The 57,671-nt window shown below is 44.2% G+C and carries 47 protein-coding genes and 1 other RNA gene (2 of these 48 cut by a window edge); 19 read left to right on the forward strand and 29 right to left on the reverse strand.

Features of this window, described 5'->3' with window-relative positions:
* On the forward strand, positions 1-551 hold the 3' portion of the coding sequence (gene xthA / locus R7P69_RS09845) for an exodeoxyribonuclease III (RefSeq protein ID WP_005378433.1). It extends 256 nt beyond the left edge of the window; the window shows 551 of its 807 coding nt (coding positions 257-807); the start codon falls outside the window, past its left edge; it ends in the stop codon at positions 549-551.
* A gap of 93 nt (positions 552-644) precedes the next feature.
* Here the strand turns inward: xthA and R7P69_RS09850 are convergent, their stop codons facing one another.
* From R7P69_RS09850 to R7P69_RS09875, 6 genes are all read right to left on the reverse strand, one after another.
* Positions 645-3,368: an ImpA family metalloprotease gene (locus R7P69_RS09850; protein ID WP_172563330.1), complete on the reverse strand. Its 2,724-nt coding sequence runs from the start codon at positions 3,366-3,368 to the stop codon at positions 645-647.
* Positions 3,369-3,522: 154 nt separating this feature from the next.
* Positions 3,523-4,200 (reverse strand): ABC transporter permease, encoded by a 678-nt coding sequence (locus R7P69_RS09855; protein ID WP_053303243.1) that lies wholly within the window; start codon positions 4,198-4,200, stop codon positions 3,523-3,525.
* Positions 4,201-4,203: 3 nt separating this feature from the next.
* Positions 4,204-4,944 carry an ABC transporter permease gene (locus R7P69_RS09860; protein WP_005378436.1) on the reverse strand — a complete coding sequence of 247 codons (741 nt, stop codon included), beginning with the start codon at positions 4,942-4,944 and terminating at the stop codon, positions 4,204-4,206.
* A gap of 81 nt (positions 4,945-5,025) precedes the next feature.
* The gene (locus R7P69_RS09865; protein WP_005378437.1) at positions 5,026-5,796 is read right to left on the reverse strand and encodes an ABC transporter substrate-binding protein; all 771 of its coding nucleotides are present in this window, start codon (positions 5,794-5,796) and stop codon (positions 5,026-5,028) included.
* Positions 5,797-5,879: 83 nt separating this feature from the next.
* Complete coding sequence (locus R7P69_RS09870) at positions 5,880-6,650, reverse strand: ABC transporter ATP-binding protein (protein WP_238952258.1); 771 nt, start codon at positions 6,648-6,650, stop codon at positions 5,880-5,882.
* A gap of 264 nt (positions 6,651-6,914) precedes the next feature.
* Positions 6,915-8,390, reverse strand: a complete 1,476-nt coding sequence (locus tag R7P69_RS09875) for a 54K polar flagellar sheath protein A (RefSeq protein ID WP_238952257.1) — start codon at positions 8,388-8,390, stop codon at positions 6,915-6,917.
* 453 nt (positions 8,391-8,843) lie between these two features.
* Between R7P69_RS09875 and R7P69_RS09880 the strand changes: the two genes are divergently transcribed.
* The 9 genes from R7P69_RS09880 (at position 8,844) to R7P69_RS09920 (ending at position 21,828) form a co-directional block, all read left to right on the forward strand.
* Positions 8,844-10,391, forward strand: coding sequence for a DUF3360 family protein (locus R7P69_RS09880; RefSeq protein WP_005378441.1), 1,548 nt, complete (start codon positions 8,844-8,846; stop codon positions 10,389-10,391).
* A gap of 303 nt (positions 10,392-10,694) precedes the next feature.
* Positions 10,695-12,971 (forward strand): formate C-acetyltransferase, encoded by a 2,277-nt coding sequence (gene pflB / locus R7P69_RS09885; protein WP_005378442.1) that lies wholly within the window; start codon positions 10,695-10,697, stop codon positions 12,969-12,971.
* A gap of 153 nt (positions 12,972-13,124) precedes the next feature.
* Positions 13,125-14,102, forward strand: coding sequence for a lipid A deacylase LpxR family protein (locus R7P69_RS09890; RefSeq protein ID WP_005378443.1), 978 nt, complete (start codon positions 13,125-13,127; stop codon positions 14,100-14,102).
* Positions 14,103-14,313: 211 nt separating this feature from the next.
* Positions 14,314-15,054 carry a pyruvate formate lyase 1-activating protein gene (pflA, locus tag R7P69_RS09895; RefSeq protein ID WP_005378444.1) on the forward strand — a complete coding sequence of 247 codons (741 nt, stop codon included), beginning with the start codon at positions 14,314-14,316 and terminating at the stop codon, positions 15,052-15,054.
* A 154-nt stretch (positions 15,055-15,208) separates the two neighbouring features.
* Complete coding sequence (locus tag R7P69_RS09900) at positions 15,209-15,874, forward strand: energy-coupling factor ABC transporter permease (protein ID WP_213962629.1); 666 nt, start codon at positions 15,209-15,211, stop codon at positions 15,872-15,874.
* Positions 15,875-16,010: 136 nt separating this feature from the next.
* On the forward strand, positions 16,011-16,511 hold the full coding sequence (locus R7P69_RS09905; protein ID WP_005378446.1) for a YfbU family protein: 501 nt from the start codon (positions 16,011-16,013) through the stop codon (positions 16,509-16,511).
* 492 nt (positions 16,512-17,003) lie between these two features.
* Positions 17,004-18,938: a PrkA family serine protein kinase gene (locus R7P69_RS09910; RefSeq protein ID WP_005378447.1), complete on the forward strand. Its 1,935-nt coding sequence runs from the start codon at positions 17,004-17,006 to the stop codon at positions 18,936-18,938.
* A 47-nt stretch (positions 18,939-18,985) separates the two neighbouring features.
* Positions 18,986-20,257, forward strand: coding sequence for a YeaH/YhbH family protein (locus R7P69_RS09915; protein WP_005378448.1), 1,272 nt, complete (start codon positions 18,986-18,988; stop codon positions 20,255-20,257).
* Between the two features lie 11 nt (positions 20,258-20,268).
* Entirely contained in the window at positions 20,269-21,828 is a 1,560-nt protein-coding gene (locus R7P69_RS09920) for a SpoVR family protein (protein WP_005378449.1), read from the forward strand.
* Positions 21,829-21,907: 79 nt separating this feature from the next.
* Here the strand turns inward: R7P69_RS09920 and kdsB are convergent, their stop codons facing one another.
* The 5 genes from kdsB to R7P69_RS09945 are packed head-to-tail and all read right to left on the reverse strand — an operon-like array spanning position 21,908 to position 27,871.
* Positions 21,908-22,663, reverse strand: a complete 756-nt coding sequence (gene kdsB / locus R7P69_RS09925) for a 3-deoxy-manno-octulosonate cytidylyltransferase (protein ID WP_017820020.1) — start codon at positions 22,661-22,663, stop codon at positions 21,908-21,910.
* The gene (locus tag R7P69_RS09930; RefSeq protein WP_005378451.1) at positions 22,663-22,842 is read right to left on the reverse strand and encodes a Trm112 family protein; all 180 of its coding nucleotides are present in this window, start codon (positions 22,840-22,842) and stop codon (positions 22,663-22,665) included. Before R7P69_RS09930 ends, kdsB begins: the two co-directional genes overlap by 1 nt.
* Positions 22,823-23,830, reverse strand: a complete 1,008-nt coding sequence (gene lpxK / locus R7P69_RS09935) for a tetraacyldisaccharide 4'-kinase (protein WP_213898066.1) — start codon at positions 23,828-23,830, stop codon at positions 22,823-22,825. The genes R7P69_RS09930 and lpxK overlap by 20 nt, the downstream gene beginning before the upstream one ends.
* Positions 23,831-23,835: 5 nt before the next feature.
* Positions 23,836-25,584, reverse strand: a complete 1,749-nt coding sequence (gene msbA / locus R7P69_RS09940) for a lipid A ABC transporter ATP-binding protein/permease MsbA (RefSeq protein WP_042522131.1) — start codon at positions 25,582-25,584, stop codon at positions 23,836-23,838.
* 31 nt (positions 25,585-25,615) lie between these two features.
* The gene (locus tag R7P69_RS09945) at positions 25,616-27,871 is read right to left on the reverse strand and encodes a DNA internalization-related competence protein ComEC/Rec2 (RefSeq protein WP_238952256.1); all 2,256 of its coding nucleotides are present in this window, start codon (positions 27,869-27,871) and stop codon (positions 25,616-25,618) included.
* 8 nt (positions 27,872-27,879) lie between these two features.
* Between R7P69_RS09945 and R7P69_RS09950 the strand changes: the two genes are divergently transcribed.
* On the forward strand, positions 27,880-28,389 hold the full coding sequence (locus tag R7P69_RS09950; RefSeq protein ID WP_005387834.1) for a DUF2062 domain-containing protein: 510 nt from the start codon (positions 27,880-27,882) through the stop codon (positions 28,387-28,389).
* Between the two features lie 148 nt (positions 28,390-28,537).
* On the opposite strand, the gene lolE is transcribed toward R7P69_RS09950, so the two are convergent.
* The 3 genes from lolE to lolC are packed head-to-tail and all read right to left on the reverse strand — an operon-like array spanning position 28,538 to position 31,693.
* Positions 28,538-29,782, reverse strand: coding sequence for a lipoprotein-releasing ABC transporter permease subunit LolE (lolE, locus tag R7P69_RS09955; RefSeq protein ID WP_086046604.1), 1,245 nt, complete (start codon positions 29,780-29,782; stop codon positions 28,538-28,540).
* A gap of 2 nt (positions 29,783-29,784) precedes the next feature.
* Positions 29,785-30,492, reverse strand: coding sequence for a lipoprotein-releasing ABC transporter ATP-binding protein LolD (gene lolD / locus R7P69_RS09960; protein ID WP_005378457.1), 708 nt, complete (start codon positions 30,490-30,492; stop codon positions 29,785-29,787).
* Positions 30,485-31,693, reverse strand: a complete 1,209-nt coding sequence (gene lolC, locus R7P69_RS09965) for a lipoprotein-releasing ABC transporter permease subunit LolC (protein WP_238952254.1) — start codon at positions 31,691-31,693, stop codon at positions 30,485-30,487. The genes lolD and lolC overlap by 8 nt, the downstream gene beginning before the upstream one ends.
* 249 nt (positions 31,694-31,942) lie before the next feature.
* Between lolC and R7P69_RS09970 the strand changes: the two genes are divergently transcribed.
* The 4 genes from R7P69_RS09970 to R7P69_RS09985 all read left to right on the forward strand — a co-directional run bounded on the left by R7P69_RS09970 (position 31,943) and on the right by R7P69_RS09985 (position 37,469).
* Positions 31,943-32,512, forward strand: a complete 570-nt coding sequence (locus tag R7P69_RS09970) for a PilZ domain-containing protein (RefSeq protein WP_203345768.1) — start codon at positions 31,943-31,945, stop codon at positions 32,510-32,512.
* A gap of 5 nt (positions 32,513-32,517) precedes the next feature.
* Complete coding sequence (gene mfd, locus R7P69_RS09975) at positions 32,518-35,979, forward strand: transcription-repair coupling factor (protein ID WP_238952253.1); 3,462 nt, start codon at positions 32,518-32,520, stop codon at positions 35,977-35,979.
* Positions 35,980-35,986: 7 nt separating this feature from the next.
* Positions 35,987-36,760 (forward strand): peptidoglycan binding protein CsiV, encoded by a 774-nt coding sequence (locus R7P69_RS09980; protein ID WP_005387825.1) that lies wholly within the window; start codon positions 35,987-35,989, stop codon positions 36,758-36,760.
* 160 nt (positions 36,761-36,920) lie between these two features.
* Positions 36,921-37,469, forward strand: a complete 549-nt coding sequence (locus R7P69_RS09985; RefSeq protein WP_238952252.1) for a GNAT family N-acetyltransferase — start codon at positions 36,921-36,923, stop codon at positions 37,467-37,469.
* Between the two features lie 76 nt (positions 37,470-37,545).
* On the opposite strand, the gene R7P69_RS09990 is transcribed toward R7P69_RS09985, so the two are convergent.
* The 7 genes from R7P69_RS09990 to hinT all read right to left on the reverse strand — a co-directional run bounded on the left by R7P69_RS09990 (position 37,546) and on the right by hinT (position 43,758).
* Complete coding sequence (locus R7P69_RS09990; protein WP_005378463.1) at positions 37,546-38,835, reverse strand: NAD(P)/FAD-dependent oxidoreductase; 1,290 nt, start codon at positions 38,833-38,835, stop codon at positions 37,546-37,548.
* A 532-nt stretch (positions 38,836-39,367) separates the two neighbouring features.
* Positions 39,368-39,910, reverse strand: a complete 543-nt coding sequence (ycfP, locus tag R7P69_RS09995; protein ID WP_005378464.1) for an alpha/beta hydrolase YcfP — start codon at positions 39,908-39,910, stop codon at positions 39,368-39,370.
* Positions 39,911-39,985: 75 nt separating this feature from the next.
* Positions 39,986-40,867: a thiamine kinase gene (thiK, locus tag R7P69_RS10000; protein ID WP_238952251.1), complete on the reverse strand. Its 882-nt coding sequence runs from the start codon at positions 40,865-40,867 to the stop codon at positions 39,986-39,988.
* A 24-nt stretch (positions 40,868-40,891) separates the two neighbouring features.
* On the reverse strand, positions 40,892-41,482 hold the full coding sequence (gene lpoB / locus R7P69_RS10005) for a penicillin-binding protein activator LpoB (RefSeq protein WP_005378467.1): 591 nt from the start codon (positions 41,480-41,482) through the stop codon (positions 40,892-40,894).
* 66 nt (positions 41,483-41,548) lie between these two features.
* Entirely contained in the window at positions 41,549-41,941 is a 393-nt protein-coding gene (locus R7P69_RS10010; RefSeq protein WP_005378469.1) for a YcfL family protein, read from the reverse strand.
* Positions 41,941-43,338 carry a COG3014 family protein gene (locus R7P69_RS10015; protein WP_025766940.1) on the reverse strand — a complete coding sequence of 466 codons (1,398 nt, stop codon included), beginning with the start codon at positions 43,336-43,338 and terminating at the stop codon, positions 41,941-41,943. The genes R7P69_RS10010 and R7P69_RS10015 overlap by 1 nt, the downstream gene beginning before the upstream one ends.
* 69 nt (positions 43,339-43,407) lie before the next feature.
* Complete coding sequence (gene hinT, locus R7P69_RS10020; protein WP_005378473.1) at positions 43,408-43,758, reverse strand: purine nucleoside phosphoramidase; 351 nt, start codon at positions 43,756-43,758, stop codon at positions 43,408-43,410.
* A gap of 269 nt (positions 43,759-44,027) precedes the next feature.
* Between hinT and R7P69_RS10025 the strand changes: the two genes are divergently transcribed.
* Positions 44,028-46,019 carry a methyl-accepting chemotaxis protein gene (locus R7P69_RS10025; protein WP_206955010.1) on the forward strand — a complete coding sequence of 664 codons (1,992 nt, stop codon included), beginning with the start codon at positions 44,028-44,030 and terminating at the stop codon, positions 46,017-46,019.
* A 163-nt stretch (positions 46,020-46,182) separates the two neighbouring features.
* Positions 46,183-47,343 (forward strand): DUF1887 family protein, encoded by a 1,161-nt coding sequence (locus tag R7P69_RS10030; RefSeq protein ID WP_005378476.1) that lies wholly within the window; start codon positions 46,183-46,185, stop codon positions 47,341-47,343.
* 157 nt (positions 47,344-47,500) lie between these two features.
* On the opposite strand, the gene udp is transcribed toward R7P69_RS10030, so the two are convergent.
* From udp to R7P69_RS10065, 7 genes are all read right to left on the reverse strand, one after another.
* A complete protein-coding gene (gene udp / locus R7P69_RS10035; protein WP_005378479.1) occupies positions 47,501-48,259 on the reverse strand; it encodes a uridine phosphorylase in 759 nt (252 codons plus the stop codon).
* Positions 48,260-48,573: 314 nt separating this feature from the next.
* Positions 48,574-50,880 (reverse strand): zinc/cadmium/mercury/lead-transporting ATPase, encoded by a 2,307-nt coding sequence (locus tag R7P69_RS10040; RefSeq protein ID WP_017820006.1) that lies wholly within the window; start codon positions 50,878-50,880, stop codon positions 48,574-48,576.
* 172 nt (positions 50,881-51,052) lie between these two features.
* On the reverse strand, positions 51,053-51,472 hold the full coding sequence (locus tag R7P69_RS10045) for a CBS domain-containing protein (RefSeq protein ID WP_005378483.1): 420 nt from the start codon (positions 51,470-51,472) through the stop codon (positions 51,053-51,055).
* Positions 51,473-51,717: 245 nt separating this feature from the next.
* The gene (locus tag R7P69_RS10050; RefSeq protein ID WP_005378485.1) at positions 51,718-52,452 is read right to left on the reverse strand and encodes an RNA methyltransferase; all 735 of its coding nucleotides are present in this window, start codon (positions 52,450-52,452) and stop codon (positions 51,718-51,720) included.
* Positions 52,453-52,664: 212 nt separating this feature from the next.
* Positions 52,665-52,761, reverse strand: an RNA gene (ffs, locus tag R7P69_RS10055) — signal recognition particle sRNA small type.
* A gap of 137 nt (positions 52,762-52,898) precedes the next feature.
* Positions 52,899-54,902: a GGDEF domain-containing protein gene (locus tag R7P69_RS10060; protein WP_238952250.1), complete on the reverse strand. Its 2,004-nt coding sequence runs from the start codon at positions 54,900-54,902 to the stop codon at positions 52,899-52,901.
* 152 nt (positions 54,903-55,054) lie between these two features.
* On the reverse strand, positions 55,055-55,798 hold the full coding sequence (locus R7P69_RS10065) for a hypothetical protein (RefSeq protein ID WP_005389942.1): 744 nt from the start codon (positions 55,796-55,798) through the stop codon (positions 55,055-55,057).
* 257 nt (positions 55,799-56,055) lie between these two features.
* Between R7P69_RS10065 and R7P69_RS10070 the strand changes: the two genes are divergently transcribed.
* The gene (locus tag R7P69_RS10070) at positions 56,056-56,358 is read left to right on the forward strand and encodes a DNA base-flipping protein (protein ID WP_005378570.1); all 303 of its coding nucleotides are present in this window, start codon (positions 56,056-56,058) and stop codon (positions 56,356-56,358) included.
* Between the two features lie 30 nt (positions 56,359-56,388).
* Here R7P69_RS10070 and R7P69_RS10075 read toward each other — a convergent pair whose 3' ends face one another.
* Positions 56,389-56,823, reverse strand: coding sequence for a YbaY family lipoprotein (locus tag R7P69_RS10075; protein ID WP_005378572.1), 435 nt, complete (start codon positions 56,821-56,823; stop codon positions 56,389-56,391).
* A gap of 240 nt (positions 56,824-57,063) precedes the next feature.
* Between R7P69_RS10075 and tesB the strand changes: the two genes are divergently transcribed.
* Positions 57,064-57,671: the 5' portion of an acyl-CoA thioesterase II gene (gene tesB, locus R7P69_RS10080; RefSeq protein WP_005378575.1), read on the forward strand. 253 nt of this gene lie beyond the right edge of the window; only the first 608 of its 861 coding nucleotides appear in the window; it begins with the start codon at positions 57,064-57,066; its stop codon lies off the right edge, out of view.

Genomic DNA, 57,671 nt, shown 5'->3' on the forward strand with positions numbered 1-57,671 from the left:
AACATCAAAAGCGCATGATCATGGCAACGTTTTTAAATGAAAACGGCGAAAAGGTCACTGTGCTAAACGGCTATTTCCCTCAAGGGGATAACATCAGCCACGAAACCAAATTCCCATACAAGCGCCAATTCTATAAAGATCTGATGACCTACCTAAACGATCATCACAATAACGACGAGCAATTGATTGTTATGGGTGACATCAACATCAGCCCTATTGATGCAGATATCGGTATCGGCGAGCCAAACCGTAAACGTTGGCTAAAAACAGGTAAATGTTCATTCCAACCTGAAGAGCGCGAATGGTTGAAAACCTTACTAGACTGGGGCTTTGTGGACACCTTCCGTAAGCTATACCCAGAGGTGAACGATCAATTTTCGTGGTTTGACTACCGTTCTCGCGGTTTTGATGATAACCGTGGCCTACGAATTGATGTCATTTTGGCAACCCCTTCTCTAGCGGAAAAGTGTATTGAATCTGGTATCGACTATGAGCTTCGTGGTATCGAGAAGCCTTCAGATCACGCACCAATCTGGTCAACATTTAAGTAATATATTGCAAAGCTATAAGCGAGACTCAACGCTAAGCTTAATCCAATAAAAAGGGAGACTCAGTCTCCCTTTTTCATACAAATTACCATTTAATCACTGATTCAGCGGCCAAACCGTTTGACCATCAACAGTTATCGGTGTTTGTGCAAATTCGTTCAGACAGTAGCCTGTATTACTACTTGCAAAGTAAGTGAGCGGCATCGGCGGTAGATTCAGCGCCACAACCTGCTGTTTCGCTTTTTCTGTGAACGAGAACCCCCACATATCGAGATAGTTAGTCATATCTCGCTGAGAAATGTAGCTCAGAGCAATAAGCAACCAGTCGTTGTTCGAGATGCTATTTGCTTCTTCCCGAGAGTAGTTGGCAAAACCAATGCTCAATCGTCTCTCATCCCAAAGCGCGTCGTCCGATTTTAAGCGGTTAAACTCACGTTCAATCAGGTGCAAGCGCGCCAATAAATGCCAACCATTTTTAAGCACACCTACATGCTGCGCCGCCATCATCATTTGAATGTAAACACGAGCGCCCCAACTCCAACTGGTGTGATTTTGCGCAGCCATGTATGCGTTTGGATCCGCTTGAGTTAGGCTAGCTTGCAATAATTCAAACTGGCCTTTGAAATCCAAGCTTTGGCAAGTTGAAACTTTTCCCGCACTCTGGAAGAAACGAGACTTACTGTAATACGAGTAGTAATTGGTCGTTGAATGCCCTTCCCAGCCTGAAAATCGGAATCGACCTTTTTCTAAACCATGACCAAGCTCATGTAAATCACCGTGACCGAGTGGGCTGAATGACCAGTAAGCATCGTAAGGGTTACCCGAACAACCATAACCACACGTCGCTTGGTCAGCGTTCATGTGCTTCACTATATCAATATTGGCGATTTCCCAACCTTGGTTTTGGGCGTATTGAATAATTTCAGGCACTTCATCTATGCCCGGCCCTTGGAAACCTGCCAGCACATGCGGGTAGTTGTGAACATATTCTTCTGTTGCAAGCGCCATTTCCGAAGGGGTAGACCACATTTCATCGTTGACCGACTCCAACATTTTGTCGCGCTTTGAGTGTACTTCAAACCCAGGAGTGATCAGCTCAGCCCAATCGAATAAATTGGCTTCTAACTGTTGAATAAAAGCGTCGTTGTCCTTCTCACTTCTCCAAACTGGATGCTGTGCCACATGATTAAATTTCAGTTCAACCGGAACATCATTTTTGTCAAAGTGAACCTGTACTGGACCACCATAAGGAGAAGTCAGCGTGATGGTTTCACCCGGCTTCACTTCATAGCCGAATGAAGTCAGCAGTTTTGGTCGCGTGTATCCATCTTTGCTGAACTCATGAGTTGCACCACTTCTTAAAGTGTTGATGACAATCTTAGTCGCCACATCATTGCTGTCATTACGTTTAACCGTAAAGGTTTCCCCAGGAAGCGCATACACACCAGCCGAACGGAAGTTACGCTTTGATTCCATATTAATCGTTGCACTGATTCTCTTTATGTCAGGGCTAAACTCACTACGGCTGAAGTTCCCCATATTTGGTTGTTTTGGGTTTACGCTTCGGCTGTTGTATTGCACGTAATCGGCAAAGTACGACTTTAGGAATTCGGTCGTTTGGGTTGATTGTTTGTCCATCGGGAAGACAACCGTTTGACGATAATGATCAGCCAGCAATACCATGAGTTTTTCGTATTGGTAGCCGTTTTGATTAAACAAATCTACTTTTTGTTCATCAAGCTTTTGCAACCAATGGCGAATGCTGTTTGCCCCTGCATAAAATTGACTGTCCATATTCGCAGTGTCAGGGCAGGATTTGTCATCACACTTTGACAAGTCAACGTTGAAATTTTGAGATTCAAAACGAGACAACAGCGCTTGTTGTGTGATGACAGAGTCCGGCACAACGTTCATCAACGATGAAGGTTCCCAGTCGACCAAGCCTAACTTACGCCAATAGTTATCTCCCACATAATCAACATGGAATTTTTCCAAAATGTCTTGGCCAAGATCAGTTAGTCCTCCATCCCAATGCAGGTATAGAACAGGAATTTGGGCTTGCTCAGCGTATTCCAAAGCTTCGAGTACTGGTTTGTTGGTATCTCCAGATTGCAGATGCTGTGACAAGATCAATAAGTTTGGAGTATTGGTTTGCAAGCAGCTAAGTAGCTTCGAACCATCGCATAGGTTGGCCTCGTTAAACGCCAACTCTTGTGAAACATTGTCTTTCAGCCAATTCCGAGTCGCTTGCTCATCCGGAAAGTAATAAGACTGATCCATTTGCGCGATGACGACGTTTGAAGTAACTCTGCCCGACAACCAAGTGACCAGGTTACTTAACCATTTCGTCATCGCTGCGTTGGAAGAGTCGGGAAAACGTTGTGCCGTTCTAAATGGGTTACTACCTAATAGTGCGTAACGTTGACCATTAGACTTTTCCCCGGCAACGCCAATTGACAGAGCTTGATCTTTGTAACCGCTTGCCATGGCCTTATTGGTCATCAAGATGGTGTCGTTGAAGCCATACTGAGGTGCCAAGATCGCGGCATCATGGGTTGGATCCCAATAAAGACCTGAAAGGCTTTTCGCAATTGCAGATTTGATCGTATTCGACTGCATCTTGTGAGCTTCCACAACCTGATGACTTTTACGAATGAAATCGCTCGGGTCAGAAACGAGCAGTGCATTACCAGTTTCCAGAGCTTGTTGAACTGGAGCTGGCGTTGGTTTTACTTGAGCATTAGGTTGTGATTCTCCCTCTCCCCCACCACATCCTGTGGCTAAGGCGGCAATGCCCAACGATAGAATTGTTTTTTTCATTTTTACTTACTAAACAATGAGTTTACCGAATGTTAATGTAAGTCAATGAATAATAAGAAAGAGTCTTTTATATCGGCTGGAAAAATAGGAATGAAGATAACAAAATTATCAAAAGCAATAGCACCCATTCCGGTGCTATTGCCTCTATTGATAATTAGCTTAAAGGACGTAGATAAGCTAAGAAACGCCTCTCTGCCACTTTGAAACACCACAAAATCATAAACGTCAGTGCCATGTAGAACAGCCCCGCCGTCAGGAAAGACTCAAATGGTGCATAGTAGCGCGAGTTAACTAGACGCGCAGCACCAGTTAAATCCATGATGGTAACGATGCCCGCGACTGCACTTCCGTGCAGCATAAATATGACCTCGTTGGAATAAGCTGGTAATGCTCGACGCAATGCACTCGGCAAGATAATGCGTCTGTATGTCATAAACTTACTCATGCCATAGGCTTTCGCAGCTTCCACCTCACCTTTCGGCAAACCATTAATCGCACCACGAATAATTTCTGCGGTGTAAGCCGATGTATTCAGAATAAAAGCGACCAAAGCACAAAACCAAGCGTTCTCCCACAAGGTATCTTTCACAGGGAAAAACTGATCCATGCCGTAGTAAATCAAATACAGCTGAACCAATAGCGGCGTTCCACGGAAAAAGTAAATGAATCCCCAAGAAGGTAAGCTTAGAGCGTAATTGGTACTATTGCGTGCTACGGCTAATGGGATAGAGACACACAAGCCAATAACCAACGCTAATCCAACTAACCAAACTGTTGTCCAAAGTCCCTGAAGATAAGTTGGAAAGCTTTCAATAATCAAAGAAAAGTCCATAACTTACCTCGCATGAATACTGAACTTACGCTCAACAAGCTTGAGTAGCCCGGTCGAAACGCTGGTAAAAAATAGAAAGATGAGCGCGACAGCCATGTAAAAGGTGAACGGCATTTTCGTTGTACCTGCTGCCAATGAGCTCATTCTCACCATGTCATCCAGACCAATAATGGAAACTAACGCTGTGGTCTTAAGTAACACTAACCAGTTATTACCAAATCCAGGTAATGCATGACGAATCATCTGAGGAAGTAAGATTCTTCTAAACGATAAAGCAGAACTCATCCCATAAGCTTTCGCCGCTTCTAATTCACCCTTGTCCACCGCCATGATCGCTCCACGAAAAGTCTCCGCCATGTAGGCGCCAAAGATAAAACCAATCGTGAGTACACCAGCTATAAATGGGCTGACATCAATATAATCAGGTAAGTAAGACGTCCATTCATGGTTTGGATCACTCGAGGCAAACCACTCGTTGAGCGTTTCGTTGATGGAGTAAAGGCTGTTATTTAAAAGTATTTGTCCACCAAAGAAAATTAGCATCATCAGAACCAAATCTGGAATGCCGCGAATGACGGTGGTGTAAAGAGTGGCAATCGCCCTTGCCCATTTGTAAGGTGCTAACTTAGCTAATGCGCCAAGCATGCCTAAGACCATGGCGAGAATGAGTGAAAGCACTGCAACTTCTATTGTTACTAAAGCTCCCTTCAAAATCGAAGCTTCGTATCCTTGTAAATCTAGCATAGGTGAGTTCCTAATCCCTAAACTCAAAAAATCGACCGTTGACTACTTCTAGGAACAAGCCAACGGTCGCTTAATTACGGTTTATTCACCGTACACATCGTAGTTAAAGTATTTACCAGCAATTTCTTGGTAAACACCTTTCTCACGTAGTGAAATAATTGCTGCGTCGAGTTTCTTCGTCAGATCTTTGTCTTGTTTACGAACAGCGATACCCATACCTTCGCCAAACCATTTTGGATCGGTTAACGATGGTCCAACAAACTCATAAGCTTCGCCACCTGCTTTGTTGATCACACCCTCTTCTAGAGCAGACGCATCACCTAAAACGGCAGCAATTCGACCATTTTCTAGATCAAGATACGCTTCATCAAAAGAGCCATAACGCACAATTTCAACATCATCGCCGTAGTTGTCAGTTAAGTACTTGTCATGTGTCGTCGCACGTTGCACGCCAATTTTGACATCTTTAAGATTATCAAAATCTAGACCCGCACCTTTCTTAGCGATAAATTTATTTGGAATTTGTGCGTACTTGCCAGTGAAATCGACTTTTTTCTTGCGCTCTTCAGTGATAGACATTGCTGCGATGATGGCATCGTACTTACGTGCAAGCAGAGAAGGAATAATACCATCCCAATCTTGAGCGACGATTTTGCACTTCACTTGCATCTCTTCACAGAGTGCATTTGCCATGTCTACGTCAAAGCCTTTTATTGAGCCATCAGTTTCTGTCCAGCTAAACGGAGGGTAAGCGCCTTCGATACCAAAGCGAACTGTTTTCCATTCTTTCGCTTGGGCAACACCTGATACTGCCGTTGCAGCAATCGTTGCTGCTAATAACCACTTTTTCATTTCCATACTCCTGTGATTGCTATTTTATTTCGTTTTGTTTGTTGTGTTGGCTTAGGAGGCAATAGTCTGCCGCCTAACAAATATTAGTAAATGGATGAGATAAACTGCTGTAATCGTTCTGAATCCGGGTTTGTAAATAGCTTAGCTGGATTTCCCTGTTCTTCCACTAAGCCTTGATGTAAAAACATCACATGGTTTGATACGTCACGCGCAAACGCCATTTCGTGCGTGACCACCAGCATAGTTCGCCCTTCATCTGCCAAATCTCTCATTACCCCCAGAACTTCTCCTACAAGTTCTGGGTCAAGCGCAGAAGTTGGCTCGTCAAACAACATCACCTCTGGGTCAACTGCTAGCGCACGGGCAATAGCTGCACGTTGCTGCTGGCCGCCAGATAAGTGCCCAGGGTAATAATCTTTACGCTCATACAAGCCTACTTTCTTAAGCAAGACTTCTGCATTTTCAATCGCTTGAGCTTTTGGCACGCCTAAGACATGAACAGGCGCCTCAATCACGTTTTCTAGTACGGTTAGGTGAGACCAGAGGTTGAAACCTTGGAAAACCATTGCCAGGCGTGAACGAATACGTTGGACTTGCTTTTCATTAGCAGGAACAGATTCACCTGCTATGTTGTTCTTCATTTGGATTAATTCACCATTTACCCAAATTTCGCCCGCGGTAGGCGTTTCTAGCAAGTTGATACATCTGAGAAAGGTACTCTTACCTGAGCCGGAAGAGCCAATGATGGAGATAACATCTCCTTTGTGCGCGGCAAGTGAAATGCCTTTTAAAACTTCATTTTGTCCAAATGTTTTGTGCAGGTCTTTTATATCTAGCGCTGGTACATCATTCATGCGCCCTACTCCCTGTGTTTTTGTCACTGCAATTAAGGGACTCCGCCCTCTCTAATTCGGAACAAATTAGCATCGCCCTCTGAAACTTGCAACAAATTATTAACCTAAATAATTCGAATAGAAAGATACGATAGACAAATTAATATGCAATATATAGCAACATATTCTTCAAAAGTTGAATATTAAATATAAAAAAGCCCCTTTCAAAGGGGCTTAATAAATTTACAAAAGTGTTAATTGAAACCTATTCGAGGTCGCAATGAATTAATTAAAACGACTGACTACCAACGAGTTTGAAGTACGTAATGTCACCTCATTTTCTAAGCCTTCTTTTTCAGAAGTAATGATGCCATCTAGGTCTTCATCTAGTTCAGGCTCTGACGCTTCACCATTGGAGAAGAAGCTCATGAAAACTTTAGAATCAATATTACTATCTTCATTCACTACCAAAGCAGTGCGATTAAAATCGTCCGAAGCTGAAACTTTCAAACCGTTAACGGCCGATGTTGGGAAGTTGTAGTAATTCAATTCTGGAACAACAACAGAATCACTATCACTTGTTGTGAAAATGCGATGTGTGACCCTGTAGTCGCCTGAAGTTGCAAAGTAAGCGACACGAGTAAAGCCTTCAGTAGACGATGTTAAGCCCATGTCCAGATCAATCACGGACTCTGCACTTCCTTGCGTTGATACACTTGGTTTTGTGTTCGGCAGGTTATCAATATTTAAGTAAGCACTCGGATCAACGTCAATATCCCATCCGTCAGAGATCGTTTCGTTAAGTAGAGACTCCCAACCATTAACTTGATTCTCTGAGAACGCCATGTATACCCAAGTTTCTTTATTCGTTGCACTAGGGCGATTATATTCAACGGCCGTTTTATCCAGCTTCAACGCGTCATATGCAAAGCCGTTAGTAACAAAGCCAATGTTGAGCGAGTCGTAAGTATAGTCAGAAGACGAATAAATGTTTGACGTATTATCCGCTCTAACTAAGGCTATCTCACCAGTTCCCCACGAACCAATACCATACTGGTAAAGCGCTTTGTCGCTTGAACCTGATTCATACTGAAACAATGCCGTTGGTTCACCTTTAAGCCCCATCAGTTCATCAGTAGGCAACATATCAGGGTTCGGAGACGTGAAAATATCGGTTTGCGAGACAAAGTTGTAATCTCCGCCACCTGATTCAGCGTTTCGGTAATCTAAGTGAGTAAACTTATTGCTTGCTAAGTTACCGCCAGTAAAGCATTTGTTCAAAGAGTCTCGGTTTAGTGCAAAAGTAGCATTACGTAGTTTCTTATCTTGCAAGAACTCTTTTGAAAACGTGTTTACGCGAGCTTCTTTGCCGTTAAATTCTATTGCTTGAAACGTTACAAAGCCGCCGTCAGGGATATCTTCAAGATAAAACTTAAAGTTATCAGTGGTAGGTTTGATAATGTCTCCGGATCTTTTGCCATCGGCATCAGAGTAGTAACCGATAACATAGTTGGTCACTTGCTCTTTTGACGCTGCACTGTAGGTTAAAACCGTTTTATCGCCGTTCAGCTCAGTTTTGTGGTCATATACAGTACAACCTTTCGTAGTTGCTTCACTTTCAGTCATTGTTGCTGGTATAGCAAAATCAAAAGTAAACGCAGTTTTCGGCGCTGCACCACCGCCACCGCCGCCACCGCCGCCGCAACCGACCATTAACCCTGAGATGATTGCCACTAGTGGCAGTACTTTAAGCTGTTTCATGTCTTTTTCCTAAACTGAGCGGCAATGATTAGCCAAAAAATTGTCTTTGCTCTGTCCAAAGCAAGAATAAAGCCAGCTTTATATAATCACCGTGAATATTGACATTTAATCTGCATCTCGTGAAAAAGGACAAAAAGTTCTAATTTTATGCAACTTGTGTAATGAAATTACACAAGATCTCCGCATCTCATTCGCATGCCAGAAACTTTCTGTAGTTTTATTTCACAACCATTCTTAAAGTGATCTAAATCAATCACCCTAAATGGCTATCTTGCTAGACTCCTGCCAAAAGATGAGGCTTTTTTTGTGCCTCAACACAATAAGTTATTAGCTATGCTTAGGCACAGTGTCGACGTGTAACAAATCTAACAATAGCTAGCATAAGCGTGCCGCAGGATGCGGATTAACACAATTGAATGAAGAATTCATAACTTTTAAATATATGAGGAATCTATGTCAGACGCAGTTAACAAAACGCACTCTGATTCAGATATCGAGACCAAGAGCTACCGTGAGCTTCATCGTCCAGCATCTGAGTTCGCAAGCCGTTCAGACTACCTAGACCACGAACTACAAATTATGAAGCCACGTCGTTTTGGCTTGAACTTGCCAGGTCGTGACTTCCGCTTTGAGCTTGAAGACCTTGTTCCAGCGCTTGCTGGTACTATCGGTATTATCGCAATGTACTCTGCGGTAATGATGTCTTGGGCTGAAGGTCTTACTGCAGCATGGGACCACGTAAACTTAGGCAAGGACTTTGCTATCGAAGTTGCGCGTGTAGAAATGCTCATCCCTGCACTTCTTTTCTGTGTACTTGCCTCTGGTTTTATTAACCCTAAAGCCAACCTAGCAGGCAACCACGGCCCAATGATCCCTCTTATTGGTACCATCGCTCTTGCTGGTGCTCATCCTCTTGCATTAGCAATTCTCATTGGTGTGTTTGGTTTGATTTTGAGCCTCTTAAAAGGTGGGTCAAAACTGGTTAACCTCACCTCTGAAGGTACGGCTGGTGGCCTTCTTATTTTCCTAGGTTTAACCGGAACCATGAGCCAAATTAACTCTATTCAAGCTTGGGCTGTTGGTTTGCAATCCGATACGGTTGCCGCTGGTAGCATGGGTTACATCGGTCTAATTGTTCTTGCGGTTACCATTGGCTTATACGCGTTCCTTGCTAAAGTGAACAAACGCTGGCTAGCGATCCCTGTTTGTGCCTTCACTGGGCTTGCAATCGCACTTGCTCTTGGCGCAGGCTTCGATATTAAATTCGTAACCGAGACAGGCCTTCCAAACCTAAATCCAATCTACTGGTGGGGTTCAACAGAAGAAGGTTGGATGCTTGGTCTTCCTAATATGGAACACTTCATCGCTTCACTACCATTCGCCATTCTTGCGGTAGCAATGTGGTCACCTGACTTCTTGGGTCACCGTATCTTCCAAGAGATGAACTACCCACGTAAGAGTGAGAAAGTGCTGATGGACGTTGATGACACAATGACAATGTGTTCCGTTCGCCAAATGGTCGGTACTGCAGTGGGTGGTGGTAACATCACATCATCTTGGGGGACTTACATGATCCCTGCTGCAATCGCGAAACGCCCTATTCCTGCTGGCGCCATCTTACTAGGCTCTCTATGTATTATTGTTGCAATCCTTGGTTTTCCTATGGACGTTGCAGTATGGCCTCCAGTTATGCGCGTTGCTCTTCTCGTTGGTGTATCTCTACCACTGCTTGAAGCTGGCATGCAGATGGTGAAGGACTCGAAAGACTCACAAGCAGCAGGCATTTGTATCTTTGGTTCTGCCGTTGTTAATCCAGTTCTAGCTTGGGCACTAACTATGCTTTTAGATAACAACGGTTTAATTGGAGATAAAGAGCGCGCGTCTCGCCTATCATTTGTAGACAAGATTGTGATCCCAGTAAGCGTACTTGTTATCTGTTTAGTTGCTATGCTTGCAGTTGGTATGCTTGAAGGCCAGTATGGCATCCAAGCTTGGCTATAAGCTAGCAGTCCAGAAATTTGTGGGTAGCGCTCGTCGCTACCCCATTTTTATCGAGATTTTTGAGGATTTATTGATTTAGTTTAAGGTTTGCAAAAAAATTTTAGTTTAACCTCTAACTGTTGCTTAAAAAGAGAAACGTTAAAACTAGTGACAATATTTATAGTTTTGTAAATCGAATACGTAAATTTAAGACTATAAATATTGTTATTCATAAGAGTGTACTGTTCCCCTCTTTTATCTGGGGATAGCTGGCTCAACGGCGAAGCAGTACGTATTTTTTTCTACTAAAAAGGTAGGTATGTCATGGCAGAGCAATTTGCTAAAGCTTGGGAAGGTTTTGCTGCAGGCGACTGGCAAAACGAAGTAAACGTTCGTGATTTCATTCAGAAGAACTACACTCCGTACGAAGGCGACGAATCTTTCCTAGTTTCTGAAGGTACTGAAGCGACTAACAAGCTTTGGGCTAAGGTAATGGAAGGCATCAAACAAGAGAACGCGACTCACGCTCCTGTTGATTTTGATACTTCAGTTATCTCTACCATCACTGCTCACGATGCAGGCTACATCGAAAAAGACCTAGAAACTATCGTAGGTCTTCAAACTGACGCTCCTCTAAAACGTGCGATCATCCCTAACGGTGGTATCCGCATGGTTGAAGGTTCATGCAAAGCCTACGACCGCGAGCTAGACCCACAAGTTAAAAAAATCTACACAGAATACCGTAAAACTCACAACCAAGGCGTTTTCGATATCTACACTCCTCAAATCATGGCGTGTCGTAAATCTGGCGTACTGACTGGTCTTCCAGATGCATACGGTCGTGGTCGTATCATCGGTGACTACCGTCGTGTTGCTCTATACGGTATTGACTTCCTAATGAAGGATAAATTCGCGCAGTTCTCTTCTCTACAAGAGCGTTTTGAGAACGGCGAAGACCTACAAATGACAATGCAGCTTCGTGAAGAGATCGCAGAGCAACACCGTGCTCTAGGTCAAATCAAAGAAATGGCTGCAAAATACGGTTGTGATATTTCTCGTCCTGCTGAAACTGCGCAAGAAGCTATTCAGTGGACTTACTTCGGTTACCTAGCTGCTGTTAAATCTCAAAACGGTGCGGCTATGTCTCTAGGTCGTACTTCTACGTTCCTAGACATCTTCATCGAACGTGATATCGCGGCTGGTAAGCTAACTGAAGAACAAGCTCAGGAAATGATCGACCACTTCGTAATGAAACTACGTATGGTTCGTTTCCTACGTACTCCTGAGTACGATGATCTATTCTCTGGCGACCCTATCTGGGCAACTGAGTCTATGGGTGGTATGGGTCTTGACGGTCGTACGCTAGTTACTCGTACAAACTTCCGTTTCCTAAACTCACTATACACTATGGGTCCTTCTCCAGAGCCAAACATCACTGTTCTTTGGTCTGAGCAACTACCTGAAGGCTTCAAGAAGTTCTGTGCGAAAGTATCTATCGATACTTCTTCTATTCAGTACGAAAATGACGACCTAATGCGTCCAGACATGAACTCTGACGACTACGCGATCGCATGTTGTGTATCTCCAATGGTTGTTGGTAAGCAAATGCAGTTCTTCGGTGCTCGTGCGAACCTTGCGAAAACAATGCTTTACACCATCAACGGTGGTGTGGATGAGAAGCTAAAAATCCAAGTTGGCCCGCAAATGCCTAAGATCGAAGGCGATGTTCTTAACTACGATGAACTGTGGGAGAAAATGGACCACTTCATGGATTGGCTAGCGAAACAATATGTGACTGCACTAAACGCTATCCACTTCATGCACGATAAGTACAGCTACGAAGCGGCGCTAATGGCTCTACACGACCGTGACGTTAAACGTACTATGGCTTGTGGTATTGCTGGTCTATCTGTTGCGGCTGACTCACTATCTGCAATTAAATACGCAAAAGTTAAGCCAATTCGTGACGAAGACGGTCTAGCAATCGACTTCGAAATCGAAGGCGATTACCCTAAATTCGGTAACAACGACCCACGCGTTGATGACATTGCATGTGAACTTGTTTCTGTATTTATGGGCAAAATCCGTAAGCTTAAGACTTACCGTGATGCAATCCCTACTCAGTCAATTCTTACTATCACTTCAAACGTGGTTTACGGTAAGAAAACTGGTAACACGCCTGACGGTCGTCGTGCTGGTGCTCCATTTGCTCCAGGTGCAAACCCAATGCACGGTCGTGACGAGAAAGGTGCTGTAGCATCACTAACTTCAGTTGCTAAACTGCCGTTTGCTGACGCACAAGATGGTATCTCTTACACATTCTCTATCGTACCTAACGCACTAGGTAAAGATGAGGGTTCACAACGCGCTAACCTTGCTGGTCTTATGGATGGTTACTTCCACCACGAAGCGGGTATCGAAGGTGGTCAACACCTAAACGTGAACGTTCTTAACCGTGAAACTCTAGAAGACGCAGTTAAGCACCCAGAGAAATACCCTCAGCTAACAATCCGTGTATCTGGTTACGCTGTTCGCTTCAACTCTCTAACTGCAGAGCAACAAGCTGACGTAATCGCGCGTACATTCACTGAGTCTCTATAAGACTATAGCGAAATAACGTTCTAGTAATACAACAAAGGCTGATGCTAAGTAGCATCAGCCTTTTTTTATTTCTTGAATGAAAGTTGTGATATCGCGAAAGACTTTTGCCCGCATTCTTACGTATGATGCGAAAAAAGTTAGCAAATAAAGTCTATGAGATTTAGTAAATTAATTATTCTTACCCTTCTTTCTCCAGTTGCAATAGCATCCACTAAGTCTACGGTTTCTTTTACCATCGACAACGATGGTATTTTTGGCGTCGATCAAGACTATACGAATGGTGTTTTCCTTTCTTACGCGACAGACCAGCTGACACAAGAAAGCCAATGGAAATGGCTGAGTCTAGCTAACTCAGAGCACGCCAATATCGATAAAATAGAGTTGGTTCTTGGCCACAAGATGTGGACTCCAAGCGACATTGAAGCCGATTATCCACTAATCAATGATCGCCCATATGCCGGTTACCTACACACCGAAATCAACTACCTTTCCCTAACGAGTGACAAAGCTGTACGGTACAATTTCACCATAGGAACTACGGGTGAAAGTTCGCTATCAGAAAAGGCGCAAGAAATCGTTCACGGCATAACAGGATCGACGGACCCTCAAGGTTGGGATTACCAGATTGAAGATAAAGTGGCGTTCAGCCTTGGTTACCGCGTATTTAACAAATTGATGCGCAGCGAAGAACAAAAAACACAATGGGAGATTACCAACATTAACGACATCAATGCGGGTAACTTCCGTAGTGATGTCTCCCAAGGCGTCATGTTTCGTTGGGGTACAAACCTAGCGAATAGCATCGGAGCCGCCAATATCAGTGTCGAAAGCCCTTTCTCAGCAAGTATGATCGCTCAGAACACGTCGAGTTGGTTCTTGTTCACCGGGTTTGAAGGTCGTTACCGCTTTAATGACATGACTATCGAAGGAGATCGTCCTGGCATTCCTGAACCGTCAGCGCCATACGACGTCACACTGCAAAATTGGCAAGCAAGTGCCGTCGCGGGGGTATCTTGGTACAACCAAAATTACGGTGCAAGCATCACCTTTACAATTAAAACACCGGATTATGAAGAAGCCCAAACCGATGTTTATGGGACAGGCTCGTTCTCCGTGTTCGCCTTTTTCTAAAAACTGGATTATCCCAGCATCGAAGTCAATCTAGATACACGGCAAGTTCTCGGGGTAGGTATTAACCACCTCGTGTTCAAGCGTTTATGTAGATTGGCTCCATCTATTTTCTTTCTTCAAATAACCTTGCCTTTAGTACCGACAAAGCTGTTTTAACCCTGCTTTTTGTAATAAAATAACAGCTAGAATTTACTAGTAATGAGAGCAAAAGATGTCAACAGCTGGTCGTATTCACTCATTTGAGTCATGTGGTACCGTAGACGGACCTGGTATTCGATTTATCGTCTTCTTGCAAGGTTGTTTAATGCGCTGTAAGTATTGCCATAACCGCGATACTTGGGACACGCATGATGGCAAAGAAGTCACGGTTGAAGAAATCATTTCCGAAGCGAAAAGTTACCGCCACTTCATGAATGCATCAGGTGGTGGCGTTACTTGTTCTGGCGGCGAAGCGATGCTTCAACCGGAATTCGTACGTGATTTTTTCCGCGCAGCTAAAGCCGAGGGCATTCATACATGTCTAGATACTAACGGTTATGTTCGTAAGCACACTGATGTTATCGATGAAGTACTGGATGCAACAGACTTAGTCATGCTTGACATCAAACACATGAAAGACGAAGTGCACCAAGATCTCATCGGTGTATCCAACCGACGCACATTGGACTTTGCTCGTTACTTGCAAAAAATCGGAAAGAAAACATGGATTCGCTATGTCGTCGTGCCTGGTTACACAGATGACCCAGAAGCAGCACACATGCTTGGTGAATTTATTAAAGACATGGATAACATCGAAAAGGTCGAATTACTTCCTTACCACAAATTAGGGGCTCATAAGTGGGAAGCGTTAGGCTTAGAATACCCACTCGAAGGCGTAAACCCGCCACCGAAAGAAACCATGGATGAAATTCAATCCATTCTTGCTCAATACAACGATAACGTAAAATACTAAGTGAACCGCAAGACTAACCTCTTTAAAATACCAGCTTATTGCTGGTATTTTTTTGATTATATCTAAGCCTTATCAGTGAGTTTCTCTGCGGTCATTTAGGTATAAAAAGAACGATAGAAATGATTGCGTCATGTTCGCATAGGAAGGAAGTAACATGGATCTGTTTAACTTAGGCTCTCTTGTTGTCTCAATTTGGATAGTAGTAGTCTACTGCCTACCAGATTGGAAAAAAGTTGTTTGGCCCAAACTGGAAAAAGAAAAAGGATTTCAGCACCTCGTTTTTGCAACGCTCTTCTTTTTCAGTATTTTATGGGCCGCTCAAGCAGGTGTAAAAGAAGGATTACAGATTCATTTTCTTGCACTAACAACGCTGACGATGATGTATGGTTGGCGCATGGCATTTCTAATCAGTATCCCTGCAATGCTGGTCAACCACCTACTACATGATGTGTCCTTGCTACTCTTACCCACGTCGTTAGTTCTATCTGCCCTAATTCCGATTTTCATTAGTTACTTAGTGTTTCTTCTGAGTTACCACTACTTGCCACGAAACATTTTTGTTTTCATCTTCGTTGCTGGATTTTTCAATGGCGCGATAACAGGAAGTCTGCACCTCATCATTAACTCTTTTTATCACCTATCAGTTGGTCACTACGATTGGGAAACCATTCAACATAACTACTTTGTTTTTGTGCCGTTGCTCGCCTTTCCAGAAGGTCTATTAAATGGTATGGCACTGGCGGTTTTAACCGTATTCAAGCCAGAGTGGCTGAGAGTATTTTCAGACCGAGACTACATATACAATCATTACCATAAATAAGTGTTTTCAAACTGGTCAAAAGTGACAGTTCTTGCCATTTTTTAGTATTAAATATGTGTTGAGATCATGTTTCACTCATGTCTTAAGCGTTAACCTAAGCACATTAAAAATGTATTAGATATCTAGTGAGGTCACCATGGAAATGTCAAACGCTCAACGTTTGATTCTATCAAACCAATACAACCTTATGTCTCAACTTGATCCAAGTAATGCGGCCAAATACAAACGCTTACAAACGATCGTTGAACGTGGTTATGAACTACAAATGCGAGAGTTGAACAAAGATTTCGGCTGCCTCTCAGAAGCAGAATGTCGTGAGATCATCGACGTTATGGAGATGTATCATGCGATGCAAGAATCTTACAACATGCTAGACGATGAAGACCGCAGCAACGTAGATCAGCGCCGCTTGAAGTTCTTGGGATTTGATATCGCTTCAGAAGCGCAACAAGTACATTACGTACGTTTTCTCATCGATTCTGAAGGTTTGTACCCTCAGTTTGACAAGGCAGATCATCACTTTAACAGCCAAATGCCGATGCTAGATAAATACCGCCGTATGCTGCAAACTTGGCGTAACTGCCCTCGTCAGTATCATTTATGTGAAAACGAACTAGCGCAAATCTTCAGCGCATAAAATGGTCGTCTAAGATGAGGAGAGCGCCCGCTCTCCTTGTTATTTACCCTGTCACAAACTTATCTAAGACTTTGCTCTCTTCCTACCTCTTTCACTTACCTTGCTCAATGTAGAACAACGAATCACTGAGACTCTTCTGTCTTTGCCAAATATTTGATTTCTATTGCACCTATTCACGACATAAATTCGTCCTTAATAAAAGAGTGATTCAAATGTCACTTTTACAATAAATTCATAATTGTTAAGCAAAATTGCAAATCCCCGACTAGGCTTAAGTAGAGAAAGGCTGTGATTGAAAAATTCATATCCACCGCTCACCGTTGTAACGAAAAAACCGTCCATAAAGCAAAGTCTTTGGTGTCGCCAATCTTACATTCTGTACGAACCAAATGTGATAACAGGACGTATATTCAAACAACAACGAGCATAACTGTTGGTGGAAAGCCTGAATCAACGTTCGTCGGTAGACTGACTATTAAAGGGGAAAGCGACATGAGTATTTTCGACCACTATCAATCAAGATATGAAGCTGCAAAAGATGAAGAGATGTCGTTACAGGAGTTTTTAGCCCTGTGTAAAGATGACAAAAGCGCTTATGCTAATGCAGCAGAACGCCTACTGATGGCGATTGGTGAACCAGAGATAATCGATACGGCAAAAGATCCGAGACTAAGCCGAATCTTCTCGAATCGTGTTATCTCTCGTTATGAAACCTTTAAAGACTTTTATGGCATGGAAGATGCCATAGAACAAATTGTGTCTTACCTAAAACATGCGGCGCAAGGCCTAGAAGAGCGTAAGCAGATTCTTTACTTACTCGGCCCTGTAGGTGGCGGTAAGTCTTCGCTTGCAGAAAAGCTTAAGGCTCTGATGGAACAGATGCCTATTTATGTTCTTACTGCTAACGGCGAACGCAGCCCAGTGAATGACCATCCGTTCTGCCTATTCAAAGCCACAGAAGATGGCGATATTTTGAAAAAAGAATATGGCATCGAGCACCGTTATCTTCGCTCGATCATGTCTCCTTGGGCCGCTAAACGTCTTCACGAGTTTGGTGGTGATATCACCAAATTTAAAGTAGTGAAAGTACGCCCTTCTATCCTTGACCAAATCGGTATTGCCAAAACTGAACCAGGCGATGAAAACAACCAAGATATCTCATCATTGGTTGGTAAAGTCGATATTCGTAAGCTTGAACACTATTCGCAAGACGATCCAGACGCTTACAGCTACTCCGGTGCGCTGTGTAAAGCAAACCAAGGTTTAATGGAATTCGTTGAGATGTTCAAAGCACCAATCAAAGTGCTTCACCCGCTGTTAACAGCAACGCAAGAAGGCAACTTCAACGGTACAGAAGGCCTTTCTGCGATTCCATTCGACGGTATGATTCTGGCTCACTCAAACGAATCTGAGTGGCAGACCTTCCGTAACAACAAGAACAATGAAGCGTTCTTGGACCGTGTTTATATTGTGAAAGTACCTTACTGTCTACGTGTTTCAGAAGAAGTCAAAATCTACCAAAAACTTCTTGAAAACAGTGAGTTGTCTCAAGCCCCTTGTTCACCAAGCACGCTCGAGACTCTGGCACAATTCAGTATTCTTTCTCGACTTAAAGAGCCTGAAAACTCGTCCATCTTCTCTAAGATGCGCGTATACGACGGTGAAACGCTGAAAGATACGGATCCAAAGGCAAAAAGCTATCAAGAGTATCGTGATTATGCTGGTGTCGATGAAGGCATGAACGGTCTCTCAACACGTTTTGCCTTTAAGATTTTGTCACGCGTATTTAACTTCGACCAAACCGAAGTGGCAGCCAACCCTGTACATCTATTCTATGTGATTGAACAACAGGTTGAGCGCGAACAGTTCCCTGCTGAAACAGCAGAGAAATATCTCGAGTTCTTGAAAGGTTACCTAGTACCTCGATACGTTGAATTTATCGGTAAAGAGATTCAGACCGCTTATCTTGAGTCTTACTCTGAGTACGGCCAAAACATTTTCGACCGATATGTCACCTATGCAGACTTCTGGATTCAAGACCAAGAGTACCGAGATCCAGAAACTGGTCAGCTATTTGATCGCTCTTCACTGAATGCTGAGCTAGAGAAGATCGAAAAAACAGCTGGTATTTCTAACCCGAAAGATTTCCGAAACGAAATCGTTAACTTTGTGCTTCGTGCGAAAGCGAATAACAATGGTCAAAACCCGGTTTGGACCAGCTACGAAAAACTGCGCACAGTAATCGAGAAGAAAATGTTCTCCAATACCGAAGAGCTACTTCCGGTTATCTCATTTAATGCGAAAACCTCTTCTGAAGATCAGAAGAAGCACGACGACTTTGTCGCTCGCATGATGGAAAAAGGCTATACCGAGAAACAGGTTCGCCTACTTTCTGAGTGGTACCTACGAGTACGTAAGTCATCCTAACCCAGTATTGAGTTAGGTCGCTTGTGAAACATGAAGAGGGCTATTTCATGGCGCAATTTATAGACCGAAGGCTCAATGGCAAGAACAAGAGCGCTGTTAATCGACAGCGCTTCTTGAAGCGCCACAAAGAGCAAATAAAAGAGTCGGTAGCAGACGCAGTGAATCGACGCTCGATTACGAATACGGAAACGGGCGAAGACGTCTCTATCCCTCACAAAGACATCAATGAGCCTATATTTCATCAAGGCAAAGGTGGTGTTCGCGAACGAGTTCATCCCGGTAACGACCAATTCATTACTGGTGATAAAATTGAGCGTCCCAAAGGTGGCGGTCAAGGTAGCGGCTCTGGAGAAGGGAACGCCAGTCCAGATGGAGAAGGCCAAGACGAATTTGTATTCCAAATATCAAAAGATGAGTACCTCGATATTTTGTTCGAAGATCTCGAGCTGCCTAATCTAGAAAAAAACCAAATTGCCAAAATCACAGAATGGAAAACGCACCGTGCAGGCTTTCAAACTGCCGGTATCCCTTCCAATATCGCCGTAGTACGCTCTCTGCAACAATCTCTTGCGCGCCGTACTGCAATGACTGCTGGTAAGAAACGACTTCTCAAAGAGCTAGAAGACGAACTTGCTCGCATCAAAAATATTGAGCCTGCTCAGCAGTTTGAAGAGAACCGCTTGAAGGCTGAAATTGAAGAACTGCGCAAGAAAATCGAAAGCGTGCCGTTCATCGATACCTTCGACTTACGCTTCAAGAACTATGAGAAACGCCCGGTACCATCGAGCCAAGCGGTCATGTTCTGTCTAATGGACGTATCCGGTTCTATGGATCAGGCAACGAAAGACATCGCAAAACGCTTCTATGTTCTTTTGTACTTGTTCTTAACTCGTACCTACGAGAATGTCGAAGTCGTCTTTATCCGCCACCATACCCAAGCGAAGGAAGTGGACGAGCACGAATTTTTCTACTCACAAGAAACCGGGGGTACCATTGTATCTAGCGCGCTCAAGTTAATGGATGAAATAGTAAAAGAGCGATACCCGATTGGTCAGTGGAACATATATGCAGCTCAAGCATCCGACGGTGACAACTGGGCAGATGATTCGCCAAGATGCCGGGATCTGTTAGTGAACAAATTACTTCCAAACTGTCAGTACTACTCTTACATAGAGATCACGCGGCGCTCGCATCAAACTCTATGGCATGAGTACGAAAAACTCACTGAAGAGTTTCCTAATTTCGCAATGAAAAACATTCGCTCTGTGGAGGATATTTTCCCAGTCTTTCGTGAACTATTCCAAAAAGAAACGGCGTAAGGAGGCTAGCGATGAATACCGCAACGAGAAACCTCTCAGGAGAGGCGCCTAAGAAGCGTAACAGTAAAGTGTTGCCGGATGGACCAGATTGGACATTTGAGCTGTTAGAGCGATACCACAAAGAAATTAAGCGTGTCGCGGAGCATTATCGCCTAGACACTTACCCTAACCAAATAGAAGTGATTACTTCAGAACAGATGATGGATGCCTATTCAAGTATCGGCATGCCAATCAATTACAACCACTGGTCATTTGGTAAAAAATTCATTCAAACAGAGCAGAACTATAAACATGGTCAAATGGGGCTAGCCTACGAGATTGTGATTAACTCCGATCCTTGTATTGCTTATTTGATGGAAGAAAATACGGTAACAATGCAAGCACTCGTTATAGCGCACGCGTGTTACGGCCATAACTCTTTTTTCAAAGGTAATTACCTATTCCAAACGTGGACTGACGCCAGTTCTATTATCGACTATCTGCTGTTCGCCAAAAAGTATTTAGCCGAGTGTGAGGAACGATATGGCGTAAAAGAAGTGGAAAAACTGCTCGACTCTTGTCACGCGTTAATGAACTTTGGTGTAGACCGCTACAAGCGTCCAGAGAAAATCTCAATTACAGAGGAAAAAGCAAGACAAGAAGAACGCGAAGCATACCTACAATCTCAAGTTAATGAGCTTTGGCGCACGGTACCAACAGCCAAGACGAAAGAGGAAGACATTAAAGAGCGATTCCCAAGCGAGCCTCAGGAAAACTTGCTCTACTTCTTCGAAAAACATGCGCCGTTGCTAGAGCCATGGCAACGTGAAGTTGTTCGGATCGTCCGTAAGATCAGTCAGTATTTTTATCCGCAAAAACAAACGCAAGTCATGAATGAGGGCTGGGCAACGTTCTGGCACTATACCATACTCAACCATCTTTATGATGAGGGCTTGGTGTCTGAAAAGTTCATTCTAGAGTTCTTACATAGCCACACCAGTGTCGTGGCTCAGCCGCCTTATAACAGTCCTTACTTTAATGGCATTAACCCCTACGCGTTAGGCTTTGCCATGTTCCGAGATATTAAGCGTATCTGCGAAGAACCAACTGATGAGGACAAGGAGTGGTTTCCAGACCTAGCAGGAACCGACTGGTTAGATGCAGTGCATTTCGCGATGCATAATTTCAAAGATGAAAGCTTTATTAGCCAATACCTTTCTCCGAAATTAATGCGTGATTTCAAGCTGTTTGCGATCAACGATGATGATCATAAGAACTTTATTGAAGTCGCTGCTATACACGATGAGATGGGTTATAAACGCATTAGAGAAACCTTAGCCGCTCAGTATAACTTATCTAATCTTGAGCCAAACATTCAGGTGTTCAATGTCGATGTCCGTGGTGATCGATCGCTTACGTTGCAGTACGTTCCTCACAACCGCATCCCACTTGATGATAGTTACGAAGAAGTTCTAAAGCACGTGTATCGATTATGGGGCTTTGATGTCATTCTCCAAGAAGTGAAAGACACCGGTCACCGAGAGGTGTTAGCGACCTGCCCTAAACGGAACCAATACGACACTAACATTTAACTAATACCGCGATACAAGTAAAACAAAACGGCTCCTAATTCAGGAGCCTTGTTTATTCTTAAATCTATATGAGCATTTGTTACGCTTGCTTCTCAACAATCGCGCGCACGGCTTCTAGGTCTTCGGGCGTATCAACCCCTGCCGCTGGTGCTTCTTTCGCTACCGCCACATGAATTTTTTCACCGTACCAAAGCACTCGCAGTTGCTCAAGACACTCAATCTGCTCTAATGCACTTGGTGCCCAGTTGACATACGTATTAATGAAACCAGCTCGATAAGCATAAATACCAATATGACGCATTAATGGGTTGGCAATAGTTTTGTCTTGTTTAGCAAAGTTATCGCGATCCCAAGGGATGGTTGCTCGACTAAAGTACAACGCATAGCCTTGCTCATCTGCGACAACTTTAACAGCGTTCGGGTTGAACACTTCCTCTTCCGAGTCTATTTCTACAGCTAACGTCGCCATCGGAGCTTCACACCCAGATAAGTTATCAGCAACCTGACGAATGATGGACGGCGGAATCAAAGGCTCATCCCCTTGCACATTAACAATAATGTGGTCTGACGGAATAGCCATCTTTTCAACAACTTCGGCAAGACGCTCCGTACCTGATTCGTGGTGGGGAGAGGTCATACAAACTTTACCACCAAATGACGAAACCGCTTTCGCAACACGCTCGTCATCAGTTGCAACGATGACATCTTCCGCACCCGCTTGTAGCGCTTGTTCATAAACCCACTGAACCATAGGCTTACCACCAATATCCGCTAGCGGTTTACCAGGCAAACGGCTCGATGCGTAGCGCGAGGGGATGACAACCGTAAAAGACATTAGCGTCCCTCATCCATGCTCATAGTGCGAGCTTCAGGCTCTAGCAGAACTGGAATACCCTCTTTGATCGGGTAAGCAAGGCGATCCAATTTGCAGATCAACTCTTGATTATCTTTATCGTACGTCAGCTTACCTTTGCAAACAGGGCAAGCTACAATCTCAAGTAGACGGTGATCCATAAGCCGCTTTAACCTCTTTTATTCTATTTAAAATTTGCTCTGCATCGTTTGATTCAAACTGGGCAGATACAGGCAGATACCACCAATTATCTTGCGCATAATGGCTGCACTTGACGGCATCTTTCTCGGTCATAACCACATTGGTCCCTTGTTGAGCCAATGCTTCTAATTCTTGTTGATCAAAGTCTTGATGGTCAGCAAAACCTTTTGTGACTTTAACATCTGCGTTCATCGAGTTTAGTGTATGAAAAAAACGCGGAGGATGCCCAATGCCCGCAAATGCGACGAGATCTTTCAACTCCGAGACATCCACATGTTGCTTAGTCTTAAGATTAATAGCTTTAGAGGGTGCTAAAGCCATTGCGATTTCGCCCGTATGCGCTTGACCGCCATTGGTGATGATAAAGTCGACTTCTTTAAGTCGCTCAATACCTTCACGTAAAGGACCTAATGGAATCAGGCTTTCATTCCCAAACCGGCGATTCCCATCCACAATCACTAACTCAATATCACGGCCTAACGCATAATGTTGTAATCCATCATCCGTAATTATGATATCCACATCCAAATCTAGCAGTGCTTTCACTGCATTTGAACGCACAGGATCTACCGCAACAGGTGCTCCTGTACGGCGATGAATCAACTTAGGTTCATCGCCACAATGCTTCGCTGGCGTATCTTCTTTTAGCACTAACGGATAGGCAGGAGCCTTTGCCCCATAACCACGAGAAACAACCCCCGGCTTAAAGCCCATTTGCTGTAGTTGCTCAACAAGCCACACAACAACTGGTGTTTTACCATTGCCACCAGCAGTGATATTGCCAACCACAACAACAGGTATAGGCGCATTATAAGCTTGCTTGCGGCCAGTTTGGTATTGCTTTCGCTTTGACTTGCTTATCGCTCCAAATAATAAACTCAGTGGCCACAAAAGCGGCCACAAGAGATATTTTATTGGATGGCTTTCAAACCAGATTTTTTCAATCACCGCGCTTATTCACCAAACTGAATACGGTGCAATTGTGCATACGCACCATTTTTCTCAATAAGCTCAGCGTGGTTGCCACGTTCAATGATGGCACCATCATCAACCACAAGAATTTCATCGGCTTTCTCGATTGTGGATAAGCGGTGCGCTATTACAAGTACCGTTTTGTCTTTTTGCAGCTCATCAAGTGCAGCTTGAATAGCTCGCTCGGATTCGGTATCCAAAGCCGAAGTTGCCTCATCAAGAATCAGCACTGGAGCATCACGCAATAGAGCTCGCGCAATCGCAACACGTTGGCGTTGACCACCAGACAAGCTAGCACCATTTTCACCAATCATGGTATCAAGTCCATCATCCATTTTGCCGATGAACTCCATCGCATGCGCGAGTGTTGCCGCTTTCTCGATATCACTGCGCTCGTATTGGCCATCCGTTGCGTACGCAATATTGTTTGCTATCGTGTCATTAAACAAATGAACATTTTGCGATACTAGTGCAAATTGCTGACGTAAATTCTTTAGCTCGTAATCACGAATATCATGCCCATCTAATGTGATAGATCCACTGTCAACATCATAGAAGCGGTTGAACAAGTTCGCGATGGTACTTTTACCTGAGCCAGAACGGCCAACTAGCGCCACCGTTTTTCCTCTTGGAATATCGAAGCTGACATTTTCCAATGCTGGTTTTTCTGCACCAGTGTAAGTAAAGCTTACGTTTTTAACTGAAACATCGCCATTTGCGCGTTCAACTGTCAACTTACCTTCGTTTTTCTCAGGCTCGAGGTCAATTAACGCGAAGAGCGTTTGGCTCGCGGCCATACCACGTTGGAACTGAGAAGTAACGTTAGTCAGCGCTTTAAGTGGGCGCATCAGACCAAACATTGCAGAGAACACAACAGTAAATGTACCTGGAGTCAGTTGCTCTTTAATCGAATCAATACTTGCTAAATAAAGAACGGCAACAATTGCAAGTGATGCAATCATTTGGATGATAGGGTTAGCCGCCGCTTGAGCCGTCACCAACTTCATGCTTTGTTGACGCATTTGGTTGCTGACTTTTTCAAATCGTTTACGTTCGATGTCTTGGCCGCCATAGCTCAACACAACTTTATGGCCTTTCAGCATCTGCTCTGCTGATGCAGTTACGTTACCCATCATGGTCTGCATATTTTTGGATATTTTTCTAAAACGTTTAGAAACAACACCAATACCCCATGCTACAACGGGAGCAACAGCAAACAGCACTAGCGACAATTGCCAGCTGTTGTAAAACATCAAAACTAACAGACCAATGATACTTGCACCTTCACGGACAATGCTCACCAACGCTTGGCTAGTTGCCGCTGACACTTGCTCTGAGTCGTAGGTTATACGCGACAATAAATTGCCCGTCTTTTCCTTATCAAAGTAAGACACTGGCATATGCATAAAGTGATTGAACACCATGCGACGGACTTGCATAACTACGTTGCCAGATACCCAGCTCAAACAGTAGGTGGAGACAAATCCACTTATGCCACGGATGAACATCATGGCAAAAATAATCAATGGAAGCGTGCGTAAAAAATCAGATTCAGCGTTCCCAAAACCTTCATCGAGTAGTGGTTTTAGCAGGGAAATCATATAGGTATCTGATATGGCATTAATAACTAATGCAATGACTGCAACGACAAGACCTGACTTATAAAGGCGAATAAATTGCCATAGACGCTTAAACGTCTGCCAAGTCGTTTCATCAGTATTTATCGACATAGAAGTGCTTTATTTTCTTACATTAAGACTCTCATTCTACTCCCTTACGCAGCATCTGCCTATACCAAGGCTCAAATGTATCGCTACGTTTGGTTTCTGAGCGCCAATTATCACGGTGAATAAAGAAGCTTACCTGACCACCCTCACCAGTATCAAGCCAAGTAATGCCAAGCTTTCGGTATGAAGCAACGACACTTTCCGCTGGCATTCCCCATCGATTGTTTTTTGCTAAAGAAGCAACCGCCACACTCGGGCTCACCGCCTCAATAAATCGAGGATTCGATGAACTTTTACTCCCGTGGTGAGGGACTAGCATCACATCACTTTGTAACTTTCCGGGTTCTCTAAGCAAAATCCACTCGCTAATGGCCTCAATATCACCAGTAAAAAGCATACTAAAGTTAGAAATAGGGTCAGTAAGTCGTAATACACAGGAGTGCGGATTATACGCACGTTGAACAAGTGTAGGAGGCCAGAGCACTTCCATGTTTAATCCTTGCCATTTCCATTGGTCGCCTCTAGTGCAAGGCTCATATCCGATAAAGAATTGACTACTAAGTTTACGCTGTGGAGAAAAGGCATCTTCAATGAAAAAGCGGCCGCCTGCGTGATCATTATCGGAATGGCTTAGAATCAGTGTATCTATGCTTTCATAACCTCGTTGATGCAAAACCGGAGTGACGACCTGCTCTGCGATACTGCCGCTTTGCCATGCTTTACCAGTGTCATACAGCAACACCTTGTCGTCTTTTTCTACAACCACTGCAAGGCCATGGCCTACATCTAATACATCGATACGCCAATGCGGTTCATACTCCGATGCAAGCTTGATACTAATAACGATGCCGAGTAACAAATACCACGCGTAATGAGACATGAACCGTTGAAATATTAAGCAAACCACGATCGCCATAACCAGCATTGTCATTTCCATGCTAATGGGTTGCCAAGAACCTACTGCGTACTGTATTGACGTGCTCAATGGCTGTAATGACCAGTCCACCAAATGCCACAGAGGCTTCGCTATCATTTCAAGAAACAAAGATGAGAACAGGGCTAGAAACATCAAAGGTACAACGATAAATCCGAACCAAGGAATAAATACCAAGTTGTAGGCTATTGAGGACAAACTAAAACCGGAGAAGAAATGGCCACTAACAGGTACGATTAAAGCGCTCAACATCAATTGAGTAAGCAATAACGCTTTTAATCGCGCTTTCCAACCTCCCCTTTGATGTCGAATCAAATTAATTGCGAACAATACCGCACAAACGGAGAGGTATGATAACCAAAAGCTCATGCTGTAGGATGCAAAAGGTTGGACAAGCAGTTGTAGAGATACTGCAAGCAAAAGAACTCGCCAAGAAGTCCAGTGCACCAGAGTATACTTCAGGAGAACGTAAACAACGCATACCGACACTGCTCGCGTAGTAGGCAGAGAGAAATCCGCTAACCAAGCGTAGGCAACAGCGAAGATCAGCCCATATAAGCTAGGTAACAACTGGTATTGGGGTAATAGATAACGAACGGTACCGCCCACGACTAGCCCAAAAGTAAACGCCATACCAATATGTAAACCAGAAATGGAGACCAAATGCAGTAAACCACTGTCCCTGAGCGCTTGCCAATCTTCCTTAGACAACCAAGAACGGTCAGCAAAAACTAACGCACTTATTAACGAGAAATGATGAAGGGAAGACACATCATCAGCGACATCGGCAATAATGGATTGACGCAGAGATACATTAGAACGAACAATCCACTGAGCGTCTTTGTTAACAACCGCTCGGGCGATAATATTTTTACCCATCGCGTGCTTTTCAGCATCAAAGCCAGCTTCGTTGCGTAGACCTGTAATCGGCTTTAACGAGATGGATGTCGTAAACTCACTGTTAACATCGAGTGGAAAAGGCGTAATAAGACGGATTTTAGGTTTAAGAAAAGGTAACAGAGTTTGAGAATTTACCGCTTCTATAGCGACAATACCTTCATAACCGTGACTTATTTGCGTAAAAGGGCTGTCAACTTTACCAATTATGGTAATATTCTCCCCTGCTTGAAAAAGGGCTTGTCTCTGAGACTCCAATACATTGCCGTGGACGATGACAACCATAAAGCCCGCAATTGCGCCTATGCTAATTAAGCCACGACGTAATTTGATTATTGAGCCAGTGGTTATTATTCCCAGCAGCAACCAACGCCAATCTGGTATTGTCGGCCACCAAGCTGACGAGATTACGCTCGCTACAAATAACGCCAAGGTCCAACTTTTTTCTGAGAGAGTCATGCTGTCCTATGCCTAGAAAGCTGATAAAACGCTTCATGCCAGATCATGAATTGATCAAACGCCAAAAAGCATTGAAGGTCTTCGGCAATGTGTTGTACAACCCAAACTTGTGGTGCTTAAACCGCCGCTCGGCATCAGGGGCTTTTGCTGTCGGGTTATTTATGGCTTTTGTTCCGCTGCCGAGCCAAATGATCATGGCCGCTGGTTTGGCCATTATGTTGGGTGTCAATCTGCCCCTCTCCGTCGCTTTGGTATGGATCAGCAATCCTATCACTATGCCTGTGCTATTTTACTTTGCGTACAAGCTAGGTGCTCTAGTGATGCGTCTTCCCCCGCAACCTTTTCACTTTGAACTATCGTGGGAATTCATCATGCAGCAAATGAGCACCATTGGACCTCCATTTCTATTGGGCTGCGCAATTTGTGGGGTTGTATCCGCGATTATTGGCTACTTCGGAATTCGAGGGCTTTGGCGCTACTCCGTGGTACGGAGCTGGCAAAAACGCAAAATAAGATAAGACCTTACTGCGTAAAAATCAGCATTTGAGCTATCAGTTGAGGGGCATCTAACAGTTAGAATGAAACGCGATGTTACTCAAGTCGGATAAATACAAAAAAGGACCGAATTCGGTCCTTTTTGTTTTTCGCATATTGTAAAACAATCCGCTATTTAGAACTCAGTACAGCCGCCGGATTCAACCTTGCGGCACGCGAAGCAGGATACCACGTCGCAAGTAAACTAAGCACTATCGCCGTCACTGACACCAATGCCACATCTGGCCAGTGTAGTTGTGATGGTAAGAAGTCGACGAAGTAAATATCACCCGATAAAAACTGATGACCAATTAAGCTCTCTAACCCTTTAATTAACGGAGTCAGGTTTAACGCCACTAAGACACCGATAACACTGCCGACGAGACTACCAAATACACCAGAGAATACACCTTGCCAAACAAAGATCCGTTTGATTAGGCTATCTTTTGCTCCCATTGTTCGCAAAATTGCAATTTCCGCCGCTCGGTCTTTCACTGCCATCATCAACGTAGACACAATATTAAAACATGCCACGCCAATCACCAGTACCATCACCAAGTACATAATGGTGCGCACGAGCTGAATATCGCGATACAAAAAACCAAACTTTTGCTGCCAGCTTTTCAAATACACGTAAACATCAACCATGCTACCAACCTCGCGAACAATAGAAGGCGCATTGAGAACATCGTCAGTTTTTAGTGAAATGCCTGTGACCCCTCCCCCTAACCTCGCGTATTGCTGCGCATCAGCTAATGGTACTAACGCTAGAGAGTGGTCGATTTGGCCATTCAACGTTAAGAACCCTGACACCTTCACGCGCACACGCTTAGGAGCCTGCACTTTATTTGCGCCGCCTGTTTGCGGAATCATTAACGTAACGTAATCCCCCACGGCGACATTTAGCTCGTTTGCTACACCTCGGCCTAAGATCACTTGCTGCTGACCGGCATAAAAGTTTTGCCAAGCTTCTTGGTCAATAAAATTCGACAAGCTCGACACCGCTTGCTCGAAAGTAGGCTCTACGCCACGAACTTCTATCGCTTTTAGCTTACTGCCTTTTTCTGCCAAACCCGTAAAACGAACGTACGGTGCTGCCGCGACAACATGTTCATGTTTTAGAGCTTGATTCATCGTTTTGGTGTAGTCATGAAGTGGTCCATTAACACCTTCTAACTCGCCGTGTGGGATCACAGACAACACACGCGATTGCAGCTCGCGCTCAAAGCCATTCATTGCAGACAAACCGATAATGATCACAGCAACGCCAACCGCAATACCAATAGTCGAAGAAAGCGATATGAAAGACACCATCTTGTTGCGCTTTTTCGCTCGACTGAAGCGACCACCAATCATCAAAGCTAAAGAGGTAAACAAAACTAGCCCTCCGCAGATGCTGTATCAGTCACAAAACGATCTACGAGCAAACCATCTTGCATGTGCATTTGACGATCCATTTTTGCTGCCAGCTCTTTGTCATGCGTGACAACCAAAAATGCAATGTTTGACTCTTTATTGAGCTCGCGCATCAAATCATAGATAGACAGTGCCGTATTGTGATCTAAGTTCCCCGTAGGTTCATCAGCCAAGACCAGATCAGGTTTATTCACCAACGCACGCGCAATCGCAACACGCTGACGCTCACCGCCCGATAACTCGGAGGGTCTATGTTGCATCCGATGACTCAAACCAACTTTATCTAACAGCGCTTTAGCCGCCTGTTTTGCATCCGCTACTTTAGCACCGCCAATCATCAGTGGCATCGCCACATTTTCAAGCGCAGTAAAGTCAGCCAACAAGTGATGAAACTGGTATACAAAACCAAGGTGCTTGTTGCGTAATGCCGCCTGTTTGTTCGAGCTCAAAGCTGATAAGTTTTGCCCTAGAAAATCAACTTCACCATGAGTTGCGTCATCTAACGCACCTAAAATATGCAATAAGGTACTTTTTCCCGAACCAGAAGAGCCAACAATAGAAACCAACTCCCCTTTGTCGATATCGAAACTTACGCCTTTCAACACTTCCGTATCTAACGAACCCTCTCGGTAGACTTTACGAATATCACGACATTCTAATAGCTTATTCATAGCGAAGTGCCTCAGCAGGTTTAACAGAAGATGCTCGATAAGAAGGATAAAGCGTAGCAGCAAGGCTAAGAGCAATCGCCAACACCACCACTAAAAGAATTTGCATTGAATCAATCAAGATGGGTAGATGACCACCAAAGCTGAATAGCGCCACACCAGCAGATTCAAGAATCGCATTTAGATTAAGTGACAAGATCACGCCCGCAGCGCCACCAACAATCGCGCCAATTACACCACTGCTTGCACCTTGCACCATGAAAATGGTCATCACTTGAGATTGAGTCATGCCTTGAGTTTTCAATATTGCGACTTCTGATTGTTTCTCCATTACCACCATGATCAAAGCGGAGATAATATTGAATGCAGCGACACCCACAATTAGACCTAGCATAAGTCCCATCATGTTCTTTTCCATTTTCACCGCTTGGAAAAGCTCACCACGCTGTTCGCGCCAATCACTCCATTCCCATCCATCAGGCATGGGTTGGTCAGCAAAATCCGTCACCATAAATGGGTCAGAGAAAAAGACACGCCAACCAGAAACCGTGTCTTTAGGGAAACGCATCAGCTTAGATGCATCCGTCATGTTCACAATCATTAATTGACCATCAACGTCCGATCCCGTATTGAAAATGCCTGAGACAGTGAAGTTTCGCTGGCTAGGAATACGACCAAGTGGGGTAAACTGCGTCGCGTTGGTCACCATCAAGCGTACTTTATCCCCGATTGAGACCTTTAGTGAACGTGCCAAACTGTGACCCAAAAATACATTGTAGTCACCTGCTTGAAGTGACGATAATCGTCCGGCAATCAAATGGTTGCTAATCGGATTGCCTTTCTTAGGTTCAATACCGATGAGGTAACCAGCCGTCAGCTGTGCAGAACTCTGAATAACAGCCTCTCCTCTAACGATAGGCTCCGGCTGAGATTCACTCGACATCGCTTGAACAAATGGAGGGGCAGACTCGGTCATAGGCGTTTTTCCATCGTGTTGCGAAACAACGGCATGAGGTAGCACACCTAAAATGCGTTCTTTTAACTGCGATTCAAACCCGTTCATCACAGAAAGAACCGTCACCAACGCCATTACACCGATCGTAATACCCGCCGTCGACATATAAGAAACAAATCGGCTGAACCTATCTCCAGAGCGTCCCCGAAGATACCTTAAGCCAATAAACAATGAGATAGGATGATACATATAAGACAAACCAACTGGTTGTTTTGATATAAAGCTTTAGCGGATTATCTTACCTTACTCTTCTCATTAAGAAGACAAGAGAATCGCTAAATTTGTCAACGACATGCAATAAGTCTGTATTTAGGGCAAAAAGTTCAAGGACAAATCAGCTAAACTTGATAACTTCATTCAGTTAGCGATAATCAGTGCCCTATTTCTCTTTGTTTGTTGAGTGAACAGGGAGCGCTCACTGGCAAAAGGATCGACTATATGACAGAGCAAGAATACTTTACCGTCCATCATAACCTCACCATCAACGTCGAAACGTTGAGTGCGGACTTTGCTTTGCCAGATGAAGAAACATTTGCCTCCGAAATTCCAGCACCATTTATTGTCGCCAGTGAATTTAGTCACTTAGATATGTTGGCAGACAACGCGCGTCTAGAGCTGAAAAACAAAGAGTTAAAGCATGTGATCAACTTGCTTGATACGCAAAACGCGAAACTTAACCTCTTGTTGAGCTTTATGCTTTCACAACAAGATGACGCCTCCATTCGATATCAAACGACGCAGTTTGGTGCTAGTCAACTCAGTTTCCGCTCAGATACAGCGTTAACTACTCAACAACTCGTTCGTGTTAAACTGTTCCTCGATCACCCTGCTGCGGCGATTTACTGTTACGCTCAAGTAGAAGAATGTGATGCTTCAGAGCAAGATTTCATTATCACGCTTAGATACAAGATGCTCCGAGAATCTGATCAAGATTTACTGATAAAGGCGGCACTGTATCAACAACAAAAACTTTTACGTCAGCGCTCGATAGAGCGAGATAAAAAATAATTCCTATGACAAAAGCAACGATTCTTTCCGTCACCAACCCTTCAGAGCGTGGCGACAAAAAACAGCTAGGTAATTTGCCGGGCGCAGCTCTACCTCTAGCCATTGCAGAGCTAGCCAAGCAGCATTCGAGTCACTCTCTACTCGTTGTGCCTGACCCGCAAATTGCTTTAAAGCTTCAGGCAGAGATTGAGCAATTCACCGACCAAACGGTAAGCCTGTTCCCCGACTGGGAAACGCTGCCTTACGATAACTTTTCTCCGCATCAAGAAATCATCTCTGAACGTATCGCACGCCTATACCAACTGCCAAGTCAGCGTGATGGCATAACCATCGTCCCGGTCAGTACAGTATTGCAACGCCAATCGCCACGTGATTTTCTGTTGCAACACACTTTAATGGTGAAAACTGGTGATCGAATCTCGCTAGAGAAGTTACGTGTACAACTTGAAAATTCAGGCTACCGCCATGTAGATCAAGTATTTGGGCCAGGTGAATATGCAAGTCGTGGGTCTATTCTGGATCTCTTTCCTATGGGCAGCAATGACCCGTACCGCATCGACTTCTTTGATGATGAAATAGATACCATTCGCACGTTTGATCCAGAGAACCAACGCTCTATCGACGATATTCAGCAAATCCAATTGCTGCCTGCACATGAATTCCCAACCACTAAAGAAGCGATTGAAGATTTCCGTACACGTTGGCGTACCCAGTTCGACGCACGCCGCGAGCCTGAATCAATCTACATGCAAGTGACCAAAGGCACGTGGCCCGCTGGTATTGAGTATTGGCAGCCGCTGTTTTTTGACCATACCGAGACTTTATTTGAATATTTGCCAGAAGACTCTCAAGTCATCACATATGGTGATATCGAATCTGCGGTCGATACTTTCTTAACCGATGTCGAATATCGATACGACCAGAAAAAAGTTGATCCGCTGCGTCCTCTTTTGACTCCTGAACAGCTTTGGTTGAAAAAAGACGAACTTTTCAGTCAACTAAAACAGCTCCCTATCGCTCAATTGAGCCTAGATAAAGTGGTTAAGCGTGCCGGTCGTCAAAACCTACCCGTACAATCGTTAGCCGAGCTTGGCGTTCAGCAACAAAATAAAGAGCCGCTCTCGCGCCTTCGTCAGTTTAGTGAGCAATTCAGCGGAAAAATCGTTTTCTCGGTAGAGTCAGAAGGTCGTCGTGAAGCACTAACGGAGCTGTTGCAAGGCATCAAAGTTCGGCCAGTCGTATATGGCTCACTTTACCAAGCTCTAGACTCGGGTGATCGATTCAGCTTGATCTTAGGCGCAGCAGAGCATGGTTTCATTCACGAAGAGCTGAACTTCGCTCTGATCTGTGAAAGTGATCTACTCGGTGACCGTGTTATCCAGCGACGCCGCAAAGATAAAAAAGCCGTCAACAGTGACACCGTTATTCGCCATCTTGCGGAACTAAAACCCGGTCAACCTGTGGTTCATATTGATCACGGTATTGGCCGCTACATCGGTTTACAAACACTTGAAGCCGGTGGTATGAAAACGGAATACGTCACCCTTGAGTATCAAAACGATGCCAAGCTCTACGTGCCAGTTTCATCACTGAATCTTATCAGCCGTTATTCTGGCGGCGCTGAAGAGAGTGCGCCACTGCATAAATTAGGTGGTGAAGCGTGGGCAAAAGCACGTCGTAAAGCGGCAGAAAAAGTGCGTGATGTCGCGGCAGAATTGCTGGATGTATATGCTAAACGAGAATTAAAACCTGGCTTCAAATTTGAGCTAGATCGTGGGCAATACGCAACATTTAAAGCAACATTCCCGTTTGAAGAAACAGATGACCAAGCGATGGCCATCAATGCCGTCTTGTCAGACATGTGCCAGGCAAAAGCGATGGATCGCTTAGTGTGTGGTGACGTGGGCTTTGGTAAAACGGAAGTCGCTATGCGCGCAGCATTTGTCGCAACGGATAACAGTAAACAGGTCGCCGTACTCGTACCAACAACCTTGCTTGCTCAGCAGCATTTCGAAAACTTCCGTGACCGTTTTGCCAACTTACCAATCCGAGTTGAAGTACTGTCTCGTTTTAAATCTGCCAAAGAACAAAAAGTCATTCTGCAAGACGTTGCCGATGGTAAAGTCGATATTGTCGTTGGTACGCATAAGCTGCTTTCGAGCGACATTAAATTCAAAGATTTAGGTTTGTTGATCGTTGATGAGGAACACCGCTTCGGGGTTCGTCAAAAAGAAAAGGTCAAAGCAATGCGTGCGGATGTGGACATTCTTACCCTCACCGCAACACCAATTCCACGCACACTGAATATGGCAATGAGTGGCATGCGAGACCTGTCGATCATCGCGACACCTCCTGCACGCCGTTTAGCCATTAAAACCTTTGTTCGACAAAAAGAAGAGCCAGTGGTCCGTGAAGCGGTACTGCGTGAAATTATGCGTGGTGGTCAGGTTTACTTCCTGCACAATCAGGTTGAAACCATTGAAAAAACGGCAGAAGACTTACAGAAACTCATCCCAGAGGCACGCATTACCGTGGCTCATGGTCAAATGCGCGAGCGCGAACTTGAGCGAATCATGAATGACTTCTACCATCAGCGCTTTAATGTGTTGGTGTGTACAACCATCATCGAAACCGGTATCGACGTACCAACGGCAAATACCATAATCATGGATCGTGCGGACAATCTTGGCTTGGCGCAGTTGCATCAATTGCGTGGCCGTGTTGGACGTTCACACCATCAGGCCTATGCTTACTTATTAACGCCACATCCAAAAGCCATGACCAAAGATGCCATCAAGCGTCTTGATGCGATTGCTTCACTGGAAGACTTAGGTGCTGGCTTTACGTTAGCAACCCACGATTTAGAAATCCGTGGTGCTGGTGAGCTGCTTGGTGATGAGCAAAGTGGGCAAATTCAATCCGTTGGTTTTACACTTTATATGGAAATGCTGGAACAAGCAGTGCAAGCATTAAAAGAAGGCAAGGAGCCATCTTTGGATGAGCTGCTTCGTGAGCAAACTGAAGTGGAAATGCGAATCCCAGCGCTCTTACCAGATGATTACATTCCGGATGTAAACACACGACTGTCGATGTACAAACGCATTGCGAGTGTCACAAGCAGTGATGAACTATCAGAGCTAAAAGTGGAGCTGATTGATCGCTTTGGTTTGCTTCCAGACGCAACAAAGAACTTACTTGCCGTCTCAGAATTGAAAATTTCGGCTGGTAGTTTAAAAGCGAAAAAGATAGAAGCCCATGATAAAGGTGGATTTATCGAGTTTTACCCTGATGCTGACATAAATCCAGCGTATTTAGTTAAACTGCTGCAATCACAGCCGCAAAAATTTGCAATGGAAGGTCCAACTAAGTTCAAGTTTAGCGTACCATTGGTGGACCGACGTAAACGCATTCAGTTTGTTCAAGACTTACTGAATGATTTTAAACAGAATTTATTACCAACGAGCTAATAGTCGAATGAGAATACTGATCCCGTTATTGCTTCTATGTGTCTCAATGCCCTCTTGGGCACAGCGCCAATTTGATATTGAAGTGATCATTTTCAAGCGAGCAGTCGACGCTGAAAGCACAACAGAATCTTGGCCGAATCAACTGCCAAAAATCGATATGGAAAATGTCGGTAGCCTAGAGAGTGAATCCTACCGCCGCTCTAAAGGCGTGACACTTTTGCCAAGTTCTTCTTTCCGTCTCAACGCGCAAGAAGCGGCACTAAATAATCATGCCGGCTTTAAAGTGCTTAAACACGTAGCCTGGCGTCAAGGTGACCGAGGTAAATCTAGCGCCCCAATTTTCCGCATCGTTGGCGGGCGAGATTTCTCTGATTCTTATCAAGCAGATGGCCGCCCAATCAATGGCAATAGCAATCAAACATTTTCCAGCGACGGTTACAGTGAAGAGACGGTCAATGGTCCTTTATATGAACTAGATGGTCGATTCCAAATATACGTACAGCATTACCTCTTCGCCGAAACAACACTAGATCTGCGCGAACCAAGTGTTAGAGAGGTGCGTTTTGAACCAACCTCAACTGAGCAATTGGCGGATGACTTAGGTGAAGTAGATGGTAACGTCCAAGTCGGTAACTTGGCAGAAATATCGCCGACAGTAACCGAAGAGAAATTCCTGAAGAGTTATCGAATGGATCAAAAACGTCGTATGCGTAGCAGCGAGACTCATTACCTAGATAACCCGTTGATGGGTATGATCATTCAAGTTCGTCGGGTTCGATAAGCACGAGCGGTTCGACAAAGCGCAGCAAAGCTGCGCTTTGTTTTTATCTGCTATACCTCAGTTATTCCTAACCAACGCAGAGCAAGGAAAATAGCTGCGTTCAAGTATAAATAGACAGCTTTCAATTTACTTACACTCAACATGGAAGTCGTATTAGTTTATGAGTCCAGACTTTGAAATCATTGCGCCCCGCTTAGCGCTCAAGCTCATCCCTGCTGAAGAAGCACATTCACTACAACGATTACTTGCAGAATCCCCTTCGCTGCACCAATGGCTTGACTGGTGTGATAAAAACGTCACATTGAAAACCGCGCAGGACTTTCTGTTGGCAACCCGTCTTAACTGGGTCAAAACTGAGGCTTTTGGTTTCGGTATCTATGAGCGGCAAAGTAACACTTTGGTTGGAATGGCTGCGGTTAATGAGTTATATCATACGTTTAATATGGCGAGTATTGGTTACTGGGTTGCCGACCGCTATCAACGGCAAGGCTATGCCCAAGAAGCCGTTAAAGCCTTAGCAGAATTCTGCTTCGCAAAGCTAAGTTTAACTCGACTAGAGATTGTTTGTGACCCCGACAACGAAGCTAGCCAAGCCTTAATTGAGTCCGTCGGTGCACAAAAAGAAGCCATCGCCAGAGACCGGTTTATTTTTCAGGGTAAGCCTAAAGATGGTGTTGTGTTCTCACTTTTACCGACAGATCTAACATAAACAAAAAGCCACCGACTTGCGGTGGCTTCTGCATTTTTTAAGATACAACACATCCACACAGAGTGGATTTAAAACCTTAGTGCAGCTTAAGGTTTGGACGCAGCACGCGATTAATGCGGCCGACGAGCATCATCAGACCGGTTTTGAATACACCGTGCAACGCCATTAGGTGCATGCGATACAATGAGATGTAAACGACACGAGCAATACGGCCTTCTACCATCATCGACCCTTTAGTTAGGTTCCCCATCAGACTACCAACGGTTGAGAAGCGACTTAGAGACACTAATGAACCGTGATCTTTATATACATAGTCTTTCAACTCGCGCCCGTTGATCTTCGCGACGATGTTACTAAATGCCTGGCTTGCCATTTGGTGTGCAGCTTGAGCGCGTGGCGGCACGAACGAACCGTCAGACTGGGTGCATTGTGCTAAGTCCCCAATAACAAAGATGTCATCATCTCGTGTTGTCTGTAGTGTGTTTTTCACTACAAGCTGATTGATACGGTTCGTTTCTAAGCCAGCGATATCTTTAATAAAGTCTGGAGCTTTGATACCCGCAGCCCAAACCATGATTTGAGCTGGGATCTTCTCACCATCTTTTGTAGTAAGGCCATCTTTTTCAGCTTTAGTCACCATAGTGGCGGTGCGCACGTTTACGCCCAACTTCACCAACTCTTGATGAGCAGCAGAAGAGATTCGTGGAGGTAACGCTGGTAAAATACGCTCACCTGCTTCAATCAGATTGACGTTCAACTTGCTAGAGTCAAGATCACCGAAGCCATAAGTGCGCAGCTCTTTAACAGCATTATGTAACTCAGCTGATAGTTCAACGCCAGTTGCACCAGCACCAACAATCGCAATATCGACCGTACCGTTACCGTTTTTCGCGTGCAGCTTTAGGAACTCGTTGTTCATTTCTGTACGGAAACGGTGTGCTTGCTCAGGGCTGTCTAGGAAAATACAGTTTTCACGAACGCCAGGCGTGTTGAAGTCGTTTGATGTCGAGCCAATTGCCATCACTAGAATGTCGTATTCTAGCTCACGGCTTGGCATAAGAAGTTCACCGTGTTCGTCTTTAAGCTCACTTAAGATGATCACTTTACGTTCACGGTCGATGTCTTGAAGACTACCCATTTGGAAGTCGAAGCTGTGGTTTTTTGCATGAGCTCGATAGCTCAGTGCATCTACTCCTTCGTCCAAAGAACCTGTAGCAACCTCATGCAATAATGGCTTCCACAAGTGGCTCGCTTTTCGATCGACTAGCGTAATTTGCGCACGGTTTTTGCGACCTAGAGTTCGACCAAGCTTAGTTGCCAACTCAAGACCACCTGCACCGCCGCCTACAACGATAATGCGTGTCACAATGATTTTCCTCTACAAAAATGAATATATGGGGTTCAGCTCGATGCATGACTCACAAACATTTGTGGCATCCATCCAACCGATGAATTCTTGGTTCTTAGAGGTGTCTCAATTACTTGGATTAAAAAACTGCCACTCACCTTGATTCTTTATCTATCAATGACTTGTCAGGGTTTGGCACGTTTATCTGGTACGCATACGACGCCAGAATTTTTGGGCAAGTTTATTACTCGCTCTCAATTTTTTTTGATATTTATCAAATTATTTTAGTCCGGTTCATTATATAGAGACCAACTTTGAAGGCAACCAAAATCCGTGTAACGAGTACGGATTGACTACTTTTCGACTACTCTACAACAAGGTGTTCGTGCTACATAGGAGGGAAGTAAGAAAACGGTAAGGAGAACACAATATTCAAAGCGTTAAACCAAGAAAATGTGCCTTTCAAAGAGACAGTGGCTCGGCATACTCAAGAGAAGGAATCGCAGCAAAGCAGCCGATAAAAACGCCGCTTTACTGTCTACACTCAACATTAATAAGTATTTTTAAATGCCTTTATCGCTTGTAAATGATGAGAGATTTTTTTGAACTTATGAGACTGAGTTTCATCCCAAATGATTTGATAGTGTTTTTCTAGCTCAGCTGCCGTTTTCGAGTTGTCATGCACTTCATCATCTTTAGAGAGAATCACTAAGCAGTGAGCTTGATTTTTCGCTCGGAACTGATCAACACATTTTGTTGCGATATCTTCGTACTCTTCTGGGCGATCGATTCGACCAGCCATCGTTTTTTCTGGGTGCAAGTTCGGGTTGAACATCACTTGCTTGATACCGCATAGAAAACCAATTCGCTCAGACCAGTAACCACCTAAACCAACCCCACAGATTAACGGGTTTGGGTCATCAGATTGATCGATAACTTTAGACACTTCTTTTAACAAGTGTTGCATGTCGTGCTTTGGGTGAAGGGTGCTGTAATTGATAAAACGAACGTCGTCGTCGATAAATTGCAGTTGAAGAACTTTTTCGTGGTTACCCGGGCTTGTACTGTCAAAGCCGTGTAAGTAAATAATCATGTGTACCTCTCCCTGTGTGTATCTGGTACTTTTATTAAAACTACCACTATTTCCTTACTGTTAAAGGGGAAAATATCACGAGTTCTCAAAACAGTGATCTTCCATACACAATGAGCCTTTCAACTCATACGCACTGTTTAAGTATTGTTCAGTTCCCCACAATTTATAGGCAAGTAGATACCAGAGCATCGCCATCACCAAGGTTCTTGGTTGCCAAGCGTGTACACCTCTCAGCCAAAGAGACACATCTTCGATACCTCGAATTTGGCAATACTGCTTTACCGCTTCTTCCACAGGCGCATTCGCGACCTGAATAGTTAAGGTCAAATCAAGCCTAGGGTCAGCAATCCCGGCATACTCCCAATCAATGACTTTCACCCCATTCTCTCCTCGCACTAGGTTATAACACCCCAGATCGAAGTGACATAGGGCAAGTGGAATAGGTTCAACGTTCGGTCCCGTGCGCCACTTCATGTACAAAGCCTCAAACTCCGTACCCACATACTGACCATCAAGCTCAAGCCAATAATGATCGATGCGAGAAATATATGAAAATGGAACCAAAGGAATTGCGCTTATCGGATATTGATGAATCTTCGCCGCAATGGATAATAAATCGCTTAGTGCTAAGCCTGATTCCGTCAGTACCTCTCCTTCTATCCATTCCACCAGCAACCCTTGCTCATGAATAAAAACTGGCTTGGGGCCAATTTCCAATGAAGAGACTGCATTCAGCACTTGATATTCACTGTGACGAGAAATTGAAAAAGCCTTGCAGACATGACTGGTCGGTCGCCAGATGTATGCAAGGCCTTGAGAAGATTCCAACCGCCAACAGCGGTTGGTTAGCCCCCCGGTAACAGTTTGTACTTTTACCGGAGGCTCCGTAAAGAAGCCATCGAGAGCATTAAGACTCGGATCTAACTGTTTTGCTTGTTGCCAAGAAAACCATGCCATTGATGACTTCTCCACCCTGTTCGATTAAAGACCGAATAGGCTCTTAGATTGCGCTTTACGAATTTCAGTTTCATCCGCCCACTCAATCAAACCTGTTTCTAGGTCCATTAGGCGCATGGTCATCTTGTAGTATACATCTTTATCGCTACCTGCATTTTTCACAATGCTAGATAGGTTGCCGTAAAGCATGTATTGAGCACCAACCATTTTACCAAATTGGATCGCTGTGCTTTGGTTAACAAGCTCATCCGTGTTTTGGAAGTTAAGTTGTTCACGCACAGACTCAACACGATCCATATCAACAAAACGGAACTTACCTGAGTTCAACATCTTAGTAGAGATCGTGTCAGTAATGGATTCAGTGTCAATATGTTCACTGGTTTTGTTCTTAATTCGCTCAACAAAAACGATAGGACGTTGGTCACGAGTAATTGCTGCTACAGAGCCCGACATCATCATGCTATCCACCATTTCAGCCGCGATTTTTTGTAAATCTGTTGAGCCAAAATCGATAGTCGTGGTTTCTGTTGCTTGCGCATCGCCGTAAGAGACTTTGTTAGAACAGCCACCTAAAATGACGGCAAGACCTAAAAGAGCAATAATACTTTTTTTCATGAGAGTTCCTTAGTTTTTCAATACCAGCGCATCGTTAGCGCGGCAGCTTCGGCAGAGCCGTTAAGATTAATCGTCTTGTGCTTCTCTAATTTGCACACGGAATTTTGTGCCATTTGGATTCACAGTAACTTCAGATAACGTGACTTGCTCAAATCCTCGCACAATCATTTTTCGCCACGGACCAGGTTTGGTATTCACTTCTAAACCATTGTTGTCATACCAATAAAATCGGTAAAGAATGTGCTGATCACCTTTGTAATTGCTACTCAGCTGCACGACTCCTCGTGGGCGATCATCAACGTAAGTGGTGGTGATGTTGTCAACTAATAAGCGACTACCTAAAACGTTATCATTAAAGAATACTTTTTGCGTTTGGCCATCAATTCGAATACCAGCCGTGTTTTCGGCGCATCCAACTAAACCAATAGCCATTGCTAAACAAACAAGCCATGCTTTCATTACAGTCTCCCTAGCTGTTTATGCCACACGGTTGAGTGTGCTCCCTGACGAGATACCCATACCAATGTAGTCTGCTGTGCAGGCACTTCAAACTGGTAGGTTTGATCACCCAAGTTTAAACTTTGTGTTCCCGGTTTCACGATTTTTGAAGCCGTTTTCACTTGCGCTGGCAATGTTTGCCAACTTCTTGTATCTGGCTGTTCGGTCAATGTGTTCCATACATTGAAAAGTATGTTGCCCACATCATCGCCTTTTTTCGCCGCCTCTTTTCGGATTCGATCTTTTGCCCAAACACGAAGAGCTTGACGGATCACTATTGTAGTAAGACGTTCATTAAGATCGTTTTGCGCCATCGCATTAACATCAGTCAGCGTACTGGAAGGCAATACCTGACCATTTAAAACAACATCGCTAAAACGTTGAGCACCTCGGTTCTGATAATAAGGAAGCGCCAACGAATAAATCGCGCCATTATCGCGACTGTCGTAAATTGGTAAATCAATACGCCACCCTTTCATCGCCTCAACAACACCCTGCTCATCAATAACGATGACTCGCCCTTGTGACTGAGTTAATCCAGAAGGTGCTTTACCATACCGCTTCTCTAGCATGCGCAAGTCTTCACGCATGCCCAGCTTCTTAGCAGCGTATAAGGTACTTTCCACAACTTGCTTGTTGTCTGGCATTACAGCGAGTGCTCGTCGGTAATCAACATAAGCACTGTTTAAGTCTCGCGACGCTTCATATAACAAGCCAGAAAGATAGAACAGATAACCATTTTGTACCGCGCTTAGTTTTTTACCAGCATCAGGGTAGTTCGCTAACACACTGCCTAAATTGGCAGACATGCCTTGCTTGTTAAGGTCTTTCTCTGCTGCTTTTAGCTCTTTTTCACGCGCCTTTCTTGCCGCTTCCTGAACTTGATTAGCTCGACGCACTTCAACTAGTGCTCCTTCTAAATCGTTTTTCTGTAAGTAATTTAGTCCTAGATACAGGTGCAAAAAGCCAAGTTCGTAATCGGCGGGATGATAGTCTTGGAGATTGTCGTTCACTGCGAGAGAGCCGACGCTCGTTGCCGTGTCTGACACAGATATCGTCGCTCGATCTTGTTGGACACGTACGGCACGATCGCTGCTTTCTAGCGCATTCAAACTTGTCGGGTAATCTTCAGCAAGAAAAGAGATACGACCTTTTTCAAAATTGCCAAGTATCTCGCCACCCACTTCACTTGATTGAAGTTGTTTTGCTTTGGCATATTCCCCTGCAACAACGGCTTGATAAACTTCTTGATTCTGGTTGCTGTAATGGCTAAACAGATTGCCCGCAGATAAATTCGCGCAGCCAGAGGCCATTAAAGCCCAGCTCATCAGCCCTAACAGCTTTACACCTAGTTTCACATTTATCTCCACAAATGTGTCATTCGACAGGAAAAAGAAGTGGGTGAATCGCCACCCACTTTTAAAAGCTTAGCTCAATACCATTGGACCTAGAGGGCGGCCGCCTAGTAGGTGCATGTGAATATGGTAAACCTCTTGGCCACCATGTGGATTACAATTAACGATTAGGCGATAGCCGTCTTCAGCAATACCTTCTTCTTTCGCTAACTTTCTAGCAACAGTGAACAAACGCCCCATCATTGCTTCATCTTCAGCTTCTACATCATTCGTTGTTGGGATCAGTTTATTCGGAATAATGAGAATATGGCTTGGTGTGCGAGGGTTAATGTCGCGAAACGCAGTCACCAAATCATCTTGATAAAGGATATCGGCAGGGATTTCCTTGCGAATAATTTTACTAAAGATCGTTTCTTCCGCCATGAGGACTCCATTTTATAAACGTAATTAGACCCCAATTAGTATGCGCCAACCAAAAGCGGAGCTCAATAAAAACAGTGTTCACTTAACATTATTAATCAAATGCTAATTAACGAGGCTTTTTTTGTCGTGTGCGTCATAAAATGCGCGTCACAAACTGAATACAATCCAATGAATTTTGTTACTTTTTTAAGACAATTATTATTTTTATACCCAAGTAAACTCAAAAATGCTTGGGTAGCTTGTCTATTTTTGGGAGAGGAAACTCACTTATGCGAGGTTCAGTTATTAAAAGGATGTATGCCGGCTTTGCACTGATCATCATCCTATTTGCCGTCACAATTGCCATTATGATGGGAGGAATGAGTGATATTCACGGAAAATTTGGCACGGTATCTAAATCATCCCTACCGTTGGTATCGTTATCTAATCAAACCAGTGTTGAGCTGCTTTCTGCCGACAAATCATTTAAAGACTTCCTGACAACAGAGAATAAACAACGCATGGATGAAATGCGTCAGGAATTTGCTAGATCTCAACAGCGCTTCGAATCCACATTGGCTCAACTGAAAACCGCAAGCCAAATCTACCCTTCTCTTGCCGAACCGTTTTCACAGTTAAAAACGTTAGAGCAGAGCTATTTTACAGAAGCTCTAGAGGCCATGGACAACTACGAAGCAATGTTCGCGGCTCAAGAAGAAGTGCAAAAATCCTCACGCCGCTTCCAAAAACTGAATACCGAACTGTCGGTTGGTCTTAAAGAATATGTGGCAGATCAAACCAGCATTTCTGTCAAAGTCATGGCAAAGAGCTACTTTATCAAGTTAAAAGATGCCGAAGTAATTACCTCTGATGCCCTCGCCAGTTCCAACCCTGAGTTTGTTACGCAAGCCGTAGCTAAAAACCGCAAAGCAGTAACGCACTTGAATTACGCATTCCGCGGGTTGGTGACTCAACTTCCTGAGCTAGAAAAAGCATTTGGCGAATCTGTAGAGCAATTTACTCGCGACGTTGGTATGCGTGGCGGTGTGTTAGACCAACATAATAATTACCTCAATGCTCGCGCCGCTTTGTATAACAATATCGCCAACCTAGCAAATAAAGTGGATTCAACCATGGCGATTCTTGAGCAATTCACGACAACCGCAACAGATAAGCTCAATGAATCATTGGCAGATGCAGGTGACATATATTCGGCGGGTGTAACGAAAGCCATCATCATTGGCGTTATTGTCGTTTTACTCGCGACAGCGATTGGCTACCACATCGCACAAAGCGTTCGCGAACCGTTGACTCGTATTCTAAAAGTGTTAGAAGGCCTGACTGAAGGTGATATGACACAGCGTATCGATATTCGCTATAACAACGAATTCAGCCGTGTGAGTGGACACATTAACTCACTCGCCGACAACCTTCACGAGATCTTGGTGAAACTCAACGAAGCGTCAGAAAACCTATCGTCAACCGCGACAGCCAACGAACGCACCTCTTCGCAAGCACAAATTAAATTGAGCTCTCAACGCGAACAAACGGCAAACGTCGCTACCGCGATGACAGAAATGTCTCATTCAGTGCAGGAAGTCGCGCAAAGTGCGCAAGGCTCGCTAGAAATGGTGCAACGCGTCGAATCTGCCTCTGAAGAAGGCAGAAATGTTATGAGCAGTAACATCTCAACCATTAATCAACTAGAAACACGTTTGAACGAATCGGTCTCCGCAGTTTCTGAGCTACAAAAGATGAGTGGTCAAATTGGATCTATCCTTGATGTGATCCGCAACATTGCGGAGCAAACCAACCTACTGGCATTGAACGCGGCAATTGAAGCGGCTCGCGCTGGTGAACAAGGTCGCGGCTTCGCGGTAGTGGCAGATGAAGTACGAGTACTCGCATCAAGAACGACTCAATCAACCACTGAAATTGAATCTATGATCAGTAATCTGCAATCCAGCTCACAATCGGCAAACCAAGTCATACAAAGCTGTATGAGCGATATGGAGATGTCGGTTGAGCAAGCGTCAAAAGCGAACAGCTCAATGGAAGAGATCCAGGCGCTAATCATTGAGATCAGCCAAATGAGTACGCACATTTCACAAGCAGCAGCAGAGCAAAGTGAAACATCAACAGACATTGCTCGCAGCATTGAAGATATTAACAGCATCGCCGATGAAAGTTTCCAAGCCATGTCGAGTATCGCACAAACCAGTGAATCACTGACCCACTTGGCTCATCAGCAAAATGAATTGGTCCACCGCTTTAAGTTATAAATACTTTATAATTAAGAGCATTAATTAGTGCAATCAACTGTATAAGGGCGACTTTTTGTTAAGTCGCCCTTGTTTTTTGTCGGCCATGTCTACATATGATTAATAAGGCCAGCTCATCCCCTTGCACAACTCTTTTCGAGCGGCCTCATAAAAAGGAAAATCTATGGCTGTTCATGTTGGTATTATCGACCAAGACCCAGTGAGATTGGTCACTCCTCTATTAGATAATCGTACGCTAAGCACACATATCGTCTTCATCGGAGACAAGAGCCAGTTAGATATATTTGACCGACTGAGTGCCGTTTTAGATCAACGAGAAATTACTTCTGAATTTTTTGAAATTCCATCCGCTGTTAATACATCTCTGATCAAACAAGCAATTCAAAAACTGGCAAAAGACCTCCATGAACGCGGCGAAGATGTAAAATTGAACGCGAGCTGTGGTCTTCGTCATCGCTTGTTGTCGGTGTACGAAGTTTTCCGTACCTATCGCTGGCCAATTTTTGTGGTTGAGCCTAGTAGCGATAAGCTTTGTTGGTTATACCCTGATGGCAAAGAAGATACCCAAGTCGAAGATCACATTACGATTGCAGATTACCTCACTATCTTTGGTGCACGCGGCGAGTTTCACCACGTTGATTTACCACCTCTTCTTGATAAAAAATTGTATGAACTTGGTGAACGATGGGCCTCAAATGCGCTTGAACTTGGGCCAGGTCTAGCAACACTTAATTACCTTGCAACCACATGCCGCAAAGAACAAAAGCTTGATGTCGAGCTCTCCGAAAAACAGCAGGGCTACCGTGAGCTCAACATGTTGCTTTCAGATTTAGTAGAAGCAGAAATCGCCACCTATGAGAATGGCGTTTTAACGTTTGCAGATGAAGATGCTCGACGCTTTTCAAACGGTGAGTGGTTAGAAACTTTGGTTCACAGCACCGTGAAGCAAATCCAAGACACCATGCCGACGATTCAAGATCGATCGTTAAATGTTCAGGTTTATCGCAAACTTGGTGAAAGTGAAGTACGCAATGAGTTAGATGTCGCAACAGTTGTAAACAACAAGCTGCACATCATCGAGTGCAAAACCAAAGGCATGAGAGATGACGGCGACGATACTTTATATAAGTTAGAATCGCTTCGCGATCTATTAGGTGGCTTACAAGCGCGCGCAATGTTGGTGAGCTTCCGTCCTCTTCGTCACAATGACATTACTCGTGCTGAAGACTTAGGGCTAGCCCTGATTGGCCCCGATGAGCTTAAAGATTTAAGAACGCACTTAACGGCTTGGTTTAAAGACGCGGGCGGTTCAGACGAGATCTAGTGCCATTAAGAAAAGCTAAAATTCACAACGATAAAAAGCAGCATTAATGCTGCTTTTTTTATACCTAAATTTTAGCTGTACGCCTTTCTATAAGTAGAAAAAAACCAGAGGTTAGCCTCTGGTTTTTTCTGTTTGTTTAAATGCCAACTATAGCGGCTTAAAGCATTTTACGCGCTGCTTCTACAACCACTTTAATTGAACGCGCTTCCGTTTCTTTCAGAGTTGAATGATCTGGAATCTCTTTTTGTGTACGGTTGATGATAACACCAGCCACACAACCCGCTTTTAAACCAGAGCTCGCACACATTGTTAGCAGTGTTGCAGACTCCATCTCGAAGTTAAGTACGCCCATGTCTTGCCATTCTTGCATAGAGCCTTGGAAACGCTTAACAACACGACCAGAGAACGTATCGTAACGTTCTTGACCAGGGTAGAACGTGTCGCTTGATGCAGTCACACCCATGTGAACTGTAGCGCCAGACTCTTCTACCGCTGCTTTCATTGCGGTTGCTACTTCAAAGTCAGCAACTGCTGGGAATTCCATAGGAGCAAAGTGTAGGCTCGCACCGTCAAGACGAACTGACCCCGTCGTTACGATCATGTCACCCACGTTTACATGCGGTTGAATTGCACCCGTTGTACCAACACGTAGGAAAGTGCGAACACCAAGCTGTGCCAATTCCTCAACTGCGATAGAGGTAGAAGGACCACCAATACCTGTAGAACAAACCACAACAGGTTTACCGTCTAGCTCTGCACGGTATAGCGTGTATTCACGATGGCTTGCTAGAAATACTGGATTTTCCATTTGTTCTGCGATTTTTTGAACACGCGCTGGGTCACCAGGAATGATCGCTAGAGTCGCACCATTAAGATCAGCTTCAGTAACACCTAAATGGAATACAGCTTGAGACATAAGTCGCTCCTTATTGTGGCTTATTTTATGAACAATAAGCTCATTAATCAGTTATTGGGTACAGATGCACTGTAGCGAACCTTTCACCAACATAGAGTGATCACAATCACAATGACAAAATGTAATGAAAATGAAATTTCAAACAAAACTGGTATTGATCACACTTTATGGGGCGTTAAATCATTTTGTTGCATAGCAATGCGTGATTTCAAGGACGAGAAAAACGTCTGATCGCATCAGGTGAATACGGTTAAAAAAAGCCCGATACACGAATGCCTCGGGCTATTAATGAGTGGGATCATTGGTTAGGTCAGTTATTTGATCTGTTTGGACTCAAAACGAAGTAATCTCAACGCATTCAATGTCACCAGTGCTGTTGCACCACTGTCAGCTAATACTGCAACCCACAACCCAGTAACCCCAAGTAAACTTGTCACTAAGAATACACCTTTCAAACCTAGCGCTAACGCGACATTCTGACGAATGTTACTTAGCGTCGCACGCGACAGTTCTATCATGGCAGGTAGCTCAATCAACCGGTTGTGTGTTAACGCCGCATCAGCAGTCTCGAGCGCAACATCCGTACCGCCTCCCATCGCAATACCAATGCTCGAAGCTTTCATGGCTGGAGCATCATTGATACCGTCTCCCACCATCGCAACGGTATGTTGTTGTGATAGTTTCTCGACGTAATGCACCTTGTCTGCAGGTAACAAACTCGCTTTATAATCCAAGCCTATTCTATTTGCCATTGCTTCTGCACTTCTCGGGTTGTCACCCGTTAGCATCACCGACGTGACCCCAAGTTCCTTCAACATTGCGATGGCTTGCTGGGCATCTGAGCGCAATGTATCTTGCCATGCGATCACGCCAATGACCTCGTCATCGTAACGAACAATGACAACCGTTTTACCTTGTTGTTCCAACGTAACCACTTGCTCTTTGGCTTCTTGAGAAAGTGGAAAGTCTGCCTTTGAAGGCGTGACCACTTGGACCATTTTTCCATCGACGTAACCAGTGACACCAGAGCCTACTTGCGCGGTTTTATCCAACGCTTCAGGAATAGTAAGCCCCTGCTCTTGCACTTTGGTAACTAAAGAAACCGCTAGAGGATGACTTGAACCAACCTCGATTGACGCAGTTAGGCTAAGTAACTTGTCTTCATCCATATCAAAAGCAAAGACGTCGGTCACTTCTGGTTTACCTTGCGTCAGTGTCCCAGTTTTATCAAATGCGACAGACTCAACCTTGCCAAGCAACTCAAGCGCCGCTCCACCTTTGATCAATGCGCCCCGCTTAGCCGCTGCCGCCAAGCCAGAAGTGATCGCCGCAGGCGTTGAAATGACTAATGCACATGGACAAGCAATCAACAGCAGGGCGAGTCCTCGATAGATCCACGTTTCCCACGGTTGGGCAAATAGTAATGGCGGCGTAACGATAACCATCAGAGACACCAACATCATTAGTGGCGTATACCAACGGCTAAATTTATCAAGAAAGCGTTCTAATGGTGCCTTACGGGATTCTGCTTCTTCAATCAAATGAAGAATTCGATCTATCGCATTCTCGCCCTGACGGGAAGTCACCTGTAAACGAACCACTTTATCGACAACCACAGCCCCGGCCATCACTTTGCCACCGGTTTGATGTTCAACGGGAACAGATTCTCCCGTTAACGCACTTTCGTCAAAACTCGCAAGCGCATCTTGCAAAACACCGTCGGCAGGCAAACGACCTCCGGGTGCGACTTCTATGATATCCCCTGGTTTAAGCTGCGCAGCTGGTACTTCTTTGCGTTCACCATCAATAATTAAAATTGAATTTTCTGGGACTAAGTCCATTAACGCCTGGACACCGCTTCGCGCGCGAGATGATGCATATGCTTCTAACTTTTCACCAATAAGGAAAAGCAATAACACCATTGCGGCTTCGGCGGTTTCACCTAAATATAAAGCGCCGAGCGCCGCTACACTCATTAACGTTTCAATCGCAAAAGGCGTACCGCTACGCGCCAACTTAAATGCTTTGAGCGCGATTGGGTATAAACCAAGTAAACACGTCAAAGTGAATAACCAAGCGCTTATTTGAGGGTCGATCTTAGAAATTACTGCCGCAGTAGCCATTGCACCAGCAATCGAGAGAATTTGGATGTTGTCTCTTATGACGCCAAGCCAGCCTTTCTTTGTAGTGCTTGGTTTTGGAGCATCAAGTGAAGAGAGCGGGAAACCCGTTTTTTGGGCTGTCTGCTCTATCGTAGCTATCAGCTCTAGACCATCAAAATCGACGACCAGTTTTTCTGTTGCAAACAAAACCTTGGCTTGGCTGACGCCTTGTAAAGACGTAATGGCTTTCTCAAGCTTTTGCGCACAAGATGGGCAATCCATACCTGACACAAGCCAAGCGTTCCGAACGGAGGAATTACTCTCCCTTGTGGGATCGTCTTCCTCGCCTGTGTCAACGCTGCAGCCTCCTCCACTACAGCAAGAGCTTTCAGAAACATCAACACTGGCCTGAGAGATATTGAGCGAAGATTTTACTGGCGCACAGCATGACTCGCTTGCACCAAGCGGCACCGCAGTTTTGATTTTGCTAGATTGGCAACCTTGATGTTTTGTACACATAATTTTTTCCTTATTGGTATCGGTGATTTACCTATTGCTAAGGATAAACCTTAGAGTAAGCTCCAAGGTCAAGATAAATTTGTACAGTTCGGCGATAGAAAATAAAAAAGACGCCGAAGCGTCTTTCCAAACCAGTTTAAAAGCAATATTCCGTAAAGTTTAAACAGAGAGGTTAAACGGGATGCTTAAAACACTCATTTAATGTCATTCCTATGGCACGCAGCACGTCTCTTCTTGTGATAACACCAACCAACTTACCTTTGCCATCCACCACTGGATACATTTTCGGCTTTCCAACTTTCATCATGTCAGCCAGTTCAATTACTGACATTTCTGGAGAAACAGATAAGACATCATCATGCATACACTCTTGTACCGTATGTGTATCTTGGCAGTGATAACTTGCTTTCACCAACTTATCTAATAAGTCTTGCTCCGATAAAAACCCAACCACTTTTTCATTTTCATCAATGACAGGGCCACCTAGTGTGACACTTTGCATTACTTTGTTTAAAGCTGCCGAAAGTGACATATCTTTCGTGAAAGTCACCGCTTGCAACGTCATGTAATCTTTTACTTTTAATGAATGCATTCTTATCTCCTTAAGGGCATTTTATTGCGGCCTTTAGATAAGTGTCGCCTAATTTCCTGATTTTACTAAATGGAAAGGAGTAATTTTATTTATAGGCACAGCCTATTGAACTAAAACAAAATTAACTCACCGAACAACATTCACTGTATTTCGTTAAACGCAAGATTCAGCCAGGCTGATTTTTCTAGGCAAAATACAACAAAGCCAGTCAAATAGACTGGCTTTGTTATTAAGTAATTGTTGCATTAGCTATGTTGGCGGCGCATGTTGTCTAAAATAATGCCAGTCGCCATCGCGACATTCAGTGATTCGGCACCGCCAAACGCCGGAATCGTGATCTTATCTGTCACGAATTTTGCTGCGGCTTCGCGCACACCATGAGATTCGCTGCCCATCAACAAAATACCTTCAGCAGCGAAATCCGTTTTATGAACGCTCTCTCCTTCCAAAAACGCGCCATATACTGGCAATTTGGCGTGTTCCAAGTAACTTGGCAAATCCACCAAACTCACTTGTACGCGGCCAAAGCTGCCCATGGTCGCACTGATCGTTTTAGGATTATAAGGATCAGCACAATCTGTACTCGCAATAATGTGCTTGATGCCATACCAGTCTGCAACACGAATAATCGTACCTAGATTACCAGGGTCGGATACACCATCTAGCGCAATCATCAAGCCTTTCGCTTGAGGCTCTTTTACACTCGGAATTTCAACCACAGCAATGGCCGCATTATTGCTCACAAGCGTGCTCGCTTTGGTCAATTCATCAAGCGATGCTTCAACACAATCAAAACGATTTAGCGTACCAGCATTTTGTTCGAGAAATGCCGCTGTTGCAAAAACCTGCTTCACCTTCAATGAACTACTTGCTAGCTCTAGTACGTTCTTTTCACCCTGAACTAGGAATAAGCCATGCGCTTTACGCTGTTTCTTTTGACCTAAAGCACGAAGCAGTTTTAATTGGTTTTTTGAAATCATTAAAGTATCCTAGGTGAAAATGGTTATTCGGCGAGTGTACCCTAAACAATCTTCACGAAAGTTCGGTATCGAGCGGATGAGATTATAAATTATACCTAAATAACCTCAAGAAGCTTGATCATCAGAAGACGTTGAACACCAAGCGTAGCCAAAATAAAAGAAGGCTCAAAAACGAAAAAAGCCCTGCGATAACGCAGGGCTTTCAAAGGGTGGGACCCCAGCCACATCCCGGCACACAAGTCACACGCTGCGGCTGCTTCCTTCCGGACCTGACCGAGTTCACGAGCTATTGTTGCGAGAGGACCAGAGCCCCATAATTCTTTTCGAGAGGTCTTGCCTCAATCGATGGGGCGATTATTCAGTATCAGCTCTCATAATGCAAGAGCAAAAACCTTGAATTTCATCATTTCATTACCGTTTGAACAAAACTCGATCAATTCATTCCTTTATGATGAAACCGTGCAGTCACGATAAGAGGAGTCGTGCCGTGAGGACTGCTTACTCATGTACATGTCTTCATCAGCCAAATGCATCGCTTGCTCTAAGCTCATGTGCCGTTCCCTTTTTGCAGAGAAACCAATAGAGATACTTATAGACTCCAAATCACTACATAATTTGCCTTTCACGTCGATTCTACTGAGCTCTCTCATTGCTCTAGTTAACTCGGCTTGCGTTGGATAACCCAGCAATATGAACTCATCCCCTCCAATTCGATAACATCTTCCCGACCAGACATAATGAATTTTTAGTGCCAGTAGTTGTAAAACTTCGTCCCCAGCGCGATGCCCATAAGTGTCATTGATTCGTTTGAAATGATTAATGTCTAAGTAAAGTATGGATAGATCTTTGTTTACTCCTTTTCGATACTTTACTTGCAACGCACGACGATTCCTTAACCCTGTTAAGTTGTCAGTGTTCGATTGACGGTAAAGATAAAGCGAAACACAAATAGCAAACAATAATACAAAGATAAACACAGCTTGTGTTTGCGTCGCTAATCGAATCTCATATTCAAGTGCGGTACGCCAATCTGGGCGTACATCGTACTGAGCAATGATCTTATCAACTTCTAACATCGCTATCGCTCGACTGAAGAAAGGCGCAAGCATGGCTCCTTTTTCATTCGCGACCAATCCAACAGAGAGTTGAGACTCATAAAACTCGCCAATAGCGGTATCCTGCTCTATCGGAACCAGTTCACTGAGACGTAAAAAATGATTGAGCATCGCCGTATCCATCGGAATGTAATCGACTTCTTCATTTAATAGCCCCTGAATGAGTTCTTGTTGGGTACGATAACGTTTGAGTTCTTTTAGCGGTAACAGTTGCGTCATCATTTGATCGAAAAAGTCATCCTTAACTACGCCAATCCGCTCAGATATCAACTGTGAAACATGAGAGTATGTGCTCGGTTTGTAACCTAAACGCTTGACCATCACCGATGCTGGCGCGTAATGGGACTTTGGAAAGTAGCTAAATGCGCGCCGCTCACGGCTGACCGTTAACGGCGCCAAAATTTCGAAATTACCTTGGATAAACTCATGGTACATAGAACCCCAGCTTTCACCAGGCTCACTAATGATCAAGCAGTTTAAAGCCAAGATCTCACAACTTCTCAGGACTACATCAGCCGTCATCCCTTCGACACTACCATCTGCGTTGTATACAACATATGGAAAGATAGATTCGAGCTTAATCCGTATTGGTTCATTAAAATCAAGGGGTAATAAACGAATAGAATCACGCAACGCTGCTCGCCTTAATTCAAATTGATACTGGGAAATTTCTTCGCGAAGCTGCTTTTGCACCGCTTCCCCGTGAATAAACGTAGCGAACGTGTCCAACTCCTCAAGATGATGATCTTTTTTACTGATGATGGATACGGGCTTTATCGAAATCTGATCATTGAGCATCTTGGCGTCAAACCCCTCCATCAGCATCGGCTTGAGCTGGTTAATGGCATCGACAACGCCGTCCACAGCACCTGAACGTAGCAGTGTTACTGCTTGTTCGTGACCTTGATAAGAGATCTGTTCTAGACCAGGGTAGTGTTGTTTAAGTAATTGGGCATAAACTGTATCTTTGGGGACGCCAACACGCGAAATATCACTCAACGTCGAATCTTTTAAGCCAAAGAGGTAGGTATATTCGATATTTGTTGGGCGGGAATAACTAAAACGTTGAGCACGTTCTTGTGTGTAAGTGATATTCGCAGCAAAGTCCGCTTCCCCATTCGCTACTGAATTTAGAATGGCATCAAAGCTGGAGTAGTTTACGTATTGAACGGTAAAGCCAAACTCCTTTGAAGCAGCATTGAAAAGAACACGAGTGACGACATCATCCGCTTCAGTCGCGACTTTATAATGAGCAATTAAAGGGGCTTCGGCTTTTACATTCAAACTCAAGAGGCAACATGCAAAAAGCAACAGTGTTCGAGCAAAAGCTGTCATGACAAACTTATCTTAAATCAACCGCTTATATTGTGGTTATTATTATTGGAAGTGTAGTAAATATGAAATGAAGAACATATACTAATCTCCATTTTGTTCCACAACCAATTCGATACTCTGCCGCACATGTCACTTTTTACCTGACTAAAAACTCATAATTCAGCCTGTTCATCGCTACTACGTAAAATATAGTCAGTCATCCAAGCCGTCCCTAACAAACAGATCCAAACCACGAAAACAGGGTTTGGCACATCCGTGGTCGGGCTGACGACTAAAGCGGCAAAACCCACAGTCGGCAATGTCCAACATAATAATTTGCTCCAACGAATGGTATGTTGAAGCTTCGCAAGTGCTTCCATTGACGCTAACATTCCCGTCAAACTTAACGCCATAAGAACGGCGTACGGTAGGCCTGCAATCCACAATGGGAGCAACAAAAACAACGGCCACCAGCTGTGTTTATTGGATGGCGTCCAATGCGCAGCCGACCACCACATCGCCATAACCGCAATGGTTTGAACCACTGTAACCCAAGCAGAACCATCCAGCTTACCGCCTTGCTGTGTGACCATAAGACCAACTTGCAGTGTAAGTACAATAAGACCAGCGGTGAGCAACACACCTAAAGAGCTTCTACGAGAAAATACCACCATTAAAAGTGGGAAAAGGATCAAAACACCAACCGACAAAGCAATTGGCTGCATTGAGAGTGTCGCACCAAAAGCCATCATCGCGCCCAGCAATACTAAGCCAGCGAACCCACCTTGTGGCAGAACCCACAGCGCGGGGATCATAAGTGCAAGAACGGGAATGTCACCCTCGCTCAAACTCATCGCCCGAACACAGACAACAGCGAGTAAGGTCGTAACGAAAAATTGAAGTGTCGATAAAATCATAGCGCCTCCTGGCTTCCCCACCTACTTGGTAACTCAACGGCAAAAACTGGGATTGAAAGTCGTTGAGAGGGTCTAGATTCAAGCTTAGCTTGCGTTTGCTTCATGCTGTTTAAGGCTCATCAACCAACGACACTAAAGAACAGAAAATGTAATTCTTCAAAGTGAGTCGCTGGCAACACAAGGGTTAAGAACCGTTAGCAATATACAAGTCCAATGGTTTACCATTCCTTAGTAACCCAAAATAGACACTTTTGAGTATGGACCAATTTTTAGCGCAAATCTTTGCTGTAATTCACCAAATTCCAAAAGGAAAAGTCTCCACCTATGGGGAAATTGCCAAAATGGCCGGTTATCCGGGCTATGCGAGACATGTTGGTAAAGCACTGGGCAACTTACCAGAAGGCAGTAAACTCCCCTGGTTTAGAGTGGTAAATAGCCAAGGAAAAATATCTTTAAAAGGCAGAGACTTAGAGCGACAAAAAAAGAAATTAGAAGCAGAAGGGATTGAAGTATCGGAAGTTGGCAAAACTTCACTTAAAAAATACAAATGGCAGCCTTAAGCTGCCATTTTTTGTTCTCAGTACGTCGTATTAACGTGTTCCAACTAGACGAATATCTAATTGGTGAGTTTGTGCTTCATCTGTAATAACACCGTTATGTGTGTCGCTGATAAAACGCAGCTTTCCATCTACCTCAATGCGAGCACGAACGCTGTAACGATGGTTTGGTTTGATTTCATTGCTGTCGTAACTCAACTCAAAAGAAAGAGGAACTTGCTTACCTTCTGTTTCGAATGTCTGTTTCGCCAACACTTTTGCTGGCGCATCCGCCAAGGACACATCTTCTAACGCAATAGTAACCACTGCGTTTGGTGGCAAGGCAATCCGCTCGCGATAAGCCACTGTACCTGTAATCGTCTTCATTGACGCTTCTGTAGATTCCATTTCTGTATTTTGAGAAGTTTGGCAACCCACTAACGCAGCCCCAAAGAGTAGAGAAGTAACAAGTAGTAGTGTTTTTTTCATATATTCCTCGAAAAGAGCATTAAACCGAGGCAATTATAGGTGTGGAATATAAAACTGTCTGCTTCCTGTCACTTTATTTGACAATAGTTTGACTGAGTTAGAATTTATCAAACAATTGATTTTGTTTCATAATTGGAACAATACTATTTCTAAGTTACTCAATAGTTCTTAACTATGCCACTTCACAAGAGTGAGGCTGTTGAGGTAACTTGGAATGAAAGACAACGGTGAGGAGACACAATGAGTAAACCACTACGAGAATTGCTCAGCCTACTACAACTCGAAAAATTAGAAGAAGGCTTGTTTCGTGGCCAAAGTGAAAACCTAGGTTTGCCTCAAGTTTATGGCGGTCAAGTAATTGGGCAAGCGCTTTCTGCTGCGCGCTACACCGTTGAAGAAACACGCACGGTACACTCCTTCCATAGCTATTTTTTGTACCCTGGCGATCCAGAAAAACCTATTATTTATGATGTAGAAAATCTGAGAGATGGCCGTAGCTTTAGCACTAGACGCGTAAAAGCAATTCAAAATGGACGCCCTATTTTTTACCTAACCGCATCCTACCATGGCGATCAACCTGGGTTTGATCATCAAAAAGAAATGCCAGATATCCCTGGTCCAGAAAACTTTGCCTCAGAGAGTGAGCTCGCAAGCCATATTGCAGAATTTCTACCCAAACGCTTACGCAAAACATTTTGCGGGGAAAAGCCAATCGAAACTCGCCCCGTTACGGTTATCAACCCTTTGAAGCCCAAAAAAGCAGAACCCAAACAGTACCTTTGGATTCGTGCTAATGGTGAAATGCCAGAGAATCAGCTAATTCACCAGTACCTTCTGGCCTACGCATC

It is taken from the genome of Vibrio sp. 661 (genome assembly GCF_033339315.1).
In the GTDB taxonomy this organism is placed as follows: domain Bacteria; phylum Pseudomonadota; class Gammaproteobacteria; order Enterobacterales; family Vibrionaceae; genus Vibrio; species Vibrio alginolyticus.

What these genes read in the sequence shown, in the direction of transcription:
- R7P69_RS09850 (WP_172563330.1), bottom strand. Translation starts at nt 3,368, where the DNA reads ATGAAAAAAACAATTCTATCGTTGGGCATTGCCGCCTTAGCCACAGGA.
- R7P69_RS09855 (WP_053303243.1), bottom strand. Translation starts at nt 4,200, where the DNA reads ATGGACTTTTCTTTGATTATTGAAAGCTTTCCAACTTATCTTCAGGGA.
- R7P69_RS09860 (WP_005378436.1), bottom strand. Translation starts at nt 4,944, where the DNA reads ATGCTAGATTTACAAGGATACGAAGCTTCGATTTTGAAGGGAGCTTTA.
- R7P69_RS09865 (WP_005378437.1), bottom strand. Translation starts at nt 5,796, where the DNA reads ATGAAAAAGTGGTTATTAGCAGCAACGATTGCTGCAACGGCAGTATCA.
- R7P69_RS09870 (WP_238952258.1), bottom strand. Translation starts at nt 6,650, where the DNA reads ATGAATGATGTACCAGCGCTAGATATAAAAGACCTGCACAAAACATTT.
- R7P69_RS09875 (WP_238952257.1), bottom strand. Translation starts at nt 8,390, where the DNA reads ATGAAACAGCTTAAAGTACTGCCACTAGTGGCAATCATCTCAGGGTTA.
- R7P69_RS09880 (WP_005378441.1), top strand. Translation starts at nt 8,844, where the DNA reads ATGTCAGACGCAGTTAACAAAACGCACTCTGATTCAGATATCGAGACC.
- pflB (WP_005378442.1), top strand. Translation starts at nt 10,695, where the DNA reads ATGGCAGAGCAATTTGCTAAAGCTTGGGAAGGTTTTGCTGCAGGCGAC.
- R7P69_RS09890 (WP_005378443.1), top strand. Translation starts at nt 13,125, where the DNA reads ATGAGATTTAGTAAATTAATTATTCTTACCCTTCTTTCTCCAGTTGCA.
- pflA (WP_005378444.1), top strand. Translation starts at nt 14,314, where the DNA reads ATGTCAACAGCTGGTCGTATTCACTCATTTGAGTCATGTGGTACCGTA.
- R7P69_RS09900 (WP_213962629.1), top strand. Translation starts at nt 15,209, where the DNA reads ATGGATCTGTTTAACTTAGGCTCTCTTGTTGTCTCAATTTGGATAGTA.
- R7P69_RS09905 (WP_005378446.1), top strand. Translation starts at nt 16,011, where the DNA reads ATGGAAATGTCAAACGCTCAACGTTTGATTCTATCAAACCAATACAAC.
- R7P69_RS09910 (WP_005378447.1), top strand. Translation starts at nt 17,004, where the DNA reads ATGAGTATTTTCGACCACTATCAATCAAGATATGAAGCTGCAAAAGAT.
- R7P69_RS09915 (WP_005378448.1), top strand. Translation starts at nt 18,986, where the DNA reads ATGGCGCAATTTATAGACCGAAGGCTCAATGGCAAGAACAAGAGCGCT.
- R7P69_RS09920 (WP_005378449.1), top strand. Translation starts at nt 20,269, where the DNA reads ATGAATACCGCAACGAGAAACCTCTCAGGAGAGGCGCCTAAGAAGCGT.
- kdsB (WP_017820020.1), bottom strand. Translation starts at nt 22,663, where the DNA reads ATGTCTTTTACGGTTGTCATCCCCTCGCGCTACGCATCGAGCCGTTTG.
- R7P69_RS09930 (WP_005378451.1), bottom strand. Translation starts at nt 22,842, where the DNA reads ATGGATCACCGTCTACTTGAGATTGTAGCTTGCCCTGTTTGCAAAGGT.
- msbA (WP_042522131.1), bottom strand. Translation starts at nt 25,584, where the DNA reads ATGTCGATAAATACTGATGAAACGACTTGGCAGACGTTTAAGCGTCTA.
- R7P69_RS09945 (WP_238952256.1), bottom strand. Translation starts at nt 27,871, where the DNA reads ATGACTCTCTCAGAAAAAAGTTGGACCTTGGCGTTATTTGTAGCGAGC.
- R7P69_RS09950 (WP_005387834.1), top strand. Translation starts at nt 27,880, where the DNA reads ATGCCTAGAAAGCTGATAAAACGCTTCATGCCAGATCATGAATTGATC.
- lolD (WP_005378457.1), bottom strand. Translation starts at nt 30,492, where the DNA reads ATGAATAAGCTATTAGAATGTCGTGATATTCGTAAAGTCTACCGAGAG.
- lolC (WP_238952254.1), bottom strand. Translation starts at nt 31,693, where the DNA reads ATGTATCATCCTATCTCATTGTTTATTGGCTTAAGGTATCTTCGGGGA.
- R7P69_RS09970 (WP_203345768.1), top strand. Translation starts at nt 31,943, where the DNA reads ATGACAGAGCAAGAATACTTTACCGTCCATCATAACCTCACCATCAAC.
- mfd (WP_238952253.1), top strand. Translation starts at nt 32,518, where the DNA reads ATGACAAAAGCAACGATTCTTTCCGTCACCAACCCTTCAGAGCGTGGC.
- R7P69_RS09980 (WP_005387825.1), top strand. Translation starts at nt 35,987, where the DNA reads ATGAGAATACTGATCCCGTTATTGCTTCTATGTGTCTCAATGCCCTCT.
- R7P69_RS09985 (WP_238952252.1), top strand. Translation starts at nt 36,921, where the DNA reads ATGAGTCCAGACTTTGAAATCATTGCGCCCCGCTTAGCGCTCAAGCTC.
- ycfP (WP_005378464.1), bottom strand. Translation starts at nt 39,910, where the DNA reads ATGATTATTTACTTACACGGCTTTGACAGTACAAGCCCGGGTAACCAC.
- thiK (WP_238952251.1), bottom strand. Translation starts at nt 40,867, where the DNA reads ATGGCATGGTTTTCTTGGCAACAAGCAAAACAGTTAGATCCGAGTCTT.
- lpoB (WP_005378467.1), bottom strand. Translation starts at nt 41,482, where the DNA reads ATGAAAAAAAGTATTATTGCTCTTTTAGGTCTTGCCGTCATTTTAGGT.
- R7P69_RS10010 (WP_005378469.1), bottom strand. Translation starts at nt 41,941, where the DNA reads ATGAAAGCATGGCTTGTTTGTTTAGCAATGGCTATTGGTTTAGTTGGA.
- hinT (WP_005378473.1), bottom strand. Translation starts at nt 43,758, where the DNA reads ATGGCGGAAGAAACGATCTTTAGTAAAATTATTCGCAAGGAAATCCCT.
- R7P69_RS10025 (WP_206955010.1), top strand. Translation starts at nt 44,028, where the DNA reads ATGCGAGGTTCAGTTATTAAAAGGATGTATGCCGGCTTTGCACTGATC.
- R7P69_RS10030 (WP_005378476.1), top strand. Translation starts at nt 46,183, where the DNA reads ATGGCTGTTCATGTTGGTATTATCGACCAAGACCCAGTGAGATTGGTC.
- udp (WP_005378479.1), bottom strand. Translation starts at nt 48,259, where the DNA reads ATGTCTCAAGCTGTATTCCATTTAGGTGTTACTGAAGCTGATCTTAAT.
- R7P69_RS10040 (WP_017820006.1), bottom strand. Translation starts at nt 50,880, where the DNA reads ATGTGTACAAAACATCAAGGTTGCCAATCTAGCAAAATCAAAACTGCG.
- R7P69_RS10045 (WP_005378483.1), bottom strand. Translation starts at nt 51,472, where the DNA reads ATGCATTCATTAAAAGTAAAAGATTACATGACGTTGCAAGCGGTGACT.
- R7P69_RS10050 (WP_005378485.1), bottom strand. Translation starts at nt 52,452, where the DNA reads ATGATTTCAAAAAACCAATTAAAACTGCTTCGTGCTTTAGGTCAAAAG.
- R7P69_RS10060 (WP_238952250.1), bottom strand. Translation starts at nt 54,902, where the DNA reads ATGACAGCTTTTGCTCGAACACTGTTGCTTTTTGCATGTTGCCTCTTG.
- R7P69_RS10065 (WP_005389942.1), bottom strand. Translation starts at nt 55,798, where the DNA reads ATGATTTTATCGACACTTCAATTTTTCGTTACGACCTTACTCGCTGTT.
- R7P69_RS10070 (WP_005378570.1), top strand. Translation starts at nt 56,056, where the DNA reads ATGGACCAATTTTTAGCGCAAATCTTTGCTGTAATTCACCAAATTCCA.
- R7P69_RS10075 (WP_005378572.1), bottom strand. Translation starts at nt 56,823, where the DNA reads ATGAAAAAAACACTACTACTTGTTACTTCTCTACTCTTTGGGGCTGCG.